Consider the following 54139-nt stretch of genomic DNA (forward strand, 5'->3'; position numbering starts at 1 on the left):
GATGCGGGAGCGGATCGTCCACGACGTCCTTCCGCAGTGCCCCGAGGGTCTGCCGGTCTATCTGACGGCCCGTACCGAGAGCCCCATCTTCTACCGGCTCATGCTCGGCCTGACGGCCGGGGACACGATCTTCCCCGCGCCCGCCACGCCGCTGCCGCCCGGCGTCGAGAAGTGCGGCGTGGACCTCGCCACCTGGCTGGGCCAGCGCGCCATCCTCGAACCCGGCTCGCTGACCCTGCGCAACGCCTACGACACCCTGGACGAGCTGTACGGGGAGCTGCCGACCACCGGCAACCCGGACCTCGACGCCATGTTCCGGGGCACGCTGGGACCGCTGGACGCCTTCCTCGTCGTGGCGCAGGTGCGCTGACCTCGACCCACCCCGAAGCAGGAGAGACATGCGAGCCGTTCTCATCCAGGCCGACGTGGACTACCGGCAGCCGGTGGAACGGCGCGTGGCCCGGGTGCGCGACCAGGTCGTCGCGCACCCGGGCGCCGATCTCGTGGTCCTGCCCGAGCTGTGGCCCACCGGCTATTTCGCCTTCGACGACTACGCGCGCACCGCCGAGCCGCTCGACGGCCCGACCGTGCGGACGCTGAGCGAGGCGGCCCGCACGGCCGGGGTGCTGCTGCACGCCGGAAGCGTGGTGGAACGTGGTCCGGACGGCCGGCTGTTCAACACCAGCCTGCTCTTCGGCCCGGACGGCTCGCTCCTGAACGCCTATCGCAAGTTCCATCTCTTCGGACACCGCTCGCGCGAGACGGCGCTGCTGTCCCCCGGCGACACCCTGCTCGCCCAGGACACCGCAGTCGGCCGGGTCGGCCTGGCCGCCTGCTACGACCTGCGGTTCCCGGAGCTGTTCCGGGTGCTGGCGCAGGACGGCGCCGAGGTGTTCGTCGTCACCGCCGCCTGGCCGGCCGCCCGGATCGCGCACTGGCGGCTGCTGGTGCAGGCCCGGGCGCTGGAGAACCAGGCGTGGGTCCTGGCCTGCAACGCCGCCGGGCAGCAGGGCGAGACCCCGCTCGGCGGCCACAGCATGGCCGTCGACCCCTGGGGGCGGGTCGTCGTCGAGGCGGAGGCCGGTGCCGCTGTCGTGGACGTCAACTTCGACGCCGCCGATGTGGCCCGCGCGCGTGCGGACTTCCCGGCCTTCTCCGACCGGCGTATCGCCGCGGCCGGCGGTGGCGGTGGCGGTGGCCGTCCGGTCCCGCCCGAGAGCCCTGACCGCGCCGGTCACTCCCCCGAGATCACAAAAGCCCGCTCCCGCTGAGGAATCGCCCGTGCCCATCATCGTGCCCCCAGGTCTCGACCCCGAGCTCGTCCGCGTCGCCGAGCTGCAACCCGATCTCGACTACGGCCGCCCCCAGGAATCCCGTGACGCGCTGCGCCGCGCCTACCGGATCTCCAGGGCGCTGCGCGGCCGGAACGCACCGGACGACGGCCTCGAGGTCACGGACCGGGAGATCCCGGCGCGGGCGGGGTCGCCGGACATTCCCGTGCGGATCTACGCCCGCTCCGGCAGCGAAGGGCCGGTGCCGGCGCTGCTGTTCTTCCACGGCGGCGGCTTCGTCACCGGCAACCTCGACACGGAGGACGACCGTTGCCGTGAGTACGCGCGGCGCACCGGTGTCACCGTGATCTCCGTCGACTACCGGCTCGCCCCGGAGCATCCGTTCCCCTGCGCCTTCGAGGACTGCTACGACGCCCTGGTGTGGGTCGCCGGGCATGCCGCGGAACTCGGGATCGACGGCGAGCGGATGGCCGTCGGCGGGACGAGTGCGGGCGGTGCCCTCACGGCGGCCGTCACCTTGGCCTCCCGTGATCTCGGCGGGCCGCCCGTCGTGTACCAGATGCTGCTGTATCCCGTGATCGACCATGCGATGACGAGCCGGTCGATGAAGGAGTTCGAGGCGACTCCGGGGTGGCACGCGCGCAACAACGTCCACATGTGGCGGCACTACCTCGGCACCGACGCGCCGGAGAAGGTGTCCCCGTACGCGGCCCCCGCCGAGGCGGGTGATCTGACGGGGCTGCCTCCGGCCTATCTGATGACCATCGAGTTCGACCCGCTGCGCGACGAGGGCCTCGACTTCGGACGCCGGCTGCTCGCGGCCGGGGTCTCCGTGCAGGTGCACCATCTGCCGGGGACGTTCCACGGTTTCGACGCCGCCGCGCCCCAGTCGGTGGTCGGCCGGCGGGCCCTGGACGAACAGTGCGCGGTGCTGGCCCGCGCCACGGGGGTGAAAGCGGAATGACGCCGGCATACGGACCGGCCATCTATCCGAAAACTGTCTTGCCGGTGCTCCGCCGCCCTGTTAAAAGAGACGTCTTTTCAGCTCAACTCCCTTACCAGATACGGACATTGACAGCTATTCAACGGCTGTGGTGAGGTGTGCGACATGGATAGGAAGAAACTCCTGCTCGTCGGCAGTGGCGGTCAGCCGTTTCGGGAGTACGCCCTCAAGGCGATCAGTGAGCGCGTCGATGTCGTTCTGGTCGAGGGCCGAGAGATCACCTGGCAAACGCCCTATGTCAAGGGATTTCATCGGTTGGATCCGGACGACACCGAAAAGCTTCTCGCGACGGCCCGTGCCGAGGCTCCGGACGGGGTGCTCACCTACGACGAGGCTCTGGTCGAGCCGACCGCGGAACTCGGCCGGGTGCTGGGCGTACCGCACACCGACCCCGCCGCCGTGCGGCGCTGCAAGGACAAGAGCGCGCTGCGCGCCTGTCTCGCCGAGGCCGGACTCGGTCCGGTGCGGTTCGCGGTGGCTCATGACCTCGAGGCCGCCCGCGCCGCGGCCGCCGACATCGGGTATCCGCTGGTGCTCAAGCCGCGGGCCCTGGGCGGAAGCATCGGCGTGGTCCGGGTGGACGACGAGCGCCAACTGATCGACGCCTTCGCCGTCGCGGCCGACGCGAGCGCCTCCGACGGTACGACCTCCCGAATCGCGGGAGTCCTCGTCGAGGAATATCTGGACGGGCCGGAATTCAGCGCGGATTGCGCCACCTGGCAGGGCGTCACCGTTCCCGTGGTCGTGGCCGAAAAGAGTGTCGGATTCGCGCCGTACTTCGAGGAGCTGGGCCATATCGTGCCCGCGGCTCCCCATCCCGGGCTGGACGAGGCCCTCTCTCTCGTAGCCGACGCCCACAAAGCGGCGGGGCTCGACAATCTGGTCACGCACACGGAATTCCGGCTGACCGGTCGCGGGCCGCGCATCATCGAGATCAACGTCCGGCTGGGCGGCGGCCTGATACCGCTGCTGGGCACGCTGGCGCAGGGCACCGATCTCGCCGGAGCGTCGGCGGACATCGCGGTGGGCCGGCAGCCGAGGCTCTCCGGCGACGGCACGGGCGTGGCCACCATCGCCATGCTCTACCCCTCCCAGGACATGCGCGTGGACCGGGTCCGGCTGGCCCGGGACACCGACCAGTACCCCGGCCTCGACCGGTTCGTCACCTTCCTGCCGGCCGGCACCGAGGTGCGGCTGCCGCCCAACGGCTTCCTGTCCAGGGTCGGGTTCGCCGTGGTGAGCGGCGCGGACCGCGAGGAGTGCCTGGACCGTCGCAGCGTCGTGGAGAAGGACGTCCTGATCGAAGGCGAGTTGCTGGGCGCCGTATGAGTACTGGCCAGGAAGCCGACGCGCCTCCCGCGCAGGACAAGCCCAAGTCGATCTTCGCGATCGTGCGGCACGCACCGCGTCCGGTGTGGGTCCTGATCACCGGGGTGTTCCTCAACCGCGCCGGCTCTTTTTTCGCCACCTTCCTCGTGCTCTTCCTGGAGCAACTCGGGTTCACGACGAAGGAGATGCCCGTCATCCTGCTCGCGGTGGGCGTGGCCACCCCGCTCGGCTCCCTGATGGGCGGGTGGGCCTCCGACCGGCTGTCCAGGAAGACCTCCCTCGTCGGATCGACGCTGCTGGCCTCCTGCGGGCTGGGCGTGATCGCCCTGGCACCGAACAAGTCCGTGGCGCTGGCCGGGGTCTTCGGAGCCGCGCTGTTCGCGCAGGCGTATCTCCCGGCCGCTTCCGCGCTGCTCGTCGACCACACCGAGGAACGCGACCGGGTGCCCGTCTTCGCGTTCTTCCGGCTGGCGTTGAACCTCGGCTCCACCCTGGGGCCGCTGATCGCCGCCGCGGTCGCCAAGGACAGCATCCGCCCGCTGTTCCTCATCAGCGCTTGCATGTACGCCCTGTTCAGTCTGCTGCTGATGGTGGGGCTGCCCTCGGTGCGCGGAACCGAGAAGGTACGGGCGCAGGCCAAGGCGGCCGGCGAGGGCATCCCTCTGCGCCTGATCGGGTTCTACCTCTCGATCGTGGCCATCACGGTCGTGTACGTGCAGTACAACTCGACCGTCGCGCTGGCCGTGTCCGGTTCGCACGGCGCCGACGCCTACGCCTATCTCCTCACCCTCAACGGGACTCTGGTCATCCTCTGCGAGATGCCGCTGAGCGGGCTGACCCGCAGGGTGGCGTGGTGGATCCCGGCGCTCGCGGGAACGGTCCTGATGACCGTGGGCATCGTGATCTCGGGGGCGGCCGGACCCTACCCCGCCATCGCGATCGGCGTCGTGATCTGGACCGTGGGCGAGATGCTGTTCTCCCCCGTGGTCAGCAGCGCCACGGCCTCCCTCGCCCCACCCGACCGGGTGGGCCGCTACCAGGGTTACCTCTCCACCGTCCAGGCGGTGGCGTTCGGCCTGGGCCCGGCCATGGGCACCTTCCTATACGGCACCGACGCCCGCACCCTCTGGCTGTGCTGTGCGGGTCTGGGCGCACTTGCGAGCCTCGGGTTCATCGCCGCGGGCCGGGTCGCCCGCAAGCCCGACTGACCCGCTGTCGCCGGGGCACCTGCGAGGCCCGCACCGTATCCGTCACCCCCAGCTTGGAGCAGCAGCAACCGATGGACGCACAACTCGCCGCGACCGGACCCGTGCCGACGGAGGGCCGGCGTGGGCCCGGCATCGTCATCGACTGGCTGGGCCGCGCCCGGACCGGCGGTGTCCATGCCTACCGTCGGGGCCGGACCAGGTTCATCGGCTGGCCCGAGGTGCTCAGCGACGTACAAGCACTGACGCGGCGGCTGGACGACCACGGCATCCGTGCCGGCATGCGGATCGGTCTGCGGGGCCACAACTCCTACGAGTGGCTGGCGTTGGACCTGGCCCTGCTGAACCTGGGTGCCGTGCCGGTCGCCCTCCCGGTCCCCGATTTCAAGGACCGCGACAACGCCGGCATCGCCCAGCAGTACGGCCTGGCCGCGGTGTTCGCCGGGAAGGAGGGACGTACCGCCTCCGACGACCCGTCCGTGGGCGCCCTGGAAACGGTCCTCACCGAGCCGCTCACCGTCAAGCCCCTGGACCCGGCTCCGGCCCCGCAGGGCCGGCGACTGCCCGCCGGTGACGCCGAGGTGTTCACGCTCGCCTTCTCCTCCGGCACGGCGGGCCGCGTCAAGTGCCTGCTGCTCGCCTGGCCCGGGGTCGAGGCCCTCATCGAGGCGCACACGCACGCGTATCCCTTCCGGCGCGACGACCGGATCATGGTCGCTCTGCCGCTGTCCACCTTCCAGCAGCGCTATCTGTGCTACCTGGCGATCCGCAACGACTGCGACGTGGTGCTCACCACCGTCGGCCACTTCGTCGACGCCCTCCCGGCGACCAGGCCGACCATCCTCCTCGGCCCGCCGAACTTCTACGAGTTCGTCGAGAACCGCTACCGCGCCATGGACCCCGCGCGCCGCGCCCGCCTGGCGTCCGTCGCCTCCCTCGCCTCCTTCCTGCCGACCGAGCGGATGCGCCGGCACTGGCGCCGGGGTGTCTACCGGGAACTGCACGACGTCTACGGGGGATCGATGCGCCTGATGCTCGTCGGCTCCGCCCCGGTCCGGGACGGCATGCTCGAGTTCTTCGCCGAGACCGGCTTCGAGCTCTATCAGATCTACGGCATGACGGAGATCGGCTACCTCACCTGGAACCGCGCCGGCGCGAACAAGACGGGCACCGTGGGCCGTGAGGTGTATCCGGGGACGGTGTCCCTGGCCGAGGACGGCGAGGTCGTCGTGCGCCATGACCGGCATCTGTGCGTCGGCTACGAGGGCGAGCCGGCCGAGAGCGTCGCCCAGGTGTTCCGCGGCGACGACACCATCGCCACCGGCGACCTCGGCGGCTTCGACGAGGACGGGCATCTGGTGCTGCGCGGCCGGAAGAAGAACCTGATCATCACGACCGGCGGCCAGAAGGTCCAGGTGGAGGACCTGGAGGAGGAACTGGGCCATGCCCGGGACGTCACCCAGGTCTGCCTGTACCCGCTCGGCGACGGCGGCATGGCCGCGGTCGCCTGGGTCGAGGGCGACGAGGAGGCCGCGGAGAAGTCCCTGCGGACCAGGATCGACCAGCTCAACTCGAAACTGGGGCGGAGCCAGGACGTACGCCGACTGGCGCTGCTGCCGGGCCCGCTCGCCCCCGACAGCCCCTTCCTCAATCGCAATCTGAAGGTCAACCGCGAGGCGGTCCGCGAGGCCACGGCCGAGCTGCTCGTACCGCTCGCCTGAGAAATCCCCGGAATTCTCGACCGAGATTCCATGTCATCACCCGTGCGACAGACAGGACGACATGACCGACACACCGACCCCGGACACCGAGAACGTCACGGCCACCGTGGCCGCTCTGTGGGGCGAGATCCTGAAGCTCGACGACGTACCGCACGATGTCGCTTTCCCCGAACTGGGCGGTGACTCACTGCTCCTGATCTCCCTCCTCACCCGGATCGAGGACGACTTCGACGTCTATCTGGAAGCCGAGGACATCCTCGACGACCTCACCGTCACCGGAATGGCACGGGCGATCAGCAAAGAACGCACGGCGTCCTGACGCGCAGCGCCCCGGGAATTCGCCCCGGGCCCGGTGACAGCCGGGCACCCGCACCTCACCGCCCGTCTTTCTTCAGAAATACAGCAGGAATACAGCCATGACTCAGTCGTACGACGCGACACTCGCGGACTCCCGGCCGCGTCGCCTCTCCGTCAGCATGTCGCCGGAAATCGCGGCACGTTATCCCGAATGCCGGACCGTCTTCCTGCTGGTCCAGGGCATCAAGAACAACGAGCCCTGGCCCGAGACCGAGGAGGCGCTGGCCGCCCTCGAGGCCGAGGTGCGGGAAGGCCGGCGGCAGCTGCCGACGGAGGACGAGCCCGCCATCGCCGCCTGGCACGACCTGCTGCGCAGCTTCAAGACCAATCCCCGGCGGGCCCGGCCCAGCATCGACGCGCTCAGCCGCCGGCTGCGCAAGTCCGGCCGGCTGCCCAGGGTGACGCCGCTGGTGGACACCTGCAACCTGGTCTCCCTCACCTACATGCTGCCCACGGGGGGATTCGACCTCGCGGCCTTCCACACCGGCATCGAGCTGCGTCACGCACGGCCCGACGACGTCTACGTCCCCCTCGGTGAACCGGACAAGACGGAGGCGCCGTCGGAGGGCGAGGTGATCTACGCGGACGGCTCGCAGGTGATGACCCGGCACTGGAACCACCGCGACTCCGACGTCACCAAGGTCCATGAGGCGACGCGGGACGCGGTCCTGCTCCTGGAGGGCGTCTCCTCGGTCATCCCGGCCGAGACGCTGCTGCGCGCCCGCGCCGAACTGGCCGAGCGGGTCGCGCCGCACGCCGAGCGCGTGACCCTCCACGAGATCGATCCCGCCGAGCCGCTGGACCTCGTCTGGGAGCCGACCCGCTGACCACCCCGGGGTGGCCCGGCCTCCACTGCCGGGCCACCCGGAACGAGCCGCCGCCCGGGGTCCGCCCTCAGGCCACCGGCTCCCCCTCCAACGCGCTCTCCACTTCGGCCTGCTCCTCGTCCCCGGGCTCGTCCTCCAACTCGTAGAAGCCGTGGCCGTCGAGGAAGTGGACCGTCCGCAGGTCGCGCAGCAGGATCTCGTCGACGTCGTGCGCCAGCGTCAGCGTCACCGGGTAGCTGGAGTCGTCGACGGTGGGGCCCAGCCGCCCGCCGGGCGCTACCAGCGTGCTGACGCTCTCGACGCTCTCCAGGGACTTCAGCTCGTCCAGGCCCCGGTAGGCGCGCAGCCGGCCCTTCACCGGGGAGACCATGGCGGCCCAGGCGACGCTGCGGCTGAGCACGTAGTCCTCGCCGCACCGGGCGTGGAAGCGCTCGGGGTCGGTGTAGGCGTCGATGCTCCAGCCGACCTGGGACTCACCTGTGGCCCGCTCGGTGAAGCCCGGCAGATCCAGACCGGAGATCCGGGCGCCCATCTCCACCAGGCAGGGTCCGCCCGGGGTCGCCTTGACCTCGATGTGCGCGGGACCGTGCCGGATGCCGAGGGCGTCCAGCACCTGGAAGCCGTACTCCACCACCTGGTCCTGGATCTCTCCGCGGCGCGGCAGCAGATGGCAGGCGACGTTCAGGTCGGGTACGCCGTTGGCGCTGATCCGGTGTGTCTTCCAGATGTCGGTCACATGGTGGCGGCCGTCCCGGCTGACCGTGTTGATCAGGTACTCGGCGCCCACCAGGTACTCCTGGGCGACCACGCCGTCGGACGGCTCGGAGAAGATGTTGCGCCGCCCGGCCAGCGCCCGGAAGGCACGGACCGAGTCGTCCGGAGTCTCGCACCAGGAGACGCCGTCGTTGGCCGCGCTGCGCAGGGGCTTGAGGACGACCCGGCCGCCCACCTTGCTGTGCCAGGCGTGCAGTTGCTCCTCGTCGCGCACCCGGATCTGTTCGGCGCCGCGCAGTCCGCGTGACTTGATGCGCTCGATCATGTCGAACTTGTCCCGCCGCGGCCGGCTCAGGGCGGTGCCGTTGGTCGGCATGCCGAGGGCGGGGGCAAGGGTCTCACTGAGCGAGTCCGCCAGTTCCACGCCGAGTTCACCGGCCGCCATCACGGCGACGGGCTTGAACTCGGCGATCCGGTCCGCCGTCGCCTGTACGTCACCGTGGTGCGTCACATCGACGGCATAGGGATGGGGATCCGGCTTCCCGGCGTACAGCGCGGGAACTTCCGGTGTGCTCTGCACTCTGATTGGCGTGAAACCGGCGGCTGAAAATGCCGCGGCCAACCGCCATGACAGGGCATAGGTGTCAACGAGGGCTATGTGGCGTGGTGTCACGACTGTCCGAGACCTTTCCCTATTCGATTTCAAGATATCGATTCCAGTTGCCCCGTGATGCGCTGTCAAGTCGACTGGTTGGAAGGCTTGATGACACACAGTCAGCCAGCGGGTGACAAAGATTACAGACCGCCCTGCGGCGATGGACTCCCTGTGTTGATGCTTGTACTGTTCAAACAAGCAGCGGCCGGTGACGCCCTGCATCAGTATTTGTCTTGAATGGGTCGGGGGACTCGTGGCACCCAGGTTCGACTTATATGCGTAGCCCGACGGCGGTCGCCCGACTGCAAGGGCTTCCGAAAAGCTTCTGGGTTGTTTTTGCGGGACAGTTCGTCAACCGCATCGGCAATATGGTCGTCCCGTTTCTGGTGCTGTATCTGGGCCAGCAGGGAATGTCCGCGGGCGACGCGGGCCTCGTCCTGGGCGCCGTAGGTGTCGGCGGTCTGCTGTCCCAGCCGCTGGGCGGTGTGTGCACCGACCGCTGGGGACCGCGTCTCACACTGGTCGCGGGGCTGTGGGCCAGTTCCGCCGCGGTGGCTCTGCTCGGCGCCGCGCGCGGTCTGCCGGCGATCCTCGCCGCCGCGGTCCTGGTGGGCGTCGTGCTCGACGTCTACCGGCCGGCCGCCGCAGCGGTCGTCGCGTCGGCGGTGTCTGCGGCCGACCGGCCCCGGGCGTACAGCCTGATCTACTGGGCCGTCAACCTCGGTGTGGCGCTGGGTGGTCTGCTCGCCGGCGTTCTCACCAGCCACGGCTACTGGACCCTGTTCCTCGTGCAGTCCCTGGCCACGGCCGCCTTCGGCGTGGTGACCGCGGTACTGCTGCCCGTGGACCGTCCGGCGCCGCGGCCACCGCGGTCCGGCGCCGCGGCCCCCGGCATCAGGATCACCCGCGACCGGCTGCTGCTCGCGCTGACCGGGCTGAATCTGCTCAACGGCCTGGTGTCCGCGCAGATCACCGTCGGCCTGCCGCTGGCCATCAAGGACGACGGCCTCGGCACCGGTCTGTACGGTTCGGTCTTCCTGGTCAGCGGAATCATCATCGGCGTCACCCAGCCGATGCTGTCCGCCTGGCTGGAACGCTACGACCGGCTGGTGGTCCTCAGCGTGTCCTGGCTGGTCTTCGGCCTGGGCATCGCCGCCACGGCCCTCGCGGACTCCGTGACGGTGTACATCGTCACCGTGTGCGTCTGGACCCTGGGCGAGATCGGCGCGGCGAGCTTCGTCGGATCGCTGGTCGCCGATCTGGCCCCGGACCACGCACAGGGCCGCTACCAGGCCACGTTCGGATGGTCGTACTCGGCCGCCCAGTTCATCGGACCTCCCGCGGGCGCGTATCTGTACGCCGCGCTGGGGGCCGGCGCCCTGTGGTGGTCGTGCGCGGCACTCGGCGTCGTCGGGCTGGTCGGCGGACTCGCCCTGATCTCCCCGCTGCGCCGCCGTCTGACGGCCGTACCTGAACCCCTCACGCTCCAGAAGGTTGACTGATCATCGATGCATACCTCAGCACTCGACCCCGAGTTGACGGCAGCACGTGACCTCGATCCGGCAACCCCCGCGATCCCCCTGCTGGAACTGTTCCGGCGCATGACCCTGACCAGACGGCTGGACGAGCGCATTCCCGCCCTCGTGGAGGCGGGCCTGATCAAGGGGCCCATGCATCTGGGCATCGGCCAGGAAGCGGTGGGCATCGGCGCCACGTCGGTGCTGGAGCGGGGCGACATCACGACCGGCACGCACCGCCCGCACGCGCTCTACGTCGGCTGCCGGCTGCCGCTCGGTGCGACCCTCGCCGAGATGATGGGACGCGCCGGCGGCCAGGGCAAGGGGCGCGGCGGGCACATGCTCGTGGGCGACCGGGAGCACGGACTCCTCGGGCCGTCGGGCATCGTCGGCCACTCCCTGCTGCTCTCGGTCGGCCACGGCATGGCCCACAAACGGGCGCGCGAAGGGCGGGTCACGCTGTGCGTCACCGGCGACGGCGCGGTCAACTCCGGTGCCTTCAACGAAACCCTGAACATGCTGGCGCTGTGGCAGCTGCCGGTGGTCGTCCTGGTGGAGAACAACGGCTACGGCCTCAGCGTCCGCCTCGACCGCCATGTCCACGAGACCGAGCTGCACCGCCGCGGCCTCGCCTACGGCGTGCCGGCCACCCGGGTCGACGGCAGTGACGTGGAGGCCGTACGCGACGCCGTCGCCGAGGCGTTCGCCCGCGCGCGGACCGGCGGCGGGCCGACGCTGGTGGAGGCGGTGACGTTCCGGGACTGTGTGTTCTCCGGCGCCGACCGGGGCGGCTACCGGGACGGCGACGAGTGGGAGGGGTACGTGGATCCCCTGACGCTCACCGAGGCGCGGCTGCGTGCGGCCGGCACCTCCCGGGAAACCCTCGACCGTCTGACCCGCGAGGTCGACGAGGAGCTCGACGAGGCCGTCGCCTTCGCCACCGCCAGCCCATGGCCGGATCCGGCCGAACTCCTTGTGTATGCCGCCCGATGGGACGGAGGGGAAGCCCGATGACCGACATGACGTACAGCCAGGCCCTGAATTCCGCCCTGCGGCAGGAAATGCGCAGGGACGACCGGGTGGTGGTGCTCGGCCAGGACGTCGGTGTCTACGGCGGTGTCTTCTCCGTGACCCAGGGGCTCCTGGACGAGTTCGGTCCCGAACGCGTCCTGGACACCCCCATATCGGAGAACGGCATGGTGGGAGCCGCGGTGGGCATGGCCATGAGCGGCCTGCGCCCGGTCGTGGAGATGATGTACACCGACTTCATGACGCTCGCCCTGGACAGCATCGCCAACGGGGCGGCCGTCTTCCCCTTCGCCTACGGCGACCAGGTCCAGGTGCCGATCGTCATCCGCACCCAGGGCGGGGCGGGCGCCAACGGCGGCCCCCAGCACTCCAAGTCGCTGGAGGCGTGGACCGCGCACCTGCCGGGCATCCACACCGTGCTGCCCAGCACCGCCGCCGACGCCAAGGGCTTGCTGACCTCCGCGTTACGCAGTGACGACCCCGTGGCCCTCGTCGAGCACAAGCTGCTCTACAAGACCACGGGACCGGTTCCCGAGGGTGATCACCTCGTCCCGCTGGGCACGGCGCAAGTGGTGCGGCCGGGCACGGACGTCAGCATCCTGGCGCTGTCCCGGATGGTCGGTGAGGCCCTGATCGCCGCCGAACACCTAGCCGCCGCGGGCATCGACGCCGAGGTCGTGGACATCCGCTCGCTGCGCCCGCTCGACGTCGCCACCCTGGCCGCGTCGGCGCGCAGGACGGGCCGCGTCGTCGTCGCGACCGAGGCATGGGTGCGTTACGGGCCCTCCGCGGAGATCGCCGCCGCCGTGACCGAGGCCGCCTTCGCCGAACTGCGGGCGCCCGTCGTCAGGTTGGGCTCGCTCGGGGTGCCGTATCCCGCCAGCCCGGCTCTGGAACCCACTGTCGTACCGGATGCCGCCGGCATCCAGCAGTCCGTCGAGACACTCGTGAAGGAGTAGGGATGTCCCAGACGCGTTTCGAGGACAAGGTGGTCCTGATCACCGGCGGCGGCACCGGTATCGGCCGGTCGATCGCCCTCGCCTTCGCCCGGCAGGGAGCCACGGTGGTGGTGTCGGGGCGGCGCGTCGAGGAGCTGAAGGCGACGGTCGCCGCGATCGAGGCGGAGGGCGGCACCGCCGACGCCTGCCCGGCGGACGTCACCGACGACACCCAGGTCGGTGAGCTGGTCGGCACCGTCGTGGCCCGGTACGGCGCCCTGCACATCGCCTGCAACAACGCCGGAGTTCCCGGCTCCGGCCGCAAACTGCACGAGTTCGGCACCGACGACTGGAGCCGTGTCGTGGACACCAACCTCCAGGGTGTCTGGTTGTCGATGCGGCATCAGGTTCCGGCCATGCTGGAGCAGGGATCCGGCAGCATCGTCAACGTCGCCTCCATCGCCGGAGTCGTCGGCTACCTCAACGCGGCTCCCTACACCGCGGCCAAGCACGGAGTCGTCGGCCTGACCAGGAACGCGGCCATCGACTACGGTCCGGCGGGCATCCGGGTCAACGCGGTCTGCCCGGGGCCGGTGCTGACGCCGATGCTGGAGCAGGCGCGCCGCGACCGGGGCCCGTCGGCCGACGAGTTCTATCTGCGCAACATTCCGCTGGGACGGCTCGCACAGCCCGAGGAGGTCGCCTCCGCGGTGCTGTGGCTGGCGTCCGACGACGCCTCGTACATCACGGGGCAGGCGCTGGCCGTCGACGGAGGGTGGACCGCGCAATGAGCGCGGGCGCGCGCACGCACCCGCTCGACCTGCACCTCGACGTGGATCTGCGGTACCGGCGTGGCCGCAGCGACCAGCTCGTCGCGGCGCTGCGGCGGGCGATCGAGACGGGCAGGCTGCTGCCGGGCACCCGGCTGCCCTCCACGCGTGCCGTCGCGTCCGACCTCGGGGTGGCCCGCGGGACCGTCGTCAGCGCCTACCACCACCTCATCGCCGAGGGGTATCTCGAGACCGCGCGCGGCTCCGGGACCCGGGTCGCACGGTCACCGAACGTCGCGGCCCGGGAGCCGGGCCCGGGCCCGGGCGCCGGGGCGCGCAGCCAGTGGCAGTACAACCTCCGGCCCGGTATGCCGGATGTGACGCTGTTCCCGCGCGCCGCCTGGGTCAAGTCCACGCGGCAGGTGCTGAACACCGTCCCCGCCGAGGCGCTGGACTACGGGGATCCGCGGGGCCGCCCGGAGCTGCGCTGGGCGCTCGCCGACTATCTGGGGCGCAGCCGGGGGGTGGTGGCCCATCCCGACCGGATCGTCATCTGCCATGGCTTCACCCAGGCGTTGGGGCTGATCGCGACCGTCCTCGCGGAACAGGGGGTGGGCACGGTGTCCGTCGAGGACCCGTCCTACCCGCACTTCCGGGAGATCCTCCGCCTGGCCGGGCTCACCCCCCACGCCGTCCCGGTGGACGACGAGGGGTTGCTGCCCGCGGACCTGCGGGGCAGGGCCGCCGTCGTCACCCCGATCCACCAGTACCCGCTGGGCGTCACCCTGACCGCACAGCGGCGCAGGGCCCTGGTCTCCTGGGCGGAGACGGCCGACGCGGTGATCGTGGAGGACGACTACGACGGTGAGTTCCAGTACGGCAGGAACCGGGTGGGCGCGCTCCAGGCCCTGGCCCCGCACCGTGTGATCTACGCCGGCACCACGAGCAAGACCCTGGCCCCGGGGCTCCGGCTGGCCTGGCTGGTCGTCCCCCCGGACTGGGTCGAGCGGATCACCAACGCCAAACGGATCGCCGACCAGCACTCCGCGGCCCTGACCCAGATGATCGTGGCGGACCTGCTGGCGACCGGCGCCTACGACCGGCACATACGACAGTGCCGGGACCACTACCGCATGCGCCGGGACGAACTCAGCGGCGCCCTGGCCGCCCATGTGCCCGCGGCGCGGCTGGTGGGCGAGAGCGCCGGCCTGCACGCGCTGATCCGCTGGTCGCCGGACGGCCCGGAGGAACGCGAAGTGCTGCGAGCCGCACGCTCCCAGTCCCTGGCGCTCGCCGGGCTCGGCGGCTACTGGGGCACGCCGGGCCCGCATCCGCCCGGACTGGTCGTCGGCTATGCCACCCCGCCGCGGCACGCCTACGCCGGAGCGCTGGACGCCCTGATCCGCGTGCTCGGACGGTGCTTCGCGGGCTGATCCGCCGGCGAGTGGACCACGGCGTCCAGGTCCTCGATCACCCGCCCGTTCTCCAGCAGCACGCTCTGCCGCGACCCGCCGTCGTCCTTGCCGTGCACGGCGACGGCCCGGCAGTAGTGGGTGATGATCTCGACCTGGCCGGGCGCGGCGAGACAGACGCGGGCGAACTGCTCGCGCAGCGTCCGCTCGGCCCCGCCCTCGTCGACGACATGGACGTGGACGCGCTCGGCCGCGGCGGTCCGACGTGCCTGGGCGCACAGCCGTTCCAGTACCGCGAGGGTGTGTGTGCCGACGCCGACCAGGCAGATCGACAGAGGCGTTCGGGGTGCCGGCATCTCTTCCTCCAGCGGCGCGGGGCAGCGGCTCTTCGAGCACGGTAGGCGCGCCGCCGGTCCCTCGATGGGCCACTTCCGGTGAGCCTCACCGGTCCACTCGGTCACCGGGTGCTTGAACATCCCCGGCTTCCCGCGCGTACGACGGGGCGCGGGCCGCAACCTCAAATGTTGCTCTGAAGGTGCCCGCCCAGGGGTTCGGGCGGAGCCCGTGGGGCCATACCCCCCACACGTCCGGCGCGCCCGGAGGGGGACCGGACCGCGGGTACGGAAGAGCGAGGAGGGGACGATGCAGCGACTGGGCACGGGGATCGGGTGGCGTCCGGAGATCGCGGACGCCGTGGAGCGCATGCCGGGCATCGACTGGGTCGAGACGGTCGCCGAGAACGTCTGCCCGGGACATCTTCCCGAGTCCCTGGTACGGCTGCGGGAGCGCGGGGTGAGCGTGATCCCGCACGGCGTCTCACTCGGTCTGGGCGGTGCGGAGCGGCCCGACGCCGGACGGCTGGCCGCGCTCGCCGAGCGGGTTGAGGCGCTGGGGTCGCCGCTGGTCACCGAGCACATCGCGTTCGTACGGGCGGGCGGCGCGCTGACCGCGTCCCCGCGGCTGGAGGCGGGCCATCTGCTGCCGGTCCCCCGCACCCGGGACGCCCTGGACGTGCTGTGCGAGAACGTCCGTATCGCGCAGGACGCGCTGCCGGTGCCGCTCGCCGTGGAGAACATCGCGGCGCTGATCTCGTGGCCGGGCGAGGAGATGACCGAGGGGCAGTTCCTGTACGAGCTGGCCGACCGGACGGGCGTACGGCTGCTCATCGATGTCGCCAACCTGCACACCAACCACGTCAACCGCGGCGAGGACCCGGCCGAGGCGCTCGCCGAGCTGCCGCTGGAGGCCATCGCGTACGTCCATGTCGCGGGCGGCTTCGAACGGGACGGCGTCTGGCACGACAGTCACGCCCACCCCGTCCCGCAGCCGGTCCTCGACATCCTGGCCGACCTCGCGTCCCGGGTGTCCCCGCCCGGGGTGCTGCTGGAGAGGGACGAGAACTTTCCCGACCCGGGGGAACTGGAGCGGGAGTTGGAGGCGATCCGGGGGGCGCTGGAGAAGGGAGCGGCCGACCGGGTGGCGGCCGCGCGGGGGGCGGCCGTCGAGGGGGCCTCGAAGGGCGGGCTGCCGGAGCGGGGCACGTCACGGGGCGAGGAACTCGGCCCCGCCCGTCAGCGTCTCGCCCTCGCGCAGGCCGCGCTGTTGTCCGCGCTGGTCGCCGGGACACCGGTGCCGGAGGGGTTCGACCGGGTGCGGGTGGGGGTGCAGGCGCGGGCGCTGGCCGGTAAGCGGGCGGACGTCGTGGCGAAGGTCGCGCCCGAGCTGCCGGTGATCCTCGGAGACGGCTACCGGCGGGCTTTCCTCGCCTACACGCACGGGCACCCGATGACCGACGGCTATCGGCGCGACGCGCTGGACTTCGCGGGGCATCTGCTGACCGAGGGCCGGCTGGAGGACATGCGGGTGCGCTCGGAGCTGCGGGAGTGGTGGCTGGAGCGGTCGGGGCCGAAGCCGCGGTCCCGGCGGCCGGGAGTGCGGCTGGCCCGGGCCACGCGCCGGGTGCTGCTGCGTCGGTGAGCGCACCCGGTGTTACGCCGCCCGTCGGCAACGCGGCCGGACTCTTTCCTGTTCGCCCGTATCCACCCCGTTTGTAACCGTTCGCTCCTGTACGGCAGTTGGCACAGCCCCGGGGGGACCCCGAAGTAATATGCCAACCCGACCCTTGAAGCGCACTGACGTGCGGTGCCGCAACAGGAGGCACCATGCGACCGCGACCCCCGATCAACGGCCGAGGCATCTTCAGCGGCAACGGACTCATCATCACGGGCCTCACGGCGACGCTGCTGGCGATGATCTTCCCGATCTGGTCGTTCGCCGACCGGTCCGGGACCGGTTACGACGTGCTGAACGCCGAGACCGTGTCGACCGGCTACGGGCCGCTGTCCGGTCTCGACCGCGACTTCCTCACCAAGGTCCGGCTGGCCGGCCTGTGGGAACTGCCCGCCGGCCGGCAGGCCCAGCAGAAGGGCACGACTCCGGCCGTACGGACCGCGGGGCAGCACCTCATCGAGGGGCACGCGTTCCTCGACGAGCGGGTGCGCGACGTCGCCGGCAAGCTCAGCCTCGAACTACCCAACGAGCCCACCGGGCAGCAGCAGGAGTGGCTGGCGACCCTGGAGTCGGCGCAGAGCGTGGAGTTCGACCGGCAGTTCGCCAACATCCTGCGGCTGGCGCACGGCAAGGTGTTCTCGGTCGTCGCCCAGGTACGGGCCAGTACCCGCAACTCCCTGGTCCGCGCCCTCGCCGACGACGCCAACACCACCGTGCTGGACCACATCACGGTCCTGGAGGCCACCGGCTATGTCGACTACGACGCCCTGGCCCGGGACATGGTCGCCGACAGCACGCCTCCGCTCACCCCCACGCCCGCCCCGCCCGGCCCGCGGACCGACCCCGCTCCGGCCGTCCCCGTGACCCCGCCGCCGTCACCGACGTACACCCTGCCGCCGGCCGTCACCAGCCCGCGCCCGTCGGACTCCTGAATCCGGAACGTCACGTCCCGGCAACTCTCGGGTCCGGATTGTGAACAAGGCATGGCGGTTCCCGGGGTGTTCGGCATAGAAACACGGCATGTTCTGGGTCCTTCTTCTGCTGCTGGCCTGGGCCGTCGCCGGTACGGCGTGCACACGGCTCTGTCTCGCCGCCGTACACGCCGCCGCCATGGACACCAAGGCCATGAGCGGGACGAGCACGGTCCTGGGACACGATCTGACGCTGTACGAGGCCGCGTTCCTGTCCGGCGGTCCGCGCCGGGTCGCCGATCTGACCCTTGTCTCCATGGCCCGCCAGCGCCGGCTGCTGCTCGCTCGCACCGGCTGGGCGACGGTCGTCGATCCCCGGGGGCGCGACGAGATGGAGCGCTCGGTGATAGGGGCCATCGGGCCGGAGGGCCAGTCCCGGATCGCGCCCGTGCGGGACGCCACGGCTGCCGCCGACGCGGTGGGCAGCCTCCGCGACCGGCTGGTCAGCGCGGGCCTCGCGGTGCCCGACGAGGCGCGCAGCGGTGTCGCGACGGCGATCCGGCAGGTACGGCTCGCCGCGCTGGCAGTGTTGGCGCTGGGGGCGGTCGCCCTGCTGGCGCCCGCGCAGTCGGACATGCCGGCGCATCTGGTCGCCCTGTGGTTCGCGCTCCCCTTCGTGCTCACCCTGAGCTGCCTCGCCATCGCCCGCATGGAGATCCACCCCTACGCCCGGTGGGCCTCCCCGGCCGGGCAGCGGCTGCTCAGTTCCCTGGTCCGGCACTCCGGCGGCGGCGAGGGCGACCGCCGGTATCTGACGTCCGTCGCCGTGCGGGGCGTGCGCGCGGTCGCCGAGCCGGACCTGCGCGCTGCCTTCGCGCACCGCGGACCGCACCAGGAGCTCTCCCACGGGCATGACTGACGGTCCCGGCTCCGATGACGCATAGGGGGCATTGACGCCGACACCGGCAGGCGGTGCTTGCCTTCATCAACAGACGAACCAAATATCCCTTTTGTTGCTGCCGTGCACTGAAGGGATACGCGATGAGAGCTGCCGCCCTCTACCCGGTCGCCGGGGCCATGCTCCTGACCACCCTCTCCGCCGTCCCTGCCGGCAGCGCCGCGGCCGCCCCCGGCGCGGGCGAGCGGCAGGGCGCGGCGGTGGCCGCGAAGCGCGCCGCGACGACCGGCCTCACCTTCGGCGCCTGCCCCAAGAAGCTGGAGCTGCCGGGGAACGTGCAGTGCGGCACGGTGTCCGTCCCGCTCGACTACGCGCAACCCGAGGGCAAGCAGATCCGGCTCACCGTCAGCCGGGTGCGGGCCACCCACAAGGACCCGCACAACAGCAAGCGCCGGGTGCCCCGGCAGGGCGCGCTGGTCTACAACCCGGGCGGACCGGGCGCCTCCGGTCTGCACTTCCCGCTGATCGGCCTGCTGCCGGCGTGGAAGCGGCTCGCGGGGGCGTACGACCTCGTCGGCTACGCCCCGCGCGGGGTGGGGCCGTCCGCGCCGCTGTCCTGCGAGAACCCCAAGAACCTCGCCAACGGGCCGTCCCAGGCGCCGACGTACCCCTCGGAGGCGTACAAGAAGGAGCGCATCGCCCGGGCGAAGGCGTACGCGCGTGGCTGCGCCGAGCGCACCGGCAGCGCGCTGCGGCACTACAACTCCCTGAACAACGCCCGCGACCTCGACGTCCTGCGGGCCGCGCTCGGCGAAGAGCGGCTGACGTTCATGGGGGCGTCGTACGGCACCTACTTCGGCGCGCTGTACGCCACCCTCTTCCCCTCGCATGTGCGGCGGATGGTGTTCGACTCGGCGGTGAACCCGGCCCCGGAGCAGATCTGGTACCGCAACAACCTCGCCCAGTCCGCCGCGTTCGAGGGCCGCTGGGCGGACTTCCGGGAGTGGGTCGCGGAGCACCACGCGGTGTACGGGCTCGGTGCCACGGCCGAGGAGGTGCTGCGCAGCTACGACAGGGCGCGGGCACGGCTGGCCGTGAAGCCGGCCGGCGGGAAGGTCGGGCCGGGGCAGTTGCAGGAGGCGTTCTTGCAGGCCGGCTACTACGACGACTACTGGCCCGCGCGGGCGCAGGCGCTGTCGGCGTATCTGAAGGGCGACCCGAAGCCGCTGGTCGCGCTGGCCGCGCCGGTGACGGAGGCGGCGGCCGAGGACGAGAACTCCCGCGCGGTGTACACGGCCGTGGAGTGCAACGACGCGCCCTGGCCGACGGACTGGGCGGTGTGGGACCGGGACAACACCCGGCTCGCGCGCGTGGCGCCGTTCGAGACCTGGGACAACGTGTGGATGAACCTGCCGTGCGCCTACTGGCAGGCCCCCCGGCAGCGGGCCCTCGATGTGCGGACGGGTCCGGGTGAGGCACCGCCGATCCTGATCCTGGCCGCCGAGCGGGACGCCGCCACTCCGTACGACGGGGCGCTGGAGATGCAGCGGCGGCTGTCGGGCTCGGTCCTGGTGACCGAACGCAACGCCGGGACGCACGGCATCGCGTACGGCCCGAACGCCTGCGTCAACGGCCATATCGACGCGTATCTGCTGGAGGGCCGCCTGCCGGACCGCCGCGCGGCGTGCGCGGGGCACCCCGAGCCGAAGCCTGAGCAGCCGAGCGCCCGCGGGGCGAAGCGGAAGCTGGGCGAGGCGCCCGCGACGAAGCCGGGTGGCCGTCCCCAGCACACGGCGACGGCCCGGCTCCCGCACTGACCGGCCGACCCGACGGACGGCGACGCGTGCCCCCGGGATGTCCCCGGGGGCACGCGTCATGTGCGCTCGGTCAGGCGAGCCCGGCCACCAGCTCGGCCACGGACTTGCGGCGGCCCGTGTAGAACGGGACCTCCTCGCGGACGTGCATCCGGGCCTCCGAGGCGCGCAGATGGCGCATCAGGTCGACGATGCGGTAGAGCTCGTCGGCCTCGAAGGCGAGGATCCACTCGTAGTCGCCCAGCGAGAAGGAGGCGACGGTGTTGGCGCGGACGTCGGGGTAGCCGCGGGCCATCTTGCCGTGGTCGGCGAGCATGCGGCGACGGTCCTCGTCGGGCAGGAGGTACCAGTCGTAGGAGCGCACGAAGGGGTAGACGCTGACGTAGTCGCGGGGCGTCTCGTCGGCGAGGAACGCCGGGATGTGCGAGCGGTTGAACTCGGCGGGGCGGTGCAGCGCCATGTTCGACCAGACCGGCTCCAGGGCGCGGCCCAGCCGGGTGCGGCGGAAGAGGTTGTACGCCTCCTGGAGCTGGTCGCTGGTCTCGGCGTGCCACCAGATCATGACGTCGGCGTCGGCACGCAGCCCGGACACGTCGTACGTGCCGCGGATCGTCACGTCCTTCGCGGCGAGCTGGTCGAACAGCTCCTGGACCTCGTCGGCGTAGCCCGCGCGGTCCTCGGGGAGCACGTCCTTCAGCTTGAAGACGGACCAGAGGGTGTAGCGGATGACCTCGTTGAGGTCCTTGGCCAGCTTGCCCTTGTTCGGGATCCTGCCGGGCTCGGTGGTGGAGGCGTCGTCACTCATGTCCCTTATTCTCCCGCTCCGCCGTGCAGACTCTGCACCGGGTGGGCGGTGAGCTCCTCCACACCCCGGCTGTCACCGGCCAGCTGGTCGACGGCCGCGTAGGCGCTCGCGATGCACGCCGGGATGCCGACCCCGTCGTACTGCGCCCCGCACACGGCGAGGCCGGGGAGCTTGCCGACGTGCTCGCGGACGCGGGCCACGCGCGCGTGGTGGCCGACCGGGTACTGGGGCAGACCGCCGGTCCAGCGGGTCACGCGGGTCTCCAGGGGCGTGGCGTCGAGGCCGGTCGCCGCCGCCAGGTCGCGGCGGGAGACCTCGACGAGATGGTCGTCGTCGCGCTGGAGGATCTCCGTCTCGCCGTAGCGGCCGACGGAGGTGCGCAGGACGACGACATCCGGGTTCTCGTCGGCGATCCAGCCCCACTTCCGGGAGGAGAACGTGGACGCCTTGATGGTGCGCCCGTCGACCGGCGGCACCAGGAAGCCGCTGCCCTCGGGCAGGTCGGTGTCCGAGCGGCGGTAGGCGAGGGTGACCAGGGCCATGGAGGCGTACTCGATGCCGTCCAGCTCTGCGGCGGCTGCGGGGGCCTCGGCGCGCAGCAGGCGCGCGGCGGCCGGGGCGGGCACGGCGACCACGACCGCGTCGGCGTGCAGCACCCGGTCACCGGTGGTCACACGCCAGCCGCCCGACGCCTCGCGCCGCAGCTCGGTCACCGGCGCGCTCGTGCTGATCTCGCCGCCCCGCGCGCGCACCGCCTGCGCGACAGCGAGCGGCAGTTGTCCCACTCCCCCGGCGATTCCCATGAACACCGGCCCGGTCTGCGGGCCGTCGGCGGCCCGGGCCTGGATCTCGCGGACCGCCTCGGTGATCGAGTCATGTCTCTGCGCGGCCTGGTAGAGCTGCGGCACGGCGGAGCGCATCGAGATGCGGTACGCGTCACCGGCGTAGACCCCGCCCAGCAGCGGCTCGACCAGGCGGTCGACGACCTCGCGGCCGAGGCGCTCCGCCACGTACGCGCCGACCGCCACGTCCTCCCCGACCTCGGTGCGGGGCAGGTCGGCGTCCCGCTCGATGCGGGCGAGGCCCTCGTCGGAGAGGACGCCGGCCAGGGCGGAGGCGGTGCCGGGAACGCCCATGACGTGGCCCCTCGGCATGGGGCGCAGGGCGCCGCGGGTCCAGATCGAGGCCGATGCGGTGGCGGGCGGCTGGAGCCGGCCGGCGAGGCCCACCTCGCGGGCGAGGGCGACGGCCTCGGGGCGGCGGGCCAGCATCGACTCGGCGCCGAGGTCGACGCGGGCGCCCGCGATCTCGCCGGGCAGCAGCTTGCCGCCGACCCGGTCCGACGCCTCCAGGACGGTCACTCGCCGGCCGGCGTCCAGCAGGCGGTGGGCCGCGGCGAGCCCGGCGATCCCCCCGCCGATGACGACGGCCCGGCCGGCACCCGTACGAGTCTGAACTTCGCGCATGCCCACAGCCTCTCAGACCCCACTGACAGTCCGTCCGCGCCCCGGTGTCCGCCACGAGTCCTGACCGTGACCGCATCGGGACCGTTCTTGGCCAACGTCCCGGCCCCTCCCGGCGTCGAAGTGACATCAGTCGTCACGACGAACCTCGGGGGTGGACCCATATGCGCACACGGCGCACCGCACGATCCGTACGACCGGTCCGGACGCTGGCCGGTGGTCTCCTGCTGGCCACCGCCCTGGCGCTCACCGGATGCAGCGCCTCGGGCGACTCCGGGGCGGGCGACAGCAAGGCCGCGGCGCCGGAGGCCGCGCAGGCGGACTCCCAGGCGGACGCGCAGGCGGATTCGCGGGCGGACGCGCAGGCGGATTCGCGGGCAGGCGCGAAGGAGGGCGCCCCGGGCAGCGGCTACGGTGGCGCCGAGGCCACCGCGCCGCCCAAGGTCACGGCGAGCCACATCATCCGCACCGCCTCGCTGACCGTGCGCGTCAAGGACGTGCCCAAGGCCCTCGACGAGGCCCGCGCCACCACCGAGAACGCGGGCGGCTACATCGGCAGCGAGACCACCACCCGGGACGAGGCGGGGCGCGAGCACACGCGCGTGGTCCTGCGGGTGCCCGTCGACCGGTACGCCGACGTCCTCGCGGACCTGGAGGGCGCGGGCAAGCTGATCGAGCGCGACGCCAAGGCGCAGGACGTCACCGACCAGGTGGTCGACGTGGAGAGCCGTATCAAGTCGCAGCGCGCCAGCGTCGCCCGGATCCGCGAGCTGATGGACCGAGCGACCAAACTCAGCGACGTGGTGACGCTGGAGGGCGAGCTGAGCAGCCGGCAGGCCGACCTGGAGGCGCTGCTCGCCCAGCAGGCGTCCCTGAAGGACCGCACGAGCCTGGCCACCATCACCGTGTCGCTGTCCCGGACACCGGCGAAGGACGCGGCGAAGGACGACGACCCCGGCTTCGTGGACGCGCTGGCGGGCGGCTGGGACGCGTTCATGACGATGCTGCGCTGGCTCGCGGTGGCGATCGGCGCCGTGCTGCCGTTCGCCGCGGTGGCGGCGCTGATCGTGCTGGTGTGGCTGAAGGCCGTACGGCCCAGGCTGCCCCGCCGCCCCGAGCCGGCGCCTGCCGCGACGGCGTTGGGCCCGCTGCCGTCGGCCCGTCCGGCCCCGCGGCCCGAGCACGCGCACGAGCACGGCGAGCAGGACTGAAATTCGGGCCTGAAATGCGGTGTTCTCGTAGCGTGTTCGTATGAACATGAGCGCTTCGCGGGGTACGAGGGAACGACTGGTCGTGATCGGCGGCGACGCCGAGGGCATGTCCGCGGCGTCGCAGGCCCGCCGCCTCAAGGGGTCCGGCGAGCTGGAGATCGTGGCGTTCGAACGCGGGCACTTCACGTCCTTCTCCGCCTGTGGCATCCCGTACTGGGTGGGCGGGGACGTGCGGGAGCGCGACCAGCTGATCGCCCGTACGCCCGAGGAGCACCGGGCCCGCGACATCGACCTGCGGATGCGGACGGAGGTCATGGAGATCGACGTGGCGGGCGGGCGGGTACGCGCGCGTGACGTCGACTCCGGGGCCGAGTCCTGGACGTCGTACGACAAGCTCGTGATCGCGACCGGCGCGCGGCCGATCCGGCCCGGCATGCCGGGCGTCGACTCTCCCGGGGTGCACGGGGTGCAGACCCTCGACGACGGCCAGGCTCTCATCGACACGCTGGCACGCGCGCGTGGCCGTCGCGCCGTGGTGGTCGGCGCCGGCTACATCGGCGTGGAGATGGCCGAGGCGCTGATCAACCGCGGCTACGAGGTGACGGTCGTCAACCGCGGCAGCGAGCCCATGTCCACGCTCGACCCGGACATGGGCCGCCTGGTGCACGCCGCCATGGAGGGCATGGGCATCACGATGGTCGACGACGCCGAGGTCACCAAGATCCTCACGGGCGACGACGGCCGGGTGCGGGCGGTGGCGACGGAGGACGCCGAGTACCCCGCCGACGTGGTCGTCCTCGGCATCGGTGTCCACCCGGAGACGACCCTCGCCCGCGCGGCCGGCCTCCCCCTCGGCCGTCACGACGGTCTGCTCACCGACCTCTCGATGCGGGTGCGCGGCCACGAGAACATCTGGGCGGGCGGCGACTGCGTGGAGGTCCTCGACCTGGTCTCCGGCCAGGAACGCCACATCGCCCTCGGCACTCACGCCAACAAGCACGGCCAGGTCATCGGCACGAACGTCGGCGGCGGCTACGCCACGTTCCCCGGTGTGGTCGGCACGGCGGTCAGCAAGGTCTGCGACCTGGAGATCGCCCGCACGGGCCTGCGCGAGAAGGACGCGCGCAGGGCGGGACTGAAGTACGTCACGGCCACGATCGAGTCGACGAGCCGCGCCGGTTACTACCCCGACTCCTCCCCCATGACCGTCAAGATGCTCGCCGAACTCCGCACGGGCCGCCTCCTGGGCGTGCAGATCGTGGGCAGGGAGGGCGCGGGCAAACGCGTCGACATCGCGGCCGTGGCCCTGACGGCCGGGATGACGGTGGAACAGATGGTGTCCCTGGACCTGGGATACGCGCCTCCGTTCTCGCCCGTCTGGGACCCGGTACTGGTGGCCGCGAGGAAGGCGGTGAAGGCGGTGGCCGCCGGCGCCTCGTGACGGGGCCGTGCCGGGCCATGCCCGCAGGGGTGCGGGAACTGCGCGACCGGCCGCACACCGCCCGCGGTCGCCTGCCCACCCGCACCCCTGTGACTGCTACGCGCTGCCGTTGATCCTCTCGATGGCCTGCCGAGCCTGCTCGGCCGGCGGCCGGGACGGCAGCGAGGACACCGAAGCGCTGGCCGGCATCGCGGCGGCGGCCGGCTGCTCTCCCGCGGGCTTGGCATGCGCCGCGGCCGGCCGGGCCGACCGCAGCCGATGGCTGACGGCCTCGTCCAGGGTCACCGGTCGCTGCATCTGCGCCGCGAGACGCCCCGCGTCCTGGCCCAGCCGGGCCACGTCCTCCCAGGGCAGCCGCAGCACCACCGCGATCTCGGCCTCGCCGTCGGGCATCGCGTGAATCGGAGGAGTAACTCGGTCCTTCATCGCCTGTTCCTCACGTAGACCCCGCGACCCGCCTTCCCCGTGGCCGCGGACGGTTGCAGGGTCATACGCACGCGGCGTCGGCCACGTTCACCGATTCACGGGGCCTGTCCCGGGCACATAACTGTCGTGGTCATTCCCGTCCATGACGTGAATCCGGCACGCCGCACACCCCTGGTGACCTATGCGCTGATCGCCGCGAACATCCTCGTCTTCCTGTCCACGCCCGGCACGGCCGGCTCCGTGGCCGGTGAGAACGCCTTGGCCCAGCTGTGCCAGTTGCACGCGTTCCTGGACCACTACGCCGTGGTGCCACGGGAGTTGATCCACCATCAGCTGCCGGGAGCGGTCCCCACGGGCGAGGTGGCCGTCGGCGCGCAGGGCCCCGGCTGTGTGATCGGCCCGCCGGGCTACGACAAGTCCCCGGTGCTGTCCGTCTTCACCGCGATGTTCCTGCACGGCGGCTGGCTGCACCTGCTCGGCAACATGCTGTTCCTGCTGATCTTCGGCAACAACATCGAGGACCGCATGGGCCATGTGCGGTACTTGCTCTTCTACGTCGTCTGCGGCTACGCGGCGTCCTACGGCTTCGCACTTCTCAACGCCGGTTCCACCGAACCCCTGATCGGCGCCTCCGGGGCCATCGCAGGTGTGCTGGGCGCGTATCTCGTGCTCTATCCGAAGGTCAGGGTGTGGGTCCTGGTGCCGTTCCTGGTCTTCCTGCCGCTGCGGCTGCCGGCCTGGCTGGTCCTCGGTTTCTGGTTCGTGCTCCAGGCGGTGTACTCCGACGGCGAAGGTGTCTCCGACGCGGGCACCGTGGCGTACGCGGCGCACATCGTGGGCTTCCTCGCGGGCATGCTGCTCGCCTGGCCGCTCAAGCCGGGGACGCCGCCACCCCCGGAGCCGCGCGGTCTGCTGTTCGGCAGAAGGGCGCGGCCCCATACGTGGTGAGCGGCGGAGTGAGTGCCGTGCCGAGCGGGCGTGGGTGCGGCTACCGGGCCGTCCGCGTGTGGACGTACTCGACGAGCCGGGTCAGCGTGTCGGGGTCGGTGGACGGCATGACGCCGTGGCCGAGGTTGAAGACGTGCCCCTCCAGGTCCGCCGCCGCGTCCAGCACCTCGCGGGTCTTGGCCTCGATCGCCTCGGGGTTGCTGAACAGCACGGTGGGGTCGAGGTTGCCCTGGAGCGCCTTGCCGGGGCCGACGCGGCGGGCGGCCTCGTCCAGCGGGACACGCCAGTCGACACCGACGACGTCCGCGCCGGCCTCGCCCATGAGCTTCAGCAGCTCGCCGGTGCCCACGCCGAAGTGGATGCGCGGGACGCCGTACCCGGCGACGGCGTCGAAGACCTTCGCCGAGGCGGGCATCACCGAGCGGCGGTAGTCGGCGGGGGCCAGGGAGCCGACCCAGGAGTCGAAGAGCTGGACGGCGGAGGCGCCGGCCTCGATCTGCACCTTCAGGAAGGCGGCCGTGATCTCCGCGAGCCGGTCGAGCAGGTCGGCCCACAGCTCGGGGTCGCCGTACATCATCGCCTTGGCGTTCTCGTAGGTGCGCGACGGACCGCCCTCGACGAGGTAGCTCGCGAGGGTGAAAGGCGCGCCGGCGAAACCGATGAGCGGGGTGCTGCCGAGCTCACGGGTGAGCAGGCCGATGGCCTCGGTGACGTAGGAGACGTCGTCGGGGGTGAGATCGCGCAGCCGGGCCAGGTCGGCGCGGGTGCGGACGGGCTGCTCGACGACCGGGCCGACGCCGGGCTTGATGTCGAGGTCGATGCCGATGGCCTTGAGCGGGACGACGATGTCGCTGAAGAAGATCGCCGCGTCCACGTCGTGCCGGCGCACGGGCTGGAGGGTGATCTCGGTGACCAGCTCGGGCCGCATGCAGGACTCGAGCATCGCGATGCCCTCGCGGACCTTGCGGTACTCCGGCAGGGAGCGCCCGGCCTGCCGCATGAACCACACCGGCGTGTGCGGCACGGGTTCGCGCCTGCACGCCTTGAGGAAGGCGGAGTCGTAGGTGGCGGTCGGCGGCGTCGGCTGCGTGTCGTTGGCACTCACGCCGGCAAGTCTCGCACGGCGCCGCCCGACCGAGGTCCGGGGGCGGCGGGGCCGATGGCGGCCACGCCGACACCGGGAACGGGGTGTCTAGCCCGGCACGAAGCCCCGGTTCCCCTTAATCTTCCCGCATGGCTGCGGCTCAGGGACGACTGTCGGACGGCACGGGCGGGATGGATGACGCGAAGGGGAGCGGGGAGGCGGACCGGCATTCGGGCAGTACGGCCCCGCCGGCGTTCCGTGCCGCGGTGGACGCTCTGCGCAGCAGCCGGTTGCGGCCGCAGATCGAGGTCGAGCAGACCAAGGCACCTCAGCGGCTCGCCCCGTACGCGTACGCGCTCGAGGCCACGGTCGTCGACGGCGACCAGGACCTGGCCGACGGCCGGCTGGTGCTGCTGCACGACCCGGCCGGGCACGACGCCTGGCACGGCGCGTTCCGGCTGGTGACCCTGGTGCGCGCGGAGCTGGAGCCGGAGATGGCCGCCGATCCGCTGCTGCCCGACGTGTGCTGGTCCTGGCTGACCGGTGCGCTCCAGGCGCGCGGCCTGTCGTACGGCGAACCGAGCGGCACCGTCACACGGGCGAGCTCCCACTACTTCGGCGGTCTGTCCGAGCGTCCGGCGGCGTCGCAGATCGAGATCCGCGCCTCCTGGACCCCGCGGGAGGGGCGGGGCGGTGTGCCGGACACCTCGGCGCACCTGGCGTCCTGGTGCGATCTGCTCGCCCAGGTCGCCGGCCTGCCCCCGGCGGGCCCGGGCGACGCGTCGGTGGTGACGCTGCCGCAGCGCCGCGACCCGCAGTCCCGCTGACCCCGGCCGTTCACTCGTGGGCGGCCCGACACCACTGACTTGACCGTCACTTTGTCGATACGGCCACTTTCGGTCAGGAACGGTTCATGATCGAACCGATTTGACTCACCGAACGATCGACCACGTGTCTGAATTGCCCCAATTGTTACTCACTAAATCGTGATCTTTCCCTAAAGGGCCAGAGGTTTGGTGCCGAAGACGACTGTGACCTTGAAAGCCGTCCCCGCACCCCAGGAGGCCCGGTGTCCGTTCTCCTCGAGCAGCCCGCAAGCCTGGTCGCCTACCGCCCGAACAAGCCGACCGCCATGGTGGTCGTGGCCGATCCCCGCGTCCGCTCCACCGTCACCCGGCATCTCTGGGCGCTCGGTGTGCGCGATGTCATCGAGGCCTCGTCCATCGCGGAGGCTCGTCCTCGCATCGGCAACCCCCGCGACATCTGCGTCGCCGACGTCCACCTGCCCGACGGCTCCGGCCTGACCCTCCTGTCGGAGACCCGCGCCGCGGGCTGGCCCAACGGGCTCGCCCTGTCCGCGGCCGATGACATCGGCGCCGTGCGCAACGCCCTCGCCGGCGGAGTGAAGGGCTACGTCGTCACCGGCACCCGCACCAACGTCGGGCTCCCCACCCGGCCCGGCGCGGCCCCCATCGGCGCCGCCGCCGCCCGTATGCACCGTCGCCACCCGGGTGCTCCGAGCCACCCGGGCGGCTACCGCGAGCTCTCCGGTCGTGAGGTCGAGGTGCTGCGGCTGGTGGCGGAGGGCCAGTCGAACAAGGCGATCGGCGTCTCGATGGGCCTGTCCGCCCTGACCGTCAAGAGCCACCTCGCCCGGATCGCCCGCAAGCTCGGCACCGGTGACCGCGCCGGCATGGTCGCCGTGGCCCTGCGGACCGGCATCATCCACTGACCGCCCACCGATCCCCGCCGCGCTCGACCGACTCCCCACCGCCCTCGACCGATCCCCCACCGCCCTCCACGACGCTTCCCCGCACTCCCTTCCCCACTTGATCATTCACTGACGTGAACGGGGACCGGCCGCTGCCCCCTCGCCCCCGGCCCCACCCGTCGTGAACCGGACCTTTCACTTGGCTGACTGGTTTACGACCCTCAGGCGCCCGCCGACGGAACGTTCCGTCGGCGGGCGCTGTCCATACACAGATACCCTTGACAGGTGACCGACGCCCAAGAGACCGCAGCAGACAGTTCACTGCGAACCACCGGAGGCGCCCCTCCGGACGACGGCGGATCTTCTGTTACGAAGGCGCCGATCCCTTTGCTGGAGCCCCGCGAGGGCATTCCGCCCGTGATCGCCGACAGTTCCGCGCTCGCGGACGTGATCGCCGCTTTCGGTGCCGGCTCCGGCCCCGTCGCCGTCGACGCCGAACGCGCCTCCGGCTACCGCTACGGCCAGCGCGCCTATCTGGTGCAGCTGCGCCGCGCCGGCGCGGGGACCGCGTTGATCGATCCCGTGGCCTGCCCCGATCTCTCCGCTCTCGGGGCGGCGCTCTCGGGCGTGGAGTGGGTCCTGCACGCGGCCACCCAGGACCTGCCCTGTCTGCGTGAGATAGGCATGGTGCCGACCCGGCTGTTCGACACCGAGCTGGCAGGACGGCTCGCCGGGTTCCCCAGAGTCGGCCTCGGCGCGATGGTCGAGAACGTACTCGGGTTCGTCCTGGAGAAGGGGCACTCCGCCGTCGACTGGTCGACCCGGCCGCTGCCCGAGCCATGGCTGCGGTATGCCTCGCTGGACGTCGAGCTGCTCGTGGACCTGCGCGACGCGCTGGAGAAGGAGCTGGACCGGCAGGGGAAGCTGGAGTGGGCGCTCCAGGAGTTCGACGCGATCGCGTCCGCGCCGCCCGCCGAGCCGCGCAAGGATCCCTGGCGCCGGACGTCCGGCATGCACAAGGTCCGCCGGCGCCGGCAGCTCGCCGTCGTGCGGGAGCTGTGGCAGACGCGGGACCGTATCGCTCAGAAGCGGGATGTGTCGCCGGGGAAGGTCCTCTCCGACGCGGCCATCGTGGAGGCTTCGCTCGCCCTGCCGGCGAACGTCCACGCCCTGGCCGCGCTGAACGGCTTCGGCCATCGGACGGGGCGGCGGCAGCTGGAGCAGTGGCAGGCCGCCGTGGACCGTGCGAAGGCGCTGACCGACTCGCAGTTGCCGGCGCCGGGTCAGCCGGTGACCGGGCCTCCGCCGCCGAGGGCCTGGGCCGACAAGGATCCGGTCGCCGCGGCACGGCTCGTCGCGGCGCGGGCCGCGGTCTCGGCGCTGGCCGAACAGCTCAACATGCCGCAGGAGAACCTGATCAGTCCGGACACGGTGCGGCGGGTCTGCTGGGAGCCGCCGAAGGCTGCGGACGCGGACTCGGTCGCGGAGGCGCTGACCGGCTACGGCGCCCGGCCCTGGCAGGTCGAGCTGGTCACGCCGGTGCTGGTGGCCGCGCTGTCCGCCTAGCCGCCGTCCGCCTGGTCACCGCGTCCGCCTGGTCACCGCGTCCGCCTGGTCACCGTCCGCCCGGTCGCCGTAGGGACTCCTTCCCGTACGGCGACCGCGGCATTTGTGGGCGCCCTCTTCCGTCGCTGGTCGACGTCGAGATCACGCCAAGATCCTCCGCGGGTCCGCAGAGAGGCGCAGAGAGAGGCGCAGAGAGAGGGCGGATCCGGCTCAGACGGGGTGGCCGAACCCTGTTCGGGGCGATCACGGGCGGTGTGACCTTCGCCGCTCCCGCCGTCGGGGCTGGGCAGCTACGTTACTCATAAGTAGCATGGTCTGAGCAAGCGCTCAGCGTCCCGCACCCTGGAGGAGAGCCATCGTGCCTCGTACCGTCAGGGACGTCGTCTTCGTCGACGGCGTCCGCACCCCGTTCGGCAAGGCGGGCCCGAAGGGCATCTACCACGAGACCCGCGCCGACGACCTCGTCGTGAAGGCGATCCGGGAGCTGCTGCGCCGCAACCCCGGTCTCGACCCGAAGCAGATCGACGAGGTGGCCATCGCGGCGACCACGCAGATCGGTGACCAGGGCCTGACCATCGGCCGCACGGCCGGCATCCTCGCGGGGCTGCCGCAGTCGGTGCCCGGCTACTCCATCGACCGCATGTGTGCCGGCGCCCTGACCGCCGTCACGTCGGTCGCCGGTTCCATCGCCTTCGGCGCCTACGACGCCGTCATCGCCGGTGGCGTCGAGCACATGGGCCGCCACCCCATGGGCGAGGGCGTGGACCCGAACCCGCGCTTCGTCAGCGAGAAGCTGGTCGACGAGTCGGCGCTGTTCATGGGCATGACCGCCGAGAACCTGCACGACCGCTACCCGCACATCACCAAGCAGCGCGCCGACGAATACGCCGTGCGCTCCCAGGAGAAGGCCGCCAAGGCGTACGCCGACGGCAAGATCCAGGCCGACCTGGTCCCGGTCTCCGTGCGCCGCACCAACCCCGAGGCCGGCGAGACCGGCTGGGGCCTGGTCACCGCCGACGAGCCGATGCGCCCGGGCACCACGATGGAGAACCTCCAGGGCCTGAAGACCCCGTTCCGTGTCCACGGCCGGGTCACCGCCGGTAACGCGGCCGGTCTGAACGACGGCGCCACCGCCTCGATCATCGCGTCCGAGGACTTCGCCCGGGAGAACGACCTCCCGGTCAAGATGCGCCTCGTCTCGTACGCCTTCGCGGGCGTCGAGCCGGAGGTCATGGGCTACGGCCCGATCCCGGCCACGGAGAAGGCCCTCGCCAAGGCGAGCCTGTCCATCGAGGACATCAATCTCTTCGAGATCAACGAGGCCTTCGCCGTCCAGGTGCTGGCCTTCCTCGACCACTACGGCATCGCGGACGACGACGAGCGCGTCAACCAGTACGGCGGCGCGATCGCCTTCGGTCACCCGCTCGCCTCCTCCGGCGTCCGTCTGATGACGCAGCTGGCCCGCCAGTTCGAGGAGCAGCCGCAGGTCCGTTACGGCCTGACCACCATGTGCGTCGGCTTCGGCATGGGCGCGACGGTCATCTGGGAGAACCCGCACTTCGACGGAGGCAACAAGTGAGCACCACCGCTGAGCTCCTGAAGGGCGCGGCCGAGCTGTTCCCTGACGAGGTCGTCACGTCCGCGCACGTACGCCACCTCGACCTGCCGTTCGGCGCCGGGCGCTTCGCGCTCATCACGCTGGACAACGGCTTCGACCACACCAAGCCGACCACCTTCGGCCCGCAGTCGCTGGCGAACCTCAACACCGCCCTCGACCAGGTCGAGAAGGAGGCCGCGGACGGCGACATCGTCGGCGTCGGCATCACCGGCAAGCCGTTCATCTTCGCCGTCGGCGCCGACCTCAAGGGCGTCGAGCTGCTGAAGGAGCACAAGGACGCGCTGGCCATCGGCAAGGGCGGCCACGAGGTCTTCAAGCGCCTCGGCGGCCTCGCGGTCCCGACCTTCGCGTACTACAACGGCGCCGCGATGGGCGGTGGCGTCGAGGTCGGTCTGCACTGCAAGTACCGGACCGTCAGCAAGGCCCTGCCGGCCTTCTCGCTGCCCGAGGTCTTCCTCGGCCTGGTTCCCGGCTGGGGCGGCTGCACGATCCTGCCGAACCTGATCGGCGCCGACAACGCCGTCTCGGTGATCATCGAGAACAGCCTCAACCAGAACAAGCAGCTCAAGGGCCAGCAGGTCTTCGACCTGGGCATCGCGGACGCCATCTTCGAGGGCGCCGACTTCCTGGAGCAGTCGCTGATCTGGACCGCCCAGGTGCTGAAGGGCGACGTCGAGGTCGAGCGCCCGGTGATCGACCGCGGTGAGGCCTGGGACCAGGCCGTCGCCAAGGGCCGTTTCATCGCGGACTCCAAGGTGCACGGGGCCGCTCCGGCCGCCTACCGCGCCCTGGACATCATCGCCGCCGCCAAGAACGGCGACCTCCAGCAGGGCTACGACGCCGAGGACAAGGCGCTCGCCGACCTGATCATGGGTGGTGAACTGCGCGCCGGCATCTACGCCTTCAACCTGGTGCAGAAGCGCGGCAAGCGCCCCGCCGGCGCCCCGGACAAGAACCTGGCGCGTCCGGTCACCAAGGTCGGTGTCGTCGGCGCCGGCCTGATGGCCTCCCAGCTCGCGTTGCTCTTCCTGCGCCGCCTGGAGGTGCCGGTCGTGCTGACCGACATCGACCAGGAGCGGGTCGACAAGGGCGTGGGCTACGTCCACGCCGAGATCGACAAGCTGCTCGGCAAGGGCCGTATCAACCAGGACAAGGCCAACCGCCTCAAGGCGCTGGTGAGCGGTGTCCTGGACAAGGCCGAGGGCTTCTCGGACGCGGACTTCGTCATCGAGGCCGTCTTCGAGGAGATCGGCGTCAAGCAGCAGGTGTTCGCGGAGGTCGAGGCGGTCGCCCCGGCGCACGCCATCTTCGCCACCAACACCTCCTCCCTCTCGGTCTCGGAGATGGCGTCGAAGCTGAAGCACCCCGAGCGGGTCGTGGGCTTCCACTTCTTCAACCCGGTCGCGGTGCTGCCGCTGCTCGAGATCGTCCGCGGCGAGAAGACGGACGACGCCTCCCTGGCCACGGCCTTCGCCGTCGCCAAGAAGCTGAAGAAGACCGCCGTTCTGACGAAGGACGCCCCGGCGTTCGTCGTGAACCGCATCCTCACCCGCTTCATGGGCGAGATCCAGAACGTCATCGACGAGGGCACGCCGGTCGAGACCGCCGAGAAGGCCATCGAGCCGCTCGGTCTGCCGATGTCCCCGCTGGTGCTGCTGGAGCTGGTCGGCCCGGCGATCGGTCTGCACGTCTCGGAGACCCTCAACCGGGCCTTCCCGGACCGCTTCACGGTCTCCCCGAACCTCGCGGCCGTCGTCAAGGCGGGCAAGCGCGGCTTCTACGTGTACGACAGCGGCAAGCCCGAGCTCGACCCGGAGGTCGCCGCGCTGCTGAAGCAGGGCGACTCCGTCCTCACCGAGGAGCAGGTCCGCGACCGTGTCCTCGACGCTGTCGCCCAGGAGATCGGGCTCATGCTCGACGAGGGTGTCGTCGCCGAGGCCCAGGACATCGACCTGTGCCTGATCACGGGTGCCGGCTGGCCCTTCCACCTGGGCGGCATCACGCCGTACCTGGACCGCGAGGGTGTCTCCGAGCGCGTGAACGGCAAGAAGTTCCTGGCGCCGGGCGTGGCGAGCGTCCCCGCGTAAGCGCTGCGCTGTGCACGCCGGTGCCCCGCACGCCGACTCGGTGTGCGGGGCACCGGCGTCTCAGCCGGCGGCCGGGCGCCGGTCCTCGACATGGACGACATGGAGGTCGGTGCCGTCCTGGTGGCGCTTGGTGCGCCCGTGGATGCCGACGGCCAGGTGGGAAGGGTCAACGGGCTCGTCGGGGGCGACGTGGGTGACGACGTCCGGGTGATGGCCGGTGACCAGCCAGCCCAGGCCGTCCTTGAGCGTGAGCACATGGAAGTCACCGGCCGGTGAGCCGACGTGCACCGGGCCGAACTCGCCGAGAATCCCGCCGGCCTGTTCCGCGAGGTCGCCGTCGGGCTCCTTCAGCACCACGCAGGTGCCGTGCTCGAAGAGCACCCAGGAGGTCCCGGAGGGCTCCAGGATGCGCCGCCATATGTCGACCGGGCTGTCCGTGCTTTCCGTGCTTTCCGTGTCCATGATGGTCATCCTCGCGCAGGGAGGCCCGAACGGTCCCGTGCATTACCTGCGTTCAGACCTCGCGCCAGGCCTCCAGCGCCAGCCCCGGCTCGTCCTTGCGCCGGGTGACGAGCAGCTGCCCGGTCGACGGCGACAGCGTGGCCGCGACCACCCGGCCGTCCTCGTCCCTGGCCAGCGCCACCACCGCGTCCGCCGGCAGCTGCGGCCCCGACTCGGTCCACCACGCCCCGGCCGACTCCTGCTCCGTCGGATAGGCGGCGAAGGCGACCCGGCCGCTCGCCGAGCGCTGGGCGAGCAACGTGCAGTCGTGGCCGTCGAGTTCGCAGCGGATCGCGCTGACCGGTCCCGGGCCCGCGGACGCCAGCAGGGTGAGCGGCTTGGTGCCCGGGCGCCAGGCGCACACGTCGCCGGAGTCGTCGGCGTAGAAGAGCGTGGTGTGATCCGCGGAGGTGGCCAGGGCGTACAGCGTGTCCGGGCGGGCGGAGATCTCCACAGCCTCCTCCAGGACCGGCACCGCGGCGAGTTCCTCCTGACGCCAGTGCAGTACGGCCCCGGGGACGGCGGCGTACAGCTCGACGCGCCCGGACTCCCCCGTCACGGCCGCCAACCGGTCCTGTACGTCCTGCCCCTTGAGGTCCCGCCAGGGATCCCAGCCGCCTTTCTCCTTCTGCATCCGCATGCTGACGCCGCCCCCCGCGTTACGCACGAAGACATGGCCGCGCCCGCGGACGTCGACCGCGACGGCCGGCGTCCCCGTGCGGTCGCCGGTCTTGTCGGGGTGGCCGATCGACGCCCAGTCCAGGGCCGCGAGGCGGGGGCGGAAGTGCGTGGTGTGCACGAGCCCCGCCTCACCCGCCTTGGTGGGCCGCCAGGCCGCGAGATGCGCATACGCGTCCGCGCCCTGGCCGACCGCGGGTCCGGGACGCAAGGTCTGGTCGCCGCCGAGCCGGCGGGAGGTCTCCCAGGGGCCGCCGTGCCCGAGCTCCGCTCGGCACAGGACGGCGTCATCGGTCGGCAGATAGACGCTGAGGCGGCCATCGCGACCGCGGATGAGCCAGTCGCCGTTCACCGGTTCACTCTATTCGGGGTCCATGACGGCTCGTCCGCCGCCCCCGGCCGGTTCCTCCCCCGCCCGATCCGGAACGGTTCGGTCCGCCGCATCCCCTCGTCGGGCGGGCAAGCTGGGTTCCAGCAGCAACCTCCTTACGCGAACAGGAAGTCGACGTCATGACCGACAAGCTCACCGTGAGCGTCCTGGGCACCGGCATCATGGGTGCCGCCATGGCCCGCAACCTCGTGCGGGCGGGGCACGAGGTGCGGGCCTGGAACCGCACCCGGGCCAAGGCGGAGCCCCTGGCCGCCGAGGGCGCGTTCGTGGCCGACTCCCCCGCCGAGGCGGTGCGGGACGCCGACGCCGTCCTGACGATGCTGTACGACGGCCCCGCGACGCTGGACGTGATGCGCGCGGCGGCGCCCGCGCTGCGCGCCGGTGTGGCGTGGGTGCAGTCGACGACCGCGGGTGTGGAGGGGATCACCGAGCTGGCCGCCCTCGCCCGTGAGCACGGCCTCGTCTTCTACGACGCCCCGATGCTGGGCACCCGGCAGCCCGCCGAGGCCGGACAGCTCACCGTGCTGGCGGCGGGGCCCGCCGAGGGACGGCCCGTGGTGACGCCGGTGTTCGACGCCGTCGGCGCCCGTACGGTGTGGACCGGCGAGGACGGCGCGGCGGGCAGCGCGACCCGGCTCAAGCTGGTCGCCAACAGCTGGGTGCTCGCCGTGACCAACGCGGCCGGCGAGGTGCTGGCGTTGGCCAAGGCCCTAGGCGTCGAGCCCGAGCGGTTCTTCGAGGTGATCGACGGCGGCCCGCTCGACATGGGGTATCTGCGGGCCAAGACCGGCCTGGTGCTGGAGGGCGGTCTGTCCCCCGCCCAGTTCGCGGTCGGGACGGCGGCCAAGGACGCGCGGCTCATCGTGGCGGCCGGGGAACGCCACGGCGCCCGGCTGGACGTGGCCGAGGCCGGTGCGCGGCGCTTCGAACGGGCGGCCTCGCTGGGGCACGGGGACGAGGACATGGCCGCGGCCTATTTCGCCAGCTTCGGAGAGGAGGGGCCCCATGAGTGACGGCGATGCCCCCCTGCTCGTGATCGTCGACGCCGCGAACGTGGTCGGGTCGGTGCCGGACGGATGGTGGCGGGACCGGCGGGGGGCCGCCGAGCGGCTGCGGGACCGGCTGGCGGCGGACGGGGTGCCGGGGCGGCCGGGGCCCGTGGAGATCGTGCTGGTGGTGGAGGGGGCCGCCCGGGGTGTGGAGTCCGTGCCGGGGGTGCGGGTGGAGTCCGCGGCCGGGAGCGGCGACGACCACATGGTGGAGCTCGTCGCGCACGCGGGCGGCCGGCCGTGCCTGGTGGTGACCGCGGACCGGGAACTGCGGCGCCGGGTCACGGAACTGGGGGCGGACGTGGCGGGGCCGCGTACGGTACGGCCGTGACCGGCTGCCGTACGCGGCCTGTGCCGTCGGGCCGGCCTACGCGGTGTCTCCGTGCCCCTTCTCCACCTCGGCGGCCGTCGTCTCCTCATGTCGTCCGAGGCGGCTGTGGGAGCGGCCGTAGAGGAAGTACACGAGGAAGCCGGCGGCCATCCAGATGGCGAAGCGGACCCAGGTCTCGGCGGGCAGGTTGATCATCAGCCACAGCGAGGCGCACACCGACAGGATCGGCAGGACCGGCACCCACGGGGTGCGGAAGGCCCGGTGCAGGTCGGGGCGGGTCCTGCGCAGGATGATCACGCCGATGGCCACGACCACGAAGGCGAACAGCGTGCCGATGTTCACCAGGGCGGCGAGCTCGGTCAGCGGCGTGAAGCCGGCGAGGACCGCGATGATCACGCCGAGCAGGATCGTCGGCCGGTGCGGGGTCTTGAACTTCGGGTGGACGCGCGAGAAGAAGCGCGGCAGCAGTCCGTCCCGGCTCATGGCGAAGAAGACACGGGTCTGGCCGAGCAGCAGGATCATGCAGACCGTCGTCAGGCCGACCGCGGCGCCGAAGCTGATGAAGCCCGCGAACCAGGGATGTCCGGTGGCCTTGAAGGCGTCGGCGAGCGGGGCGTCCACGGACAGCTCGCTGTAGTGCTGCATGCCCGTGACGACGATCGACACGAGGACGTACAGCGTGGTGCAGATCAGCAGGGAGCCGATGATGCCGCGCGGCATGTCGCGCTGCGGGTTCTTGGTCTCCTCGGCCGCCGTGGCCACGACGTCGAAGCCGATGAAGGCGAAGAACACGACGGAGGCGGCGGTGAAGATGCCCATCACGCCGAAGTTGGAGGGCGCCCAGCCGAACATGAGCTGGATCAGCGGGGCGTCGAGATTGCTGCCGGCGTCCACCGGCTGGCTCTTCGGGACGAACGGGTCGTAGTTGGCGCCCTTGACCAGGAAGGCACCGGCGATGATCACGGTCAGGACGACGGCCACCTTGATGGCGACGACCAGGGACGTGATCCGTGCCGACAGCTTCATCCCGAGCACGAGGATGAAGGTCAGGACGAGGACGAGCACGGCGGCCAGGATGTCGAAGCCGAAGGCGTCGGCGCCCTCCCGGCTGCCCAGGGCATCGGGCATCGCCCAGCCCGCGTTGTCCATGAGCGACTGGATGTAGCCGGACCAGCCGACGGCCACCACCGCCGTCCCGAGTGCGAACTCCAGGACCAGGTCCCAGCCGATGATCCACGCGGGCAGTTCACCGAGGGAGGCGTACGAGAAGGTGTACGCCGACCCGGCGACCGGGAGCGTGGAGGCGAACTCGGCATAGCAGAGTGCGGCCAGTGCGCACGCGACGCCGGACACGACGAACGCCAGGGCCACCGCGGGTCCGGCGTTGTCCTTCGCGACGGTGCCGGTGAGCACGAAGATGCCGGTGCCGATGATGACACCGACACCGAAGACGGTCAGATCGAGCGCGGACAACGACTTCTTGAGCGCGTGCTCCGGCTCCTCGGTATCGAGGATGGACTGCTCGACTCTCTTCGTCCGGAAGAGTGTGCTGCTCACGGTCTACCTCCCACGCTTGTCGTCCCCGACATGATCGAGAGGGGGCGTGGTACGCCTGCCCCGGCGCGAGCGGATTCATACGGATGGGCCGGTTTCACCACTCTACTCGGCGGTGAAACCGGCCCGTTCGGACGTATGCGGCGTCGTCAGTCGGGGGTCGTCAGTCGCGGGCGGGCTCCACCTCGGCCGCGGCCCGGTCGAAGCGGCCGTCCAGCTTGGAGACCAGGCCGGTGACCTGACGGGCGATGTCGGGGGCGGTGAGGCCGATCTCCGTCATCACCTCGGCGCGGGTGGCGTGGTCGAGGAAGCGGGGCGGGATGCCGAAGTCGCGCAGCGGGACGTCGACGCCCGCGTCCCGCAGGGCCTGTGCGATCGCCGAGCCGACGCCGCCGACGCGGGAGTTGTCCTCGACGGTGACGACCACGCGGTGCCGCTCGGCGAGCGGGGCCATGGCCTCGTCGACGGGCTTGACCCAGCGCGGGTCCACGACGGTGGTGGAGATGCCCTGCTTGTCGAGCAGTCCGGCGATCTCCAGGCACATCGGGGCGAGGGCACCGACGGACACCAGCAGCACGTCGGGACGGTCGGTGCCGGGCTCGCGCAGGACGTCCATGCCGCCGACGCGGCCCACGGCGGGCACGGCGGGGCCGACGGCGCCCTTGGAGAAGCGGACCACGGTCGGGGCGTCGTCGACCTGGACGGCCTCGCGCAGCTGGGCGCGCACCTGGTCGGCGTCGCGCGGGGCGGCGAGCCTGAGGCCGGGGACGACCTGGAGGATCGACATGTCCCACATGCCGTTGTGGGAGGCGCCGTCGGTGCCGGTGACGCCGGCCCGGTCGAGCACGAAGGTGACCCCGCACTTGTGCAGTGCGACGTCCATCAGGACCTGGTCGAAGGCGCGGTTGAGGAAGGTGGCGTAGACGGCGAAGACGGGGTGCACCCCGCCCGTGGCCAGGCCGGCCGCGGAGACGGCGCCGTGCTGCTCGGCGATGCCGACGTCGTAGACCCGCTCGGGGAAGCGCTTGGCGAACTTGTCGAGGCCCACCGGCTGGAGCATGGCGGCGGTGATGGCGACGATGTCCTCGCGCTCCTCGCCCAGCTTGACCATCTCTTCGCCGAAGACGGAGGTCCAGTCGGCGCCGGACGTGGCGATCGGCAGCCCGGTGTCGGGGTGGATCTTGCCGACGGCGTGGAAGCGGTCGGCCTCGTCCTGGAGGGCGGGCTGGTAGCCGCGGCCCTTCTCGGTGAGGCAGTGCACGATGACCGGGCCGCCGAAGCGCTTGGCTCGGGCCAGGGCCGACTCCAGGGCCTCGATGTCATGGCCGTCGATGGGACCGACGTACTTGAGGCCGAGGTCCTCGAACATGCCCTGGGGGGCGATGAAGTCCTTCAGACCCTTCTTGGCTCCGTGCAGGGTCTCGTAGAGCGGCTTGCCGACGACGGGGGTGCGGTCGAGGATCTCCTTGGTGCGGGCCAGGAAGCGCTCGTAGCCATCGGTGGTCCGCAGGGTCGCCAGGTGGTTGGCGAGGCCGCCGATGGTGGGCGCGTAGGAGCGCTCGTTGTCGTTGACGACGATGACGAGCGGGCGGTCCTTGGCCTCGGCGATGTTGTTCAGCGCCTCCCAGGCCATACCGCCGGTCAGCGCGCCGTCACCGATGACGGCGACGACGTGGTCGTCGCGTTTGCGCAGCTGGTTGGCCTTGGCGAGGCCGTCGGCCCAGCCGAGGACGGTCGAGGCGTGCGAGTTCTCGATGACGTCGTGCTCGGACTCGGCCTGCGAGGGGTAGCCGGACAGGCCGCCCTTCATCTTCAGCTTGCTGAAGTCCTGACGGCCGGTGAGCAGCTTGTGCACATAGGACTGGTGGCCGGTGTCCCAGAGCACCTTGTCCTTGGGCGAGTCGAAGACCCGGTGCAGGGCGATGGTCAGCTCCACCACACCGAGGTTGGGGCCGAGGTGGCCGCCGGTCTTGGAAACCGCGTCGACGAGGAAGGTCCGGATCTCCTCCGCCAGCTGGTCCAGCTGCTCCGGGCTGAGCCGGTCCAGATCGCGCGGTCCCGTGATACGGGTCAGCAGCGGCACCCGTGCCTCCTTGCAGTAGAGCTGTTCGAGCTGTTGCCGGGCGTGTCGAGTCTAATGTTCCGCCGTTGCGGGCGGCGCGCGGGCGGTGCGTCATACGTCACGGGTCGGCTGTACCCAAGTTGTGGCATCCCTACGACAGGACTGTGCCCGGCACCGCCATTGGTGCCGGGCACAGTGTCTGCAGGGCGACGGTGCTATGCGCGACCGGCCGTCTTCTGTGTCTTGCGGGTGATCGAGTCGATCACGACCGTGGTGAGCAGGACGCCCGCGGTGATCATGTACTTCACCGGCTCGGCGATCGACTCCAGCTGGAGGCCGTACTGGATCGAGACGATGACCAGCACACCGAGCAGCGCGTTCCAGGTGCGGCCACGGCCGCCGAAGAGCGACGTACCGCCGATGACGGCCGCGGCGATCGCGTTCATCAGGAGGTCACCGGTACCGGCGCTCTGGTTGGCGGAGGCGATCTTCGAGGCCAGGAAGAGGCCGCCGATCGCCGCGAAGCCACCGGAGATCGCGAACACGGAGATCCGCACGGCGGTGACGTTGATGCCGGCACGACGCGAGGCCTCGACGCTGCCACCGAGGGCGAAGACCTTGCGGCCGTACGACGTCCTGCGCAGCAGGAAGTCCGTGGCGAACAGGAACACCAGGAAGATCACGGTGGCCAGCGGCAGGCCCTTGTACTGGTTGTACATGATCGCCGCGGCGAAGGAGACCACACCGAGCAGCGCCGTCCGCAGGATGGTGTCGCTCAGCGGCCGGAACGGGATCCCCGCGGCCTCGCGGCGGCGGTTGCCCAGGAACGACGTGATGAAGAACACCGCGGTCATCACGGCCGCCAGGCCGTACGCGGCGGCCACGTCGGTGAAGAAGTACGTGGTCAGCTTGCCGATCAGACCGTCGCTGTCGAGGTTGATCGTGCCGTTCTCGCCCAGTGTCTGGAGCATGAAGCCGAGCCAGAACAGCAGACCGGCCAGGGTCACGGCGAAGGCGGGGGCGCCCAGTACCGCGAAGAAGAAGCCGTGCGCCGCGCCGATGAGCGCGCCGGCGGCGACGGCGAAGAGCACGGCCGCCCACTCGGGCCAGCCCTGGTTCACCGCGAGGACGGCGGCGAGGGCGCTGGACGCGCCGCTGACCGAGCCGACGGACAGGTCGATCTCGCCGAGCAGCAGCACGAACACGATGCCGACGGAGATCATGCCCGTGCCGACCATCGTGACGGTGATGTCGCTGATGTTCTGCGCGGACAGGAACGCGGGGTTCAGGCTCTGGAAGATGATGCAGATGACGATCAGGCCGAGGATGACGGGCAGGGAGCCCAGCTCACCGGCCTTGATCTTGCGCCGGAACTCGGTGACGTAGCCGGCCAGGCCCTGCTCCTGCACCAGCAGGCGCGGGTCGACGGCGGTGACCGCCGCCGCGGCGGCCTCGGTGTTGAGGACCTCGTGCTCGTCCTGCGGCGTGGTGGAGGTCTTGTCGATGCTCACTTGGAAACCTCCCCGTTCGTGCGCGCCGCACGGCGGGTCACGGCGTTGTCGGTGGCGCCGGTGATGGCGGAGATGATCTCCTCCTGCGAGGTCGTCTTGACCTCGAAGACACCGTTGTTCTGGCCGAGGCGCAGCACGGCGACCTTGTCCGCGACGGCCTTGACGTCGGCCATGTTGTGGCTGATGAGGATGACGGCGTGGCCGCGCTCGCGCAGCCGCTCCACGAGGTCGAGGACCTGCGCGGTCTGCTCGACGCCGAGGGCGGCGGTGGGCTCGTCGAGGATGACCAGCTTGGGCTCGCCGAGCATGGAACGGGCGATGGCCACGGTCTGGCGCTGACCGCCGGAGAGCGAGGCGATCGGGATACGCACGCTGGGGATGCGGATCGAGAGCGTCTGGAGCAGCTCGCGCGAGCGGCGCTCCATCTCGACCTCGTCGAGGACGCCGCGCTTCTTGAGCTCGCGGCCCAGGAAGAGGTTGCCGACGACGTCGATGTTGTCGCACAACGCGAGGTCCTGGTAGACCGTCGCGATGCCCAGGGCCTGGGCGTCGTGCGGCCGGTTGATCGACACGGCCTTGCCTTCCCATTCGATGACGCCCTCATCGATGGGGTGCACGCCGGCGATCGTCTTGACCAGCGTGGACTTTCCGGCGCCGTTGTCGCCCACCAGGGCGACCACTTCACCGGCGTGGACCTCAAGCTCTACGTCGGTGAGCGCCTGGACGGCACCGAAACGCTTGGAGACCCCGCGCAACGCCAGCACGGGCGTAGCGGACACGTGAACCATCTCCTTCGCCGCCTGACCCGGCGGAAGGGCTGTGCAGAGAAATTCAGGGCGGGTGGGCGGGGGTTGCCCGGGTGGGTGACGGGGGTTTACCCGCGTGGGTGGTCCGTCCGGCGCCCCGCGCCGAGCTTGCGGGGCTGAATGATGCGCGGGGCACCGGAGGAGTCCTAAGGGTCATGTCCCGTACGGGAATTCAAGTGCGAACTCCCGTACCTGGAAAGGGACCTGACTAGCCGATCTTGAGCTCGTCGCACGCGGCCTTGTACTTGCCGGTGCAGATCTCGGCGGCGGTGTAGACGCCGTCCTTGATGACGGTGTCGTTGACGTTGTCCTTCGTCAGCGAGGTGACGGGGACGAGCACGGAGGGGATGCCCTTCGCGCTGCCGCTGTCGACCTTGTCCTTGGCGATGGAGTCCAGCGACTTGCCCTGGGCGAGCGCGACGGCCATCTCGGCGGCGGCCTCGGCCTCGGGGGCGTACGGCTTGTAGACGCTCATGTACTGCTCACCGGCGATGATGCGCTGCACCGCGGCCAGCTCCGCGTCCTGGCCGGTGACCGGGACGTCGATGCCGGCGGCCTTCAGGGCGGTGATGATCCCGCCCGCCATGCCGTCGTTGGCGGAGTAGACGCCGACGATCTTGTCCTTGCCGAGGGCGGAGATCGCCGACTCCATGTTCTGGTTGGCGTTCTCCGGCTTCCACTCCTTGGTGTCGTACTCCTTGCCGACCTTCACCTTGCCGTCGAGGGCGGAGTGCGCGCCCTCCTTGAACTGGGCGGCGTTCGGGTCGGTGACGGAGCCGTTCATCATGACGATCTGGCCGTCCTTGGCCTTGCCGCCCAGCGCCTTCAGCAGGGCCTCGCCCTGGGTCTTGCCGACCGAGACGTTGTCGAACGAGGTGTAGGCGCTGATCGGGCCCTCGGCCAGGCGGTCGTAGGCGACGACCTTGATGCCGGCGTCGACGGCCTTCTGGACGGAGTTCTTGATCGCCTTGGCGTCCACGGCGTCCAGGATCAGTACGTCCACCTTGTTGGTGATCATCGTGTCGACCTGCTGCGCCTGCAGGTTGGCGTCCTGCTTGGCGTTGTTGTAGTCGATGGTCGCCTTGTCGTTCGTCAGCTCCTTGATCTTCGCCTGGATCAAGGGACGGTCGAACTTCTCGTAGCGGGCGGTCTGGTTCTCCGGGAGCAGGAGACCGACCTTGATGTTGTCGCCCTTGGCGGCGGAAGCAGTGGAGTCGTTGTCGCCGCCCGCTTCCCCGGCGCTGCCGCAGGCAGCCAGCGAGATGGCCATCGCACCAGCGGCGACGGCAACGGCGGCACGACGCATACGCGTGTTCACTTCAGAAACCTCCCTGACGAGGCCGCGACATTGCGGCCGAGGTGGCTGGAAGTCAACTCGGCCACACGTGCGACGTCAAGAAGTAAATCCTTAACGGGTTGGCAACGGTGCCATGCGTTCTCTAAGTGAAGGCAGGCGTGGCCGCATGCAGCGCGCTGGCGACACTTCCATCCAAAAGCACTGAATCGCCCATCTCACTGAGCGCCAGAGCAAGGGCTCCGAGCACCTCCGCACGACCACCAAGTGCCCCGGGGAGAATGGACAGTTGGCGCGCCGCGCTGGGAATGGCGTACCGGCCGACGGACTCCCGGATCGGCCCGAGGACCAGCTCGCCGGCCTCGGCGAGATCACCGCCGAGGACCACGCGGCTCGGGTTCAACAGGTTGCAGAGGTTGGCGACTCCACTGCCGATGTGGCGGCCGACGTCGGCGATCACTCGACGGCAGCCCGGATCTCCGTCCCTGGCCAGCCGTACGACGCCCTCCATGGTCAGATCGGTGCCATGGCTGGACTGGAGCAGCGGGAGCACATAGCGGGCAGCCGCGAAGGTCTCCAGGCAGCCCCGGTTTCCGCAGCGGCAGACCGGGCCGGATTCATCAAGAGTAATATGCCCTATTTCACCCGCCGTGCCGCCGGGGCCCCGATAGATCTGCCCGCTGATGACCAGACCCGCGCCCACACCGCTGGCGACCTTGATGTACGCCAGATCCCGCACGCCCTTGCCGCTGCCCCAGACCAGCTCTCCCAGGGCGCCCAGGTTGGCGTCGTTGTCCACGTGCACGGGCACGCCGAGCCGGCCGCGCAGTTCCTCGGCGGGCTTGGTGCCGGTCCAGCCGGGCAGGATGGCGGTCGAGCCGAGGGTGCCGGACTCGACGTCGATCGGGCCGGGCACGCCGAGGCCCACCCCGGCGATCTTGGAGCGGTCGACGCCGGTCGCCGCGATCAGCCGGTCGATCAGCTCCTCGGCCCGGTCGAAACCCTGGGTCGAGGAGGCGTCGACGTCCAGCGGTTCGGACTCCTCCGCCAGCACCTGATGGGCGAGGTTCCCGACCGCGACGCGGAGATGCGTATGGCCGAAGTCGACCCCTATGACGATCCCGGCGTCGCCGCTGAGCGAGACGCTGCGGGCCCGGCGGCCACCCGCCGATGTGGGCGTGACCTCGACCGTTCCGCCGTCCTTCAGTTCCCGGACGATGTTCGAGACCGTCGCCGCGGACAGACCCGTGGTCCTGGCGATCTCCGCCTGGGTGAGCGATCCGGCCAGCCTGACGGCCCGGACGACCCGCTCCAGGTTGGCTCGGTGCAGCGACGACTGCGACCCCGGAGTCTCCACGACGACCTCCTGCGCGCGGGACCGCTTCGATGAGGCCCCGTCCGTGTCCAACTAGTGAACTCTAAGCTGAGCCGTTCGGGTTGCCTCCCGTCAAGAGGTTGAACCGGATCCGGAAGTGTGTACGCACACACGTGAGCCGCCTCGTGGTGAGGCGGCTCACTTTGGACGAGGAGTGACGTACCCCTCACGCTGGGCCCACAGACAGCGTTTACTTCAGCGCACCCGCCGTCAGACCGGCCTGCACCTGTCGCTGGAAGATGAAGTAGACGATGAGCACCGGCAGCATCGCGATCATCATGCCGGCCATCAGGGCGCCCCAGTCGTTCTCGTAGCCCTGCTGGAGGGCGATCATCGCCAGGCCCTGGGTGAGGACGTATTTGTCCTCGTTCTGGTTGAGGACCATCGGCAGCAGGTACTGGTTCCACTGCCCCAGGAAGTTGAAGATGCCGATGCTGATCAGGCCCGGCTTGGCCATGGGCAGCATCACCTGGAAGAACGTTCGCGTGTGCGAGGCGCCGTCGATCAGCGCGGCCTCCGCGACCGAGGTCGGCAGCGTGCGGAAGAACGCGGTCATGAAGAAGACCGTGAACGGCAGCGAATAGGCGATGTAGACGAGGATCAGTCCGTGGTACGTCGCCAGCAGCGAGCTGCCGGGGAAGTCCCGCAGCACGAAGAACAGCGGGATGACCAGCATGAAGACCGGGAAGGACATGCCGGCCACGAACATGAAGTAGATGAACCGGTTGCCCGGGAACGTGAACCGCGCCAGCACATAGGCGGCCATCGAGCCCAGCACCATCGTGCCGACCACCGATCCGCCCACCACGATGGCGGTGTTCAGGAAGTACTGGCCCATGTTCGCCTTGTTCCAGGCGTTGGCCCAGTTCTCGAACTCCAGCGAGGTCGGCAGGCCCCATGGGTCGGACAGGATGCCGTTGCTCGTCTTGAAGGAGCTCCACAGCACCCACAGCAGCGGCACGCCCACCATCAGCGCCCACAGGACGAGCATGCCGTGCGAGAAGACGTGCAGGACGCCGCCCTCGGAGCTGCGGCCGTCGGTGGCGCCGAGCTTCTTGCTGACGCTCGGGCGGTCCGGCCCGGCCGTCTTGGTGACCGTGCCGGTGTTCGTGTCGGTCGTCATCGCCCCGTACCCCTAGAACTCGATCCGCTCACGCCGCGCGAAGCGCAGGGTGAGCACGGCGAACGTCATGGTGACGATGAGCATCGCGACGCCCATCGCGGACGCGTAGCCGAACTGGCTGTCACGGAAGGCCGTCAGATACAGGCGCAGCGGCATGACGTCCGTGGCGCCGTCGGGGCCACCCATGTTGACGGACATGATCTGCACCAGGGCGAAGCCGTCCAGGGCGATGATGCCCATGTACACCCACCCGGTCTGCACGGTGTCCCAGAGCAGCGGCAGGGTGATCCGGAAGAAGGTGGGGAAGCGGCCGGCGCCGTCCAGCAGGGCCGCCTCGTAGATGTCCCGCGGGATGGACGCCATCGCCGCGGAGAACAGCACGACGTAGAAGCCCACGTGGGACCAGATCATCACCGCCATGATGCAGAGCAGGGCGAGGCTCTTCTCGCCCAGCCAGGCGTTCTGCCAGCCGTCCAGACCGAGGGTGCCGAGCAGGGAGTTGAGCATGCCGTCCTGCGGGTCCGGGTTGTAGATGTTGAACCAGATGACGGCGATGATGGTGATGGAGATGACCTGCGGAAAGAAGAAGACGAACCGGTAGAACTTGGACCCGGCGACGCCGGTGATGACTTCGTTCTTACGGCGCTTTCCGCCGACGTTGAGCATGAAGGCGAAGAACAGCCCGAGGCCCAGCGTCACGATCGGCACCGCGATCAGCATCCAGACGTTGTGCCAGAGCGCGTTCCAGAAGTCCTCGTTGTGCCAGAGCTTTTCGAAGTTCTCGAATCCGACGAACTTCGCCGTGCCCACGAGTCCCGACCAATCGGTCAGCGAGATCTGGAACGCCTGGACGAACGGCGAGATCACGAAGATCGCATAAACGATCACGGGCAGGGCCAGGAAGCCCACGATGAATCGGTATTTGCCGTGTTGCATGGTGCTTCCCGGCCCTTCCCCTCGTTGTCCGCCCGGCCTACTTCTCGCGCGTGAACTTCTTCACCGAATCGTCCTTGCGCACCGCGTCGGCGTATTGCTGGGTCTTCTTGATCCACTCGGCCGCCTTGAGTTCACCGGTGAGCAGCTGCCCGGTGAGACCGCCGATCTTCTCGTCCGTCAGCGACGGGTACCACTCCTGGAGCTGGAGGCTGATGATGTTGTCGCCGGCCCCCTTGAACGCCTTGCTCGCCGAGGCCAGACCCGGCGAGAGAGTCATGCCCTCGGTGGCGTCGACGACACAGGTCAGCGACTTGACCTTGGTGGCGAAGTTCTGCGCGTGCTTCTTGGAGAGCATGATGCGCAGGAGCTCCATGCCACCGGCCGGGTTCTTGCCCTTGCTCGCCACGATGTACGGCTCGCTGGGCTCGGCGCGCAGCGTGCCGTTGGGCATCTTGTCGCCGCTCGAGCCGTCGAAGAGCGCGCCGACGGACATCTGGAAGTCCTTGGGCGTGGTCGGGGCGGCCTCGTTCTCCACCCAGGAGCCGTTGGGGATGAACACGGCCTTGCCCTTGTTCCAGGCGGTCTGGGACTGAATGTGCGTCAGGCCCTGGCTGCCTTCCAGGAAGTACTTCTTCGCCGCGAGTTCCTCGTAGTGCTCGACGACCTGCTTGACCGCGTCGTTGCTGGTCCAGGCGTTCGGCTCCAGGTTGTCGATGGCGATCCAGGCGTCCATTCCGCCGATCTTGGCGATCTGGGCGAACAGGTTGAAGTGGACGTAGTACGGATACTTTCCGGCATATGTCCAGGGCGCGATGCCCTTCTTCTTGATCTCGCCGCAGAGCTTGACCATGTCGTCGAGCGACTTGGGGTATTCCCAGCCGCTGTCGGCGAGGACCTTCTGCGAGTACCAGGTGCCGTAGATGGTGAAGGCGTAGTACAGCACGTCGAAGGTGCTGCCGTGCTTGCCCTTCTCGATGGTGCTCGGGTGGATGACGTCCGAGATCTTCTTGCTCGCGTCGTCCATCGAGGGCGCGTCCAGCAGCGCCTGGAGGTCCTGGAGCTGGCCTTGAGTGGACAGCTTGTTCATGTCGAGGTGGTCGGCGCCGGAGTTGTCGATGACGTCCGGCGGGTTGCCGCCGGCGAAGCGCGGGGTCAGCTTCGGGCCGACCTGCTGGGTGCCGGTGTGCTTGACGTCCGCCTTGTACTTGGCCTTGTAGTCGGCCTCCGCGTCCTTGGCGTACTGGTCGCCGAGGCCGCCCTTGAAGATGAACGCCTCCAGCGCGGTGCCCTCCTTGACACCGAGCGGGTTGGTGGCGGACTTCGCGCCGCCTGGTGCCTTGCTCTCCTTCTCGTTGCCCCCGCCACCGCCGGTGGCACAGGCCGACAGGAAGCTCATCGTCGGTACGGAGACCAGACCGAGCGCGACGGACCGCCTGATCAGGGCGCGGCGTCCGACGCCCGGGGCGCCGGTGTTCTCGGAGCCGGTGTTCTCGGAGCCGTAGTTCTCGGTGTTCTCGGCGGAAGTGGATCCCATGCTCAAGTCCTCGCCTTCTCCAGGACTCAGGCGGTGAACCGGATCCTCCCCGGCACCGCGATCGGGTCGAACTGGTCGTGCAGGCTGGGTCGTGCAGTAAGTGCGGATCGTGTGAAGTGCCGACAGGTATAGTCCACTTCCCGCCAGCGGATCAAGATCGAATGAAGTTTGACCGATGGTCTTTTCCGAGTTGAGACCTGCGGGAAATCCCGGCGACCTGTGTCTTCCGTGGCGGAAAAATCCCCGTCATTGTCCCCGAATGCCACATCCAACACCCTTGACATGACTGAGCACTTGGGCCACAACTGATCCTTGCGTAGCGAAGTTGACAACGTTGTCCCGTGCGCAGGGAGGGTACCCGTTGAAGCAGCAGAGAGCTCGGCACAGATGGGGTGAGGCGGCTGTCGTGTCGGCGGCCGTCCTCTCTTTGGCGGTGAGCGCACAGGGGGCCGCGGTGGCTCTGCCGCCCGCCCCCGCGACGATGGACCGGGAGTTCGCGTCGTCGTTCGAGGCCGACGACCCGGCACCCGACTGGCTCAACACCGTCGACACCGCACCCGACGGCGGCAAGCGGGCCTCCGGCGTCGATGGCGGCTACAGCAGCGGCATTCCGGGCAATGTGACCGACCGGGTCACGGACGTGCGGGCGAACGGCGAGAACACCGGCGGCGGGGAGGTGAAGGAGAACCTCGTCGACGGAGAATCGAGCACCAAGTGGCTGGTCTTCGAAACCGCCGGGTGGGTGGAGTTCGACACGGATAAACCCATAAAGATAGCGAAATACGCGCTTACTTCAGCAAATGATCACGCCGAGCGCGACCCTCGGGACTGGACCCTGAAAGGCTCCGCCGACGGCAAGGAATGGAAGACCCTGGACACCCGCTCCGGTGAGGCGTTCACCGAAAGGTTCCAGACAAAGACGTACGACCTCGCGGAGCCGGCCGAGTACCAGCACTTCCGGCTGGAGGTCACCGAGAACAACGGCGCCTCGGACATTCTCCAGCTCGCCGACGTCCAGTTCTCCACGGGCGGTGGCGACGGCCCGGTCCCGCAGGACATGCTCTCCCTCGTCGACCGCGGCCCGAGCGGCTCCCCGACCGCGAAGGCCGGCGCCGGCTTCACCGGCAAGCGGGCGCTGCGCTACGCCGGGCGGCACACGGCGGACGGGCGGGCGTACTCGTACAACAAGGTCTACGACGTCGACGTGGCCGTCGGCCGCGACACCCGGCTGTCCTACCGAGTCTTCCCGTCGATGGCGGACGGCGACCTCGACTACGACGCCACGAACGTCTCCGTCGACCTCGCCTTCACCGACGGCACCTATCTGAGCGACCTCGGCGCCACCGACCAGCACGGCTTCCCCCTCTCGCCGCGTGGGCAGGGCGCCGCCAAGGTGCTCTACGTCAACCAGTGGAACCACGTGGCCTCCCGGATCGGGTCGGTCGCGCGCGGCAAGACCGTCGACCGGATCCTGGTGGCGTACGACTCCCCCGAGGGCCCGGCGAGGTTCCGGGGCTGGCTGGACGACGTCACGCTGAGGTCCGTGGCGCCCGAGAAGCCGAAGGCGCACCCGTCGGACTACGCGCTCACCACCCGCGGCACCCTGTCCAGCGGCGGCTTCTCACGCGGCAACAACTTCCCGGCGACCGCCGTGCCGCACGGCTTCAACTTCTGGACGCCGGTGACGAACGCGGGGTCGCTGAGCTGGCTGTACGACTACGCCCGCTCGAACAACGCCGACAACCTGCCGACGATCCAGGCGTTCAGCGCCAGCCATGAGCCCAGCCCCTGGATGGGCGACCGGCAGACCTTCCAGGTGATGCCCTCGGCGGCCTCCGGAACCCCGGACGTGGGACGGGAGGCACGCGAGCTCGCGTTCCGGCACGAGAACGAGACCGCGCGGCCGTACTACTACGGGGTGCGGTTCGAGAACGGGCTGAAGGCGGAGATGGCGCCGACCGACCACGCGGCGGTGCTGCGCTTCACCTACCCGGGTGACGACGCGAGCGTCCTCTTCGACAACGTGACGGACCAGGCGGGGCTCACGCTCGACAAGGAGAGCGGGACCTTCACCGGCTACTCGGACGTGAAGTCCGGGCTGTCCACGGGCGCGACCCGGCTGTTCGTGTACGGCACCTTCGACAAGCCGGTGACCGAGGGCTCCTCCAGTGGGGTGAAGGGTCATCTGCGCTTCGACGCCGGTGACGACCGGACCGTCACGCTCCGCCTGGCCACCTCCCTCATCAGCGTCGACCAGGCCAAGGACAACCTGCGCCAGGAGGTCGACGGTGCCTCCTTCGAGACCGTGAAGTCGCGCGCCCAGCGCCAGTGGGACCGGCTGCTCGGCAAGGTCGAGGTGGAGGGCGCGAGCCAGGACCAGCTGACCACGCTGTACTCCAGCCTGTACCGGCTGTACCTGTATCCCAACTCGGGCTTCGAGAAGGTCGGCGGGAAGCACCGGTACGCGTCGCCCTTCTCCCCGATGCCGAACCCCGACACCCCGACGCACACCGGCGCGAAGATCGTCGACGGCAAGGTGTACGTCAACAACGGCTTCTGGGACACCTACCGCACCACCTGGCCGGCGTACTCGCTGCTCACGCCGAGCCAGGCCGGCGAGATGGTCGACGGCTTCGTCCAGCAGTACAAGGACGGCGGCTGGACCTCCCGCTGGTCCTCCCCCGGTTACGCGGACCTGATGACCGGCACCTCCTCGGACGTGGCCTTCGCGGACGCCTACGTCAAGGGCGTGGACTTCGACGCGAAGTCGGCTTACGACGCGGCCGTGAAGAACGCGACCGTCGTACCGCCGTCGTCGGGCGTGGGCCGCAAGGGCATGGCGACCTCGCCCTTCCTCGGCTACACCAGCACCGAGACGCACGAGGGCCTGTCCTGGGCGCTGGAGGGCTACCTCAACGACTACGGCATCGCGCGGATGGGTCAGGCGCTCTACAAGAAGACCGGCGACAAGCGGTACAAGGAGGAGTCGGCGTACTTCCTGAACCGCGCACAGGACTATGTCAACCTCTTCGACTCGAAGGCCGGCTTCTTCCAGGGGCGGGACGCGAAGGGCGACTGGCGTGTCGAGTCCTCGAAGTACGACCCGCGCGTATGGGGCCACGACTACACGGAGACCAACGGCTGGGGCTACGCCTTCACGGCGCCTCAGGACAGCCGGGGCCTGGCCAACCTGTACGGCGGCCGGAGCGGCCTCGCGGACAAGCTGGACGAGTACTTCGCCACCCCGGAGACGGCCTCGCCCGACTTCGTCGGCTCCTACGGGGGCGTCATCCATGAGATGACGGAGGCGCGGGACGTCCGGATGGGCATGTACGGCCACTCCAACCAGGTCGCCCACCACGCGAACTACATGTACAACGCCGCCGGTCAGCCCTGGAAGGCGCAGAAGAACGTCCGTGAGGTGCTGTCGCGGCTCTACGTCGGCAGTGAGATCGGGCAGGGCTACCACGGCGACGAGGACAACGGCGAGCAGTCGGCCTGGTACCTGTTCTCCGCGCTGGGCTTCTATCCGCTGGTGATGGGCAGCGGCGAGTACGCCATCGGGTCGCCGCTGTTCACCAGGGCGACGGTCCAGCTGGAGAACGGCCGGAAACTGGTCGTCAAGGCGCCGCGGAACAACGCCCGCAATGTGTACGTCCAGGGGCTGAAGGTCAACGGCGTGCCGTGGAGGTCGACTTCGCTGCCCCACGCGCTGATCGCGAAGGGTGGCGTCCTGGAGTTCGAGATGGGTCCGCGGCCCTCCTCCTGGGGCACCGGCAGGAACGCGGCGCCGGTGTCGATCACCCAGGACGACGAGGTGCCGACACCGCGCGCGGACGTGCTGAAGGGCGACGGGGCGCTGTTCGACAACACCTCGGCGACCCAGGCGAGCGTCACCTCCGTGGACCTGCCGGTGTCCGAGGGCGCCAAGGCGGTGCAGTACACCCTGACGTCGCCGTCGGACCGGACGAAGGCGCCGACCGGCTGGAAGCTCCAGGCGTCGAAGGACGGCACCACCTGGCGGACCCTGGATGAGCGCTCCGCCCAGTCCTTCACCTGGGACCGGCAGACACGGGCCTTCTCCGTGCGGTCACCGGGGACGTACGACAAGTACCGCCTGGTCCTCGATGCCGAGGCGGTGGTCTCGGAGGTCGAACTGCTCGGCTGAACAGGCGGATTGCGGGTCGATGGACCCGCTCGGCCGGGGGGGGGGGGGGGGGGGGGGGGGGGGG

The 54139-nt window shown here is 70.4% G+C and carries 45 protein-coding genes (1 of these 45 only partly in view); 28 read left to right on the top strand and 17 right to left on the bottom strand.

Going from position 1 to position 54139, the window contains the following annotated elements; genetic code table 11:
* The 8 genes from ACHBTE_RS03120 to ACHBTE_RS03155 form a co-directional block, all read left to right on the top strand.
* On the top strand, window positions 1-370 hold the 3' portion of the coding sequence (locus ACHBTE_RS03120) for a hypothetical protein (protein ID WP_394721740.1). It extends 416 nt beyond the left edge of the window; the window shows 370 of its 786 coding nt (coding positions 417-786); the start codon falls outside the window, past its left edge; its stop codon occupies window positions 368-370.
* Window positions 371-398: 28 nt separating this feature from the next.
* The gene (locus ACHBTE_RS03125; protein WP_394721741.1) at window positions 399-1271 is read left to right on the top strand and encodes a nitrilase-related carbon-nitrogen hydrolase; all 873 of its coding nucleotides are present in this window, start codon (window positions 399-401) and stop codon (window positions 1269-1271) included.
* Between the two features lie 10 nt (window positions 1272-1281).
* Window positions 1282-2256 (top strand): alpha/beta hydrolase, encoded by a 975-nt coding sequence (locus tag ACHBTE_RS03130; protein ID WP_394721742.1) that lies wholly within the window; start codon window positions 1282-1284, stop codon window positions 2254-2256.
* A 144-nt stretch (window positions 2257-2400) separates the two neighbouring features.
* A complete protein-coding gene (locus ACHBTE_RS03135) occupies window positions 2401-3624 on the top strand; it encodes an acetyl-CoA carboxylase biotin carboxylase subunit family protein (protein WP_394721743.1) in 1224 nt (407 codons plus the stop codon).
* The gene (locus ACHBTE_RS03140) at window positions 3621-4832 is read left to right on the top strand and encodes an MFS transporter (RefSeq protein ID WP_394721744.1); all 1212 of its coding nucleotides are present in this window, start codon (window positions 3621-3623) and stop codon (window positions 4830-4832) included. The genes ACHBTE_RS03135 and ACHBTE_RS03140 overlap by 4 nt, the downstream gene beginning before the upstream one ends.
* A 71-nt stretch (window positions 4833-4903) precedes the next feature.
* Window positions 4904-6550, top strand: a complete 1647-nt coding sequence (locus ACHBTE_RS03145) for an AMP-binding protein (RefSeq protein ID WP_394721745.1) — start codon at window positions 4904-4906, stop codon at window positions 6548-6550.
* Between the two features lie 61 nt (window positions 6551-6611).
* On the top strand, window positions 6612-6869 hold the full coding sequence (locus tag ACHBTE_RS03150; RefSeq protein WP_394721746.1) for an acyl carrier protein: 258 nt from the start codon (window positions 6612-6614) through the stop codon (window positions 6867-6869).
* Window positions 6870-6966: 97 nt separating this feature from the next.
* Window positions 6967-7734, top strand: coding sequence for a B3/4 domain-containing protein (locus tag ACHBTE_RS03155; protein WP_394721747.1), 768 nt, complete (start codon window positions 6967-6969; stop codon window positions 7732-7734).
* A 67-nt stretch (window positions 7735-7801) separates the two neighbouring features.
* Here the strand turns inward: ACHBTE_RS03155 and ACHBTE_RS03160 are convergent, their stop codons facing one another.
* A complete protein-coding gene (locus tag ACHBTE_RS03160) occupies window positions 7802-9028 on the bottom strand; it encodes an ATP-grasp domain-containing protein (protein ID WP_394721749.1) in 1227 nt (408 codons plus the stop codon).
* Between the two features lie 350 nt (window positions 9029-9378).
* Between ACHBTE_RS03160 and ACHBTE_RS03165 the strand changes: the two genes are divergently transcribed.
* The 5 genes from ACHBTE_RS03165 to ACHBTE_RS03185 are packed head-to-tail and all read left to right on the top strand — an operon-like array spanning window position 9379 to window position 14790.
* Window positions 9379-10605, top strand: coding sequence for an MDR family MFS transporter (locus ACHBTE_RS03165; RefSeq protein ID WP_394721750.1), 1227 nt, complete (start codon window positions 9379-9381; stop codon window positions 10603-10605).
* Window positions 10606-10611: 6 nt separating this feature from the next.
* Window positions 10612-11634 (top strand): thiamine pyrophosphate-dependent dehydrogenase E1 component subunit alpha, encoded by a 1023-nt coding sequence (locus ACHBTE_RS03170; protein ID WP_394721751.1) that lies wholly within the window; start codon window positions 10612-10614, stop codon window positions 11632-11634.
* Window positions 11631-12608 carry an alpha-ketoacid dehydrogenase subunit beta gene (locus ACHBTE_RS03175; RefSeq protein ID WP_394721753.1) on the top strand — a complete coding sequence of 326 codons (978 nt, stop codon included), beginning with the start codon at window positions 11631-11633 and terminating at the stop codon, window positions 12606-12608. The genes ACHBTE_RS03170 and ACHBTE_RS03175 overlap by 4 nt, the downstream gene beginning before the upstream one ends.
* Before the next feature lie 2 nt (window positions 12609-12610).
* Window positions 12611-13378, top strand: a complete 768-nt coding sequence (locus tag ACHBTE_RS03180; protein ID WP_394721754.1) for an SDR family NAD(P)-dependent oxidoreductase — start codon at window positions 12611-12613, stop codon at window positions 13376-13378.
* On the top strand, window positions 13375-14790 hold the full coding sequence (locus ACHBTE_RS03185; RefSeq protein WP_394721756.1) for a PLP-dependent aminotransferase family protein: 1416 nt from the start codon (window positions 13375-13377) through the stop codon (window positions 14788-14790). The genes ACHBTE_RS03180 and ACHBTE_RS03185 overlap by 4 nt, the downstream gene beginning before the upstream one ends.
* On the opposite strand, the gene ACHBTE_RS03190 is transcribed toward ACHBTE_RS03185, so the two are convergent.
* Entirely contained in the window at window positions 14733-15125 is a 393-nt protein-coding gene (locus ACHBTE_RS03190) for a hypothetical protein (protein WP_394721757.1), read from the bottom strand. The two genes, ACHBTE_RS03185 and ACHBTE_RS03190, sit on opposite strands and share 58 nt — an antisense overlap.
* Window positions 15126-15411: 286 nt before the next feature.
* Here ACHBTE_RS03190 and ACHBTE_RS03195 point away from each other — a divergent pair, with 286 nt between their 5' ends.
* The 4 genes from ACHBTE_RS03195 (at window position 15412) to ACHBTE_RS03210 (ending at window position 20405) form a co-directional block, all read left to right on the top strand.
* Complete coding sequence (locus tag ACHBTE_RS03195) at window positions 15412-16746, top strand: DUF692 domain-containing protein (RefSeq protein ID WP_394721758.1); 1335 nt, start codon at window positions 15412-15414, stop codon at window positions 16744-16746.
* A gap of 185 nt (window positions 16747-16931) precedes the next feature.
* Complete coding sequence (locus ACHBTE_RS03200) at window positions 16932-17711, top strand: DUF4142 domain-containing protein (RefSeq protein ID WP_394721759.1); 780 nt, start codon at window positions 16932-16934, stop codon at window positions 17709-17711.
* A gap of 88 nt (window positions 17712-17799) precedes the next feature.
* Window positions 17800-18609, top strand: a complete 810-nt coding sequence (locus ACHBTE_RS03205; protein WP_394721760.1) for a TIGR04222 domain-containing membrane protein — start codon at window positions 17800-17802, stop codon at window positions 18607-18609.
* Between the two features lie 122 nt (window positions 18610-18731).
* Entirely contained in the window at window positions 18732-20405 is a 1674-nt protein-coding gene (locus ACHBTE_RS03210; RefSeq protein ID WP_394721761.1) for an alpha/beta hydrolase, read from the top strand.
* A gap of 70 nt (window positions 20406-20475) precedes the next feature.
* Here ACHBTE_RS03210 and hemQ read toward each other — a convergent pair whose 3' ends face one another.
* Together hemQ and hemG are read right to left on the bottom strand one after the other, a co-directional pair.
* On the bottom strand, window positions 20476-21207 hold the full coding sequence (gene hemQ / locus ACHBTE_RS03215) for a hydrogen peroxide-dependent heme synthase (RefSeq protein WP_394721763.1): 732 nt from the start codon (window positions 21205-21207) through the stop codon (window positions 20476-20478).
* 5 nt (window positions 21208-21212) lie between these two features.
* Complete coding sequence (gene hemG, locus ACHBTE_RS03220; RefSeq protein WP_394721764.1) at window positions 21213-22673, bottom strand: protoporphyrinogen oxidase; 1461 nt, start codon at window positions 22671-22673, stop codon at window positions 21213-21215.
* A 161-nt stretch (window positions 22674-22834) separates the two neighbouring features.
* Here hemG and ACHBTE_RS03225 point away from each other — a divergent pair, with 161 nt between their 5' ends.
* Window positions 22835-23881 carry a DUF4349 domain-containing protein gene (locus ACHBTE_RS03225; protein WP_394721765.1) on the top strand — a complete coding sequence of 349 codons (1047 nt, stop codon included), beginning with the start codon at window positions 22835-22837 and terminating at the stop codon, window positions 23879-23881.
* 40 nt (window positions 23882-23921) lie between these two features.
* Complete coding sequence (locus tag ACHBTE_RS03230; protein WP_394721766.1) at window positions 23922-25322, top strand: FAD-dependent oxidoreductase; 1401 nt, start codon at window positions 23922-23924, stop codon at window positions 25320-25322.
* Window positions 25323-25418: 96 nt separating this feature from the next.
* Here ACHBTE_RS03230 and ACHBTE_RS03235 read toward each other — a convergent pair whose 3' ends face one another.
* Entirely contained in the window at window positions 25419-25748 is a 330-nt protein-coding gene (locus ACHBTE_RS03235) for a hypothetical protein (protein WP_394721767.1), read from the bottom strand.
* A gap of 126 nt (window positions 25749-25874) precedes the next feature.
* Between ACHBTE_RS03235 and ACHBTE_RS03240 the strand changes: the two genes are divergently transcribed.
* Window positions 25875-26696 (top strand): rhomboid family intramembrane serine protease, encoded by an 822-nt coding sequence (locus ACHBTE_RS03240; protein WP_394721768.1) that lies wholly within the window; start codon window positions 25875-25877, stop codon window positions 26694-26696.
* A gap of 40 nt (window positions 26697-26736) precedes the next feature.
* On the opposite strand, the gene hemE is transcribed toward ACHBTE_RS03240, so the two are convergent.
* Window positions 26737-27801, bottom strand: coding sequence for a uroporphyrinogen decarboxylase (hemE, locus tag ACHBTE_RS03245; protein ID WP_394721769.1), 1065 nt, complete (start codon window positions 27799-27801; stop codon window positions 26737-26739).
* A 128-nt stretch (window positions 27802-27929) separates the two neighbouring features.
* On the opposite strand from hemE, the gene ACHBTE_RS03250 reads away from it, so the two are divergent.
* The 5 genes from ACHBTE_RS03250 (at window position 27930) to ACHBTE_RS03270 (ending at window position 34762) form a co-directional block, all read left to right on the top strand.
* On the top strand, window positions 27930-28607 hold the full coding sequence (locus tag ACHBTE_RS03250) for a DUF3000 domain-containing protein (protein ID WP_394721770.1): 678 nt from the start codon (window positions 27930-27932) through the stop codon (window positions 28605-28607).
* Window positions 28608-28849: 242 nt separating this feature from the next.
* A complete protein-coding gene (locus ACHBTE_RS03255) occupies window positions 28850-29512 on the top strand; it encodes a response regulator transcription factor (RefSeq protein ID WP_003997051.1) in 663 nt (220 codons plus the stop codon).
* 264 nt (window positions 29513-29776) lie between these two features.
* Window positions 29777-31057: a ribonuclease D gene (locus ACHBTE_RS03260; protein ID WP_394721771.1), complete on the top strand. Its 1281-nt coding sequence runs from the start codon at window positions 29777-29779 to the stop codon at window positions 31055-31057.
* Window positions 31058-31415: 358 nt separating this feature from the next.
* A complete protein-coding gene (locus ACHBTE_RS03265; protein ID WP_394721772.1) occupies window positions 31416-32636 on the top strand; it encodes a thiolase family protein in 1221 nt (406 codons plus the stop codon).
* Window positions 32633-34762 carry a 3-hydroxyacyl-CoA dehydrogenase NAD-binding domain-containing protein gene (locus ACHBTE_RS03270; RefSeq protein WP_394721773.1) on the top strand — a complete coding sequence of 710 codons (2130 nt, stop codon included), beginning with the start codon at window positions 32633-32635 and terminating at the stop codon, window positions 34760-34762. The genes ACHBTE_RS03265 and ACHBTE_RS03270 overlap by 4 nt, the downstream gene beginning before the upstream one ends.
* 60 nt (window positions 34763-34822) lie before the next feature.
* On the opposite strand, the gene ACHBTE_RS03275 is transcribed toward ACHBTE_RS03270, so the two are convergent.
* Together ACHBTE_RS03275 and ACHBTE_RS03280 are read right to left on the bottom strand one after the other, a co-directional pair.
* Window positions 34823-35233, bottom strand: a complete 411-nt coding sequence (locus ACHBTE_RS03275; protein WP_394721774.1) for a hypothetical protein — start codon at window positions 35231-35233, stop codon at window positions 34823-34825.
* 43 nt (window positions 35234-35276) lie between these two features.
* On the bottom strand, window positions 35277-36293 hold the full coding sequence (locus ACHBTE_RS03280; protein WP_394721775.1) for a hypothetical protein: 1017 nt from the start codon (window positions 36291-36293) through the stop codon (window positions 35277-35279).
* Window positions 36294-36451: 158 nt separating this feature from the next.
* Here ACHBTE_RS03280 and ACHBTE_RS03285 point away from each other — a divergent pair, with 158 nt between their 5' ends.
* Both ACHBTE_RS03285 and ACHBTE_RS03290 read left to right on the top strand, forming a co-directional pair.
* The gene (locus ACHBTE_RS03285) at window positions 36452-37345 is read left to right on the top strand and encodes an NAD(P)-dependent oxidoreductase (RefSeq protein ID WP_394721776.1); all 894 of its coding nucleotides are present in this window, start codon (window positions 36452-36454) and stop codon (window positions 37343-37345) included.
* Window positions 37338-37712 carry an NTP pyrophosphohydrolase gene (locus ACHBTE_RS03290; RefSeq protein WP_394721777.1) on the top strand — a complete coding sequence of 125 codons (375 nt, stop codon included), beginning with the start codon at window positions 37338-37340 and terminating at the stop codon, window positions 37710-37712. The genes ACHBTE_RS03285 and ACHBTE_RS03290 overlap by 8 nt, the downstream gene beginning before the upstream one ends.
* Before the next feature lie 36 nt (window positions 37713-37748).
* Here ACHBTE_RS03290 and ACHBTE_RS03295 read toward each other — a convergent pair whose 3' ends face one another.
* From ACHBTE_RS03295 to ngcE, 9 genes are all read right to left on the bottom strand, one after another.
* Window positions 37749-39269: an amino acid permease gene (locus ACHBTE_RS03295; protein ID WP_394721778.1), complete on the bottom strand. Its 1521-nt coding sequence runs from the start codon at window positions 39267-39269 to the stop codon at window positions 37749-37751.
* A 160-nt stretch (window positions 39270-39429) separates the two neighbouring features.
* Window positions 39430-41349, bottom strand: a complete 1920-nt coding sequence (gene dxs, locus ACHBTE_RS03300; protein ID WP_394721779.1) for a 1-deoxy-D-xylulose-5-phosphate synthase — start codon at window positions 41347-41349, stop codon at window positions 39430-39432.
* Window positions 41350-41543: 194 nt separating this feature from the next.
* Window positions 41544-42839, bottom strand: a complete 1296-nt coding sequence (locus ACHBTE_RS03305) for a sugar ABC transporter permease (RefSeq protein WP_394721780.1) — start codon at window positions 42837-42839, stop codon at window positions 41544-41546.
* A complete protein-coding gene (locus ACHBTE_RS03310) occupies window positions 42836-43627 on the bottom strand; it encodes an ATP-binding cassette domain-containing protein (protein WP_394721781.1) in 792 nt (263 codons plus the stop codon). Before ACHBTE_RS03310 ends, ACHBTE_RS03305 begins: the two co-directional genes overlap by 4 nt.
* Before the next feature lie 226 nt (window positions 43628-43853).
* Window positions 43854-44951, bottom strand: coding sequence for a sugar ABC transporter substrate-binding protein (locus ACHBTE_RS03315; RefSeq protein ID WP_394721989.1), 1098 nt, complete (start codon window positions 44949-44951; stop codon window positions 43854-43856).
* Between the two features lie 133 nt (window positions 44952-45084).
* Window positions 45085-46296, bottom strand: coding sequence for an ROK family protein (locus ACHBTE_RS03320; protein ID WP_394721782.1), 1212 nt, complete (start codon window positions 46294-46296; stop codon window positions 45085-45087).
* Between the two features lie 208 nt (window positions 46297-46504).
* Window positions 46505-47437: a carbohydrate ABC transporter permease gene (locus tag ACHBTE_RS03325; RefSeq protein WP_394721783.1), complete on the bottom strand. Its 933-nt coding sequence runs from the start codon at window positions 47435-47437 to the stop codon at window positions 46505-46507.
* A gap of 12 nt (window positions 47438-47449) precedes the next feature.
* Window positions 47450-48373 carry a carbohydrate ABC transporter permease gene (locus ACHBTE_RS03330; protein WP_394721784.1) on the bottom strand — a complete coding sequence of 308 codons (924 nt, stop codon included), beginning with the start codon at window positions 48371-48373 and terminating at the stop codon, window positions 47450-47452.
* Window positions 48374-48410: 37 nt separating this feature from the next.
* A complete protein-coding gene (gene ngcE, locus ACHBTE_RS03335) occupies window positions 48411-49907 on the bottom strand; it encodes an N-acetylglucosamine/diacetylchitobiose ABC transporter substrate-binding protein (RefSeq protein ID WP_394721785.1) in 1497 nt (498 codons plus the stop codon).
* A 427-nt stretch (window positions 49908-50334) separates the two neighbouring features.
* Here ngcE and ACHBTE_RS03340 point away from each other — a divergent pair, with 427 nt between their 5' ends.
* Window positions 50335-54075 (top strand): GH92 family glycosyl hydrolase, encoded by a 3741-nt coding sequence (locus ACHBTE_RS03340; RefSeq protein WP_394721990.1) that lies wholly within the window; start codon window positions 50335-50337, stop codon window positions 54073-54075.
* Window positions 54076-54139: the final 64 nt, after the last annotated feature.

This window comes from Streptomyces sp. M41 (genome assembly GCF_043673425.1).
GTDB lineage: Bacteria > Actinomycetota > Actinomycetes > Streptomycetales > Streptomycetaceae > Streptomyces.

Coding starts and splice junctions, on each gene's coding strand:
- ACHBTE_RS03125 (WP_394721741.1), top strand. CDS start 399: ATGCGAGCCGTTCTCATCCAGGCCGACGTGGACTACCGGCAGCCGGTG.
- ACHBTE_RS03135 (WP_394721743.1), top strand. CDS start 2,401: ATGGATAGGAAGAAACTCCTGCTCGTCGGCAGTGGCGGTCAGCCGTTT.
- ACHBTE_RS03140 (WP_394721744.1), top strand. CDS start 3,621: ATGAGTACTGGCCAGGAAGCCGACGCGCCTCCCGCGCAGGACAAGCCC.
- ACHBTE_RS03145 (WP_394721745.1), top strand. CDS start 4,904: ATGGACGCACAACTCGCCGCGACCGGACCCGTGCCGACGGAGGGCCGG.
- ACHBTE_RS03150 (WP_394721746.1), top strand. CDS start 6,612: ATGACCGACACACCGACCCCGGACACCGAGAACGTCACGGCCACCGTG.
- ACHBTE_RS03155 (WP_394721747.1), top strand. CDS start 6,967: ATGACTCAGTCGTACGACGCGACACTCGCGGACTCCCGGCCGCGTCGC.
- ACHBTE_RS03165 (WP_394721750.1), top strand. CDS start 9,379: ATGCGTAGCCCGACGGCGGTCGCCCGACTGCAAGGGCTTCCGAAAAGC.
- ACHBTE_RS03170 (WP_394721751.1), top strand. CDS start 10,612: ATGCATACCTCAGCACTCGACCCCGAGTTGACGGCAGCACGTGACCTC.
- ACHBTE_RS03175 (WP_394721753.1), top strand. CDS start 11,631: ATGACCGACATGACGTACAGCCAGGCCCTGAATTCCGCCCTGCGGCAG.
- ACHBTE_RS03180 (WP_394721754.1), top strand. CDS start 12,611: ATGTCCCAGACGCGTTTCGAGGACAAGGTGGTCCTGATCACCGGCGGC.
- ACHBTE_RS03185 (WP_394721756.1), top strand. CDS start 13,375: ATGAGCGCGGGCGCGCGCACGCACCCGCTCGACCTGCACCTCGACGTG.
- ACHBTE_RS03190 (WP_394721757.1), bottom strand. CDS start 15,125: ATGCCGGCACCCCGAACGCCTCTGTCGATCTGCCTGGTCGGCGTCGGC.
- ACHBTE_RS03195 (WP_394721758.1), top strand. CDS start 15,412: ATGCAGCGACTGGGCACGGGGATCGGGTGGCGTCCGGAGATCGCGGAC.
- ACHBTE_RS03200 (WP_394721759.1), top strand. CDS start 16,932: ATGCGACCGCGACCCCCGATCAACGGCCGAGGCATCTTCAGCGGCAAC.
- ACHBTE_RS03205 (WP_394721760.1), top strand. CDS start 17,800: ATGTTCTGGGTCCTTCTTCTGCTGCTGGCCTGGGCCGTCGCCGGTACG.
- ACHBTE_RS03210 (WP_394721761.1), top strand. CDS start 18,732: ATGAGAGCTGCCGCCCTCTACCCGGTCGCCGGGGCCATGCTCCTGACC.
- hemQ (WP_394721763.1), bottom strand. CDS start 21,207: ATGAGTGACGACGCCTCCACCACCGAGCCCGGCAGGATCCCGAACAAG.
- hemG (WP_394721764.1), bottom strand. CDS start 22,673: ATGCGCGAAGTTCAGACTCGTACGGGTGCCGGCCGGGCCGTCGTCATC.
- ACHBTE_RS03225 (WP_394721765.1), top strand. CDS start 22,835: ATGCGCACACGGCGCACCGCACGATCCGTACGACCGGTCCGGACGCTG.
- ACHBTE_RS03230 (WP_394721766.1), top strand. CDS start 23,922: ATGAACATGAGCGCTTCGCGGGGTACGAGGGAACGACTGGTCGTGATC.
- ACHBTE_RS03235 (WP_394721767.1), bottom strand. CDS start 25,748: ATGAAGGACCGAGTTACTCCTCCGATTCACGCGATGCCCGACGGCGAG.
- ACHBTE_RS03250 (WP_394721770.1), top strand. CDS start 27,930: ATGGCTGCGGCTCAGGGACGACTGTCGGACGGCACGGGCGGGATGGAT.
- ACHBTE_RS03275 (WP_394721774.1), bottom strand. CDS start 35,233: ATGACCATCATGGACACGGAAAGCACGGAAAGCACGGACAGCCCGGTC.
- ACHBTE_RS03285 (WP_394721776.1), top strand. CDS start 36,452: ATGACCGACAAGCTCACCGTGAGCGTCCTGGGCACCGGCATCATGGGT.
- ACHBTE_RS03290 (WP_394721777.1), top strand. CDS start 37,338: ATGAGTGACGGCGATGCCCCCCTGCTCGTGATCGTCGACGCCGCGAAC.
- ACHBTE_RS03310 (WP_394721781.1), bottom strand. CDS start 43,627: ATGGTTCACGTGTCCGCTACGCCCGTGCTGGCGTTGCGCGGGGTCTCC.
- ACHBTE_RS03315 (WP_394721989.1), bottom strand. CDS start 44,951: ATGCGTCGTGCCGCCGTTGCCGTCGCCGCTGGTGCGATGGCCATCTCG.
- ACHBTE_RS03325 (WP_394721783.1), bottom strand. CDS start 47,437: ATGACGACCGACACGAACACCGGCACGGTCACCAAGACGGCCGGGCCG.
- ACHBTE_RS03330 (WP_394721784.1), bottom strand. CDS start 48,373: ATGCAACACGGCAAATACCGATTCATCGTGGGCTTCCTGGCCCTGCCC.
- ngcE (WP_394721785.1), bottom strand. CDS start 49,907: ATGGGATCCACTTCCGCCGAGAACACCGAGAACTACGGCTCCGAGAAC.